This window comes from Catenuloplanes sp. NPDC051500 (assembly GCF_044454585.1).
Lineage (GTDB): Bacteria > Actinomycetota > Actinomycetes > Mycobacteriales > Micromonosporaceae > Catenuloplanes.
This window is the reverse complement of sequence record NZ_JBITDX010000037.1, coordinates 1-57,671: the sequence shown is the minus strand read 5'-3', so window position 1 is coordinate 57,671 and position 57,671 is coordinate 1. Positions and strand designations below refer to the sequence as shown.

Annotated in this window: 44 protein-coding genes (1 of these 44 running past the window's edge); 12 read left to right on the top strand and 32 right to left on the bottom strand. The window is 70.1% G+C overall.

Annotated features, from left to right (window positions below):
* The 13 genes from ACIA8K_RS39100 to ACIA8K_RS39040 form a co-directional block, all read right to left on the bottom strand.
* Positions 1-1,215: part of an IS701 family transposase coding region (locus ACIA8K_RS39100; RefSeq protein ID WP_396068551.1), annotated on the bottom strand (this coding region is incomplete at its 3' end). 36 nt of the annotated region lie to the left of the window's left edge; the window shows 1,215 of its 1,251 annotated nt.
* A gap of 944 nt (positions 1,216-2,159) precedes the next feature.
* On the bottom strand, positions 2,160-2,729 hold the full coding sequence (locus ACIA8K_RS39095) for a copper resistance protein CopC (RefSeq protein WP_396068547.1): 570 nt from the start codon (positions 2,727-2,729) through the stop codon (positions 2,160-2,162).
* Positions 2,726-3,277: a hypothetical protein gene (locus ACIA8K_RS39090; RefSeq protein ID WP_396068546.1), complete on the bottom strand. Its 552-nt coding sequence runs from the start codon at positions 3,275-3,277 to the stop codon at positions 2,726-2,728. The genes ACIA8K_RS39095 and ACIA8K_RS39090 overlap by 4 nt, the downstream gene beginning before the upstream one ends.
* Before the next feature lie 16 nt (positions 3,278-3,293).
* A complete protein-coding gene (locus ACIA8K_RS39085) occupies positions 3,294-4,226 on the bottom strand; it encodes a hypothetical protein (RefSeq protein WP_396068545.1) in 933 nt (310 codons plus the stop codon).
* Positions 4,227-4,285: 59 nt separating this feature from the next.
* On the bottom strand, positions 4,286-5,230 hold the full coding sequence (locus tag ACIA8K_RS39080; protein WP_396068550.1) for an enediyne biosynthesis protein: 945 nt from the start codon (positions 5,228-5,230) through the stop codon (positions 4,286-4,288).
* Between the two features lie 83 nt (positions 5,231-5,313).
* Complete coding sequence (locus tag ACIA8K_RS39075) at positions 5,314-7,284, bottom strand: CRTAC1 family protein (RefSeq protein WP_396068544.1); 1,971 nt, start codon at positions 7,282-7,284, stop codon at positions 5,314-5,316.
* Positions 7,285-7,400: 116 nt separating this feature from the next.
* Entirely contained in the window at positions 7,401-8,759 is a 1,359-nt protein-coding gene (locus ACIA8K_RS39070) for a cytochrome P450 (protein WP_396068543.1), read from the bottom strand.
* Positions 8,756-9,286, bottom strand: coding sequence for a flavin reductase family protein (locus ACIA8K_RS39065; RefSeq protein ID WP_396068542.1), 531 nt, complete (start codon positions 9,284-9,286; stop codon positions 8,756-8,758). Before ACIA8K_RS39065 ends, ACIA8K_RS39070 begins: the two co-directional genes overlap by 4 nt.
* Entirely contained in the window at positions 9,283-9,732 is a 450-nt protein-coding gene (locus ACIA8K_RS39060) for an acyl-CoA thioesterase (RefSeq protein WP_396068541.1), read from the bottom strand. The genes ACIA8K_RS39065 and ACIA8K_RS39060 overlap by 4 nt, the downstream gene beginning before the upstream one ends.
* Positions 9,733-9,734: 2 nt before the next feature.
* A complete protein-coding gene (locus tag ACIA8K_RS39055) occupies positions 9,735-15,509 on the bottom strand; it encodes an SDR family NAD(P)-dependent oxidoreductase (protein WP_396068540.1) in 5,775 nt (1,924 codons plus the stop codon).
* A gap of 7 nt (positions 15,510-15,516) precedes the next feature.
* Positions 15,517-16,533 carry a DUF1702 family protein gene (locus ACIA8K_RS39050; protein WP_396068539.1) on the bottom strand — a complete coding sequence of 339 codons (1,017 nt, stop codon included), beginning with the start codon at positions 16,531-16,533 and terminating at the stop codon, positions 15,517-15,519.
* A gap of 161 nt (positions 16,534-16,694) precedes the next feature.
* A complete protein-coding gene (locus ACIA8K_RS39045; protein ID WP_396068538.1) occupies positions 16,695-17,693 on the bottom strand; it encodes a DUF1702 family protein in 999 nt (332 codons plus the stop codon).
* Positions 17,694-18,764 (bottom strand): carboxymuconolactone decarboxylase family protein, encoded by a 1,071-nt coding sequence (locus tag ACIA8K_RS39040; RefSeq protein ID WP_396068537.1) that lies wholly within the window; start codon positions 18,762-18,764, stop codon positions 17,694-17,696.
* A 245-nt stretch (positions 18,765-19,009) separates the two neighbouring features.
* Between ACIA8K_RS39040 and ACIA8K_RS39035 the strand changes: the two genes are divergently transcribed.
* Genes ACIA8K_RS39035 through ACIA8K_RS39025 form a run of 3 tightly spaced genes read left to right on the top strand, consistent with a single transcriptional unit; the run spans position 19,010 to position 22,275 of the window.
* On the top strand, positions 19,010-19,558 hold the full coding sequence (locus ACIA8K_RS39035) for a DUF5987 family protein (RefSeq protein ID WP_396068549.1): 549 nt from the start codon (positions 19,010-19,012) through the stop codon (positions 19,556-19,558).
* Positions 19,555-21,192, top strand: coding sequence for an FAD-dependent oxidoreductase (locus ACIA8K_RS39030; RefSeq protein ID WP_396068536.1), 1,638 nt, complete (start codon positions 19,555-19,557; stop codon positions 21,190-21,192). The genes ACIA8K_RS39035 and ACIA8K_RS39030 overlap by 4 nt, the downstream gene beginning before the upstream one ends.
* 54 nt (positions 21,193-21,246) lie before the next feature.
* Positions 21,247-22,275, top strand: a complete 1,029-nt coding sequence (locus tag ACIA8K_RS39025; protein ID WP_396068535.1) for a carboxymuconolactone decarboxylase family protein — start codon at positions 21,247-21,249, stop codon at positions 22,273-22,275.
* Positions 22,276-22,324: 49 nt separating this feature from the next.
* On the opposite strand, the gene ACIA8K_RS39020 is transcribed toward ACIA8K_RS39025, so the two are convergent.
* Positions 22,325-22,750 (bottom strand): SgcJ/EcaC family oxidoreductase, encoded by a 426-nt coding sequence (locus tag ACIA8K_RS39020; RefSeq protein WP_396068534.1) that lies wholly within the window; start codon positions 22,748-22,750, stop codon positions 22,325-22,327.
* A gap of 21 nt (positions 22,751-22,771) precedes the next feature.
* Positions 22,772-23,221, bottom strand: a complete 450-nt coding sequence (locus ACIA8K_RS39015; protein WP_396068533.1) for an SCP2 sterol-binding domain-containing protein — start codon at positions 23,219-23,221, stop codon at positions 22,772-22,774.
* A 188-nt stretch (positions 23,222-23,409) separates the two neighbouring features.
* Between ACIA8K_RS39015 and ACIA8K_RS39010 the strand changes: the two genes are divergently transcribed.
* Positions 23,410-24,222, top strand: a complete 813-nt coding sequence (locus tag ACIA8K_RS39010; protein ID WP_396068532.1) for a TIGR03084 family metal-binding protein — start codon at positions 23,410-23,412, stop codon at positions 24,220-24,222.
* 50 nt (positions 24,223-24,272) lie between these two features.
* On the opposite strand, the gene ACIA8K_RS39005 is transcribed toward ACIA8K_RS39010, so the two are convergent.
* Positions 24,273-24,911, bottom strand: coding sequence for a MerR family transcriptional regulator (locus ACIA8K_RS39005; protein WP_396068531.1), 639 nt, complete (start codon positions 24,909-24,911; stop codon positions 24,273-24,275).
* Between the two features lie 72 nt (positions 24,912-24,983).
* The gene (locus ACIA8K_RS39000; RefSeq protein ID WP_396068530.1) at positions 24,984-25,769 is read right to left on the bottom strand and encodes a helix-turn-helix domain-containing protein; all 786 of its coding nucleotides are present in this window, start codon (positions 25,767-25,769) and stop codon (positions 24,984-24,986) included.
* A gap of 592 nt (positions 25,770-26,361) precedes the next feature.
* Between ACIA8K_RS39000 and ACIA8K_RS38995 the strand changes: the two genes are divergently transcribed.
* On the top strand, positions 26,362-27,600 hold the full coding sequence (locus tag ACIA8K_RS38995; RefSeq protein WP_396068548.1) for a cytochrome P450: 1,239 nt from the start codon (positions 26,362-26,364) through the stop codon (positions 27,598-27,600).
* Positions 27,601-27,657: 57 nt separating this feature from the next.
* Here ACIA8K_RS38995 and ACIA8K_RS38990 read toward each other — a convergent pair whose 3' ends face one another.
* The 5 genes from ACIA8K_RS38990 to ACIA8K_RS38970 form a co-directional block, all read right to left on the bottom strand.
* Positions 27,658-28,911, bottom strand: coding sequence for an MFS transporter (locus ACIA8K_RS38990; protein WP_396068529.1), 1,254 nt, complete (start codon positions 28,909-28,911; stop codon positions 27,658-27,660).
* A gap of 126 nt (positions 28,912-29,037) precedes the next feature.
* Complete coding sequence (locus ACIA8K_RS38985) at positions 29,038-30,267, bottom strand: glycosyltransferase family 2 protein (RefSeq protein WP_396068528.1); 1,230 nt, start codon at positions 30,265-30,267, stop codon at positions 29,038-29,040.
* Positions 30,268-30,273: 6 nt separating this feature from the next.
* Positions 30,274-31,152 (bottom strand): alpha/beta fold hydrolase, encoded by an 879-nt coding sequence (locus ACIA8K_RS38980; protein ID WP_396068527.1) that lies wholly within the window; start codon positions 31,150-31,152, stop codon positions 30,274-30,276.
* Positions 31,153-31,186: 34 nt separating this feature from the next.
* On the bottom strand, positions 31,187-32,368 hold the full coding sequence (locus tag ACIA8K_RS38975) for an acyl-CoA dehydrogenase family protein (RefSeq protein WP_396068526.1): 1,182 nt from the start codon (positions 32,366-32,368) through the stop codon (positions 31,187-31,189).
* Between the two features lie 129 nt (positions 32,369-32,497).
* Entirely contained in the window at positions 32,498-32,884 is a 387-nt protein-coding gene (locus ACIA8K_RS38970) for a VOC family protein (RefSeq protein ID WP_396068525.1), read from the bottom strand.
* 157 nt (positions 32,885-33,041) lie between these two features.
* On the opposite strand from ACIA8K_RS38970, the gene ACIA8K_RS38965 reads away from it, so the two are divergent.
* On the top strand, positions 33,042-33,680 hold the full coding sequence (locus ACIA8K_RS38965) for a winged helix-turn-helix transcriptional regulator (RefSeq protein ID WP_396068524.1): 639 nt from the start codon (positions 33,042-33,044) through the stop codon (positions 33,678-33,680).
* A gap of 70 nt (positions 33,681-33,750) precedes the next feature.
* On the opposite strand, the gene ACIA8K_RS38960 is transcribed toward ACIA8K_RS38965, so the two are convergent.
* Positions 33,751-35,127, bottom strand: coding sequence for an MFS transporter (locus ACIA8K_RS38960; protein WP_396068523.1), 1,377 nt, complete (start codon positions 35,125-35,127; stop codon positions 33,751-33,753).
* 223 nt (positions 35,128-35,350) lie between these two features.
* On the opposite strand from ACIA8K_RS38960, the gene ACIA8K_RS38955 reads away from it, so the two are divergent.
* On the top strand, positions 35,351-35,647 hold the full coding sequence (locus ACIA8K_RS38955; RefSeq protein WP_396068522.1) for a hypothetical protein: 297 nt from the start codon (positions 35,351-35,353) through the stop codon (positions 35,645-35,647).
* Between the two features lie 48 nt (positions 35,648-35,695).
* Here the strand turns inward: ACIA8K_RS38955 and ACIA8K_RS38950 are convergent, their stop codons facing one another.
* From ACIA8K_RS38950 to ACIA8K_RS38935, 4 genes are all read right to left on the bottom strand, one after another.
* Positions 35,696-37,072, bottom strand: coding sequence for an NAD(P)/FAD-dependent oxidoreductase (locus tag ACIA8K_RS38950; RefSeq protein WP_396068521.1), 1,377 nt, complete (start codon positions 37,070-37,072; stop codon positions 35,696-35,698).
* Positions 37,073-37,097: 25 nt separating this feature from the next.
* Positions 37,098-38,258, bottom strand: coding sequence for an epoxide hydrolase family protein (locus tag ACIA8K_RS38945; protein ID WP_396068520.1), 1,161 nt, complete (start codon positions 38,256-38,258; stop codon positions 37,098-37,100).
* Positions 38,259-38,680: 422 nt separating this feature from the next.
* Complete coding sequence (locus ACIA8K_RS38940) at positions 38,681-39,112, bottom strand: hypothetical protein (RefSeq protein ID WP_396068519.1); 432 nt, start codon at positions 39,110-39,112, stop codon at positions 38,681-38,683.
* Positions 39,113-39,163: 51 nt separating this feature from the next.
* Positions 39,164-39,616: a hypothetical protein gene (locus ACIA8K_RS38935; protein ID WP_396068518.1), complete on the bottom strand. Its 453-nt coding sequence runs from the start codon at positions 39,614-39,616 to the stop codon at positions 39,164-39,166.
* Between the two features lie 177 nt (positions 39,617-39,793).
* Between ACIA8K_RS38935 and ACIA8K_RS38930 the strand changes: the two genes are divergently transcribed.
* A complete protein-coding gene (locus ACIA8K_RS38930; protein WP_396068517.1) occupies positions 39,794-40,207 on the top strand; it encodes a hypothetical protein in 414 nt (137 codons plus the stop codon).
* 70 nt (positions 40,208-40,277) lie between these two features.
* Here ACIA8K_RS38930 and ACIA8K_RS38925 read toward each other — a convergent pair whose 3' ends face one another.
* Complete coding sequence (locus ACIA8K_RS38925; RefSeq protein ID WP_396068516.1) at positions 40,278-40,484, bottom strand: hypothetical protein; 207 nt, start codon at positions 40,482-40,484, stop codon at positions 40,278-40,280.
* Positions 40,485-40,845: 361 nt separating this feature from the next.
* On the opposite strand from ACIA8K_RS38925, the gene ACIA8K_RS38920 reads away from it, so the two are divergent.
* Both ACIA8K_RS38920 and ACIA8K_RS38915 read left to right on the top strand, forming a co-directional pair.
* Complete coding sequence (locus ACIA8K_RS38920; RefSeq protein ID WP_396068515.1) at positions 40,846-44,586, top strand: GTPase; 3,741 nt, start codon at positions 40,846-40,848, stop codon at positions 44,584-44,586.
* The gene (locus ACIA8K_RS38915; RefSeq protein ID WP_396068514.1) at positions 44,583-46,175 is read left to right on the top strand and encodes a GTPase; all 1,593 of its coding nucleotides are present in this window, start codon (positions 44,583-44,585) and stop codon (positions 46,173-46,175) included. The genes ACIA8K_RS38920 and ACIA8K_RS38915 overlap by 4 nt, the downstream gene beginning before the upstream one ends.
* A 34-nt stretch (positions 46,176-46,209) precedes the next feature.
* Here the strand turns inward: ACIA8K_RS38915 and ACIA8K_RS38910 are convergent, their stop codons facing one another.
* Complete coding sequence (locus ACIA8K_RS38910) at positions 46,210-50,181, bottom strand: hypothetical protein (RefSeq protein ID WP_396068513.1); 3,972 nt, start codon at positions 50,179-50,181, stop codon at positions 46,210-46,212.
* A gap of 634 nt (positions 50,182-50,815) precedes the next feature.
* Here ACIA8K_RS38910 and ACIA8K_RS38905 point away from each other — a divergent pair.
* Entirely contained in the window at positions 50,816-51,565 is a 750-nt protein-coding gene (locus ACIA8K_RS38905; RefSeq protein WP_396068512.1) for a hypothetical protein, read from the top strand.
* Positions 51,566-51,706: 141 nt separating this feature from the next.
* Here the strand turns inward: ACIA8K_RS38905 and ACIA8K_RS38900 are convergent, their stop codons facing one another.
* The 3 genes from ACIA8K_RS38900 to ACIA8K_RS38890 are packed head-to-tail and all read right to left on the bottom strand — an operon-like array spanning position 51,707 to position 56,342.
* Positions 51,707-53,713, bottom strand: a complete 2,007-nt coding sequence (locus ACIA8K_RS38900) for a hypothetical protein (RefSeq protein ID WP_396068511.1) — start codon at positions 53,711-53,713, stop codon at positions 51,707-51,709.
* The gene (locus ACIA8K_RS38895) at positions 53,707-55,659 is read right to left on the bottom strand and encodes a hypothetical protein (RefSeq protein WP_396068510.1); all 1,953 of its coding nucleotides are present in this window, start codon (positions 55,657-55,659) and stop codon (positions 53,707-53,709) included. The genes ACIA8K_RS38900 and ACIA8K_RS38895 overlap by 7 nt, the downstream gene beginning before the upstream one ends.
* Positions 55,656-56,342 (bottom strand): hypothetical protein, encoded by a 687-nt coding sequence (locus tag ACIA8K_RS38890; RefSeq protein ID WP_396068509.1) that lies wholly within the window; start codon positions 56,340-56,342, stop codon positions 55,656-55,658. Before ACIA8K_RS38890 ends, ACIA8K_RS38895 begins: the two co-directional genes overlap by 4 nt.
* A 222-nt stretch (positions 56,343-56,564) precedes the next feature.
* Between ACIA8K_RS38890 and ACIA8K_RS38885 the strand changes: the two genes are divergently transcribed.
* Positions 56,565-57,671, top strand: a 1,107-nt coding sequence (locus ACIA8K_RS38885) for an endonuclease domain-containing protein (RefSeq protein WP_396068508.1), incomplete at its 3' end; no start/stop codon positions are given.

Sequence of the window (57,671 nt, the reverse complement as noted above, 5' to 3'; positions counted from 1 at the left end):
GTCATCGACGGGTGCGTCCTTCTCGGGATCGTGTTGCTTCGCAACTTCATGATCACCGATGACGTCGGTGACGCGTCGTGCGGGTTCGAGGATCAGGGCGTGGAACAGTCGGCGGAGTTCATTGACGGTGATGTCGATCAGGCCGTCCGGGCTTGCTGTGCTGGCTGCGGTTGCTGCGGCGAGGAAGGCGTGGGCGGCGATGACCAGGGTGGTCCAGCGGTGCCAGGCTTTCCAGCGGCGGTGCTGGTGCTGGTCGAGACCGAGGCCGGTTTTGGTGGCCTGGAACGATTCCTCGATGCTCCAGCGCCGTCCGGCGACGGTGACGAGTTGGTGCAGGGCGACGGGTTCGGGGTTCCAGCAGCGGTAGAAGGCCAGCTCGCCGGTGCTGCGGTTGCGGCGGATCAGCAGCCAGTGATGGCCTTGATGGTGGTCGGCGGCGTGCGGCAGGGCGATGAATGCCCAGTCGTAGTAACGGAATCCCTTCGCCCCTGCTCCCGCGGAGTGTCGCTGCCAGGCATGTTTCGGCAGGCCGGCGGCGACCTGGTCTGCCCGGAAGATGCCGAGCCCGGTCGGGACGCGGTGCGAGCACGCGACAGCGAGGACATAGCCGAGCCGGTGGCCGCGAAGTGCCGCGGCGAGGCGCGGGTCGCCGCCGTAGGCTTCGTCGCCGGCGACCCACCGGCACGGCAGACCACCGGCCAGAGCGGTCTCGATCAGCCGGTGGGCCAGCTGCGGTTTCGTGGCGAAGCCGACGGCGTCCGGCACTCCTGCTTCAGCACGTCGTTGCGGGTCCTCGGCCCAGGATTTCGGCAGGTAGAGAGCGACGTCGAGCAGGGTGTGCCCGAACGGCGTCGCATAGGACAGATGCACCGCGAGCTGGCAGTTCTCGATCTTCCCGGCGGTCCCGGAGTACTGCCGCTGGACCCCGACGGTGTGGACGCCCTTCTTCAAGTCGCCGGTCTCGTCGACCAGCAGCACCCCGTCCGGGTGCCCGAGCCGGGCAGCGACGAAATCACGCACGTCAGCCCGGACTCCCGCATCGTCCCAGGACGCCCGGCCGATCAGATCCTGCATCCCACCAGGCCCGTCGTCACCGGCATGCTCAGCGATCGTCCAGCAGTTCTTGACCGGCAACGGCGCCAGCAACCCGGCCATGAAGTCCCGTACCCGACGCCGTGGCTCAGGCCGACCGAAACGCCCCTCGATCGTGTCCATCAACGTCTCGAACAACTCCGACCATCGTCGGGCGTCTACTCTGTAGGCGGCAGCCACCGCCGAATCTTGGGTCCACACAACCTTCGAGACTCAGCGGTGGCTGCTTGCTGTCCACGGACAAAACCACACCATCACCGCAGCTCAGAACGGATCTCCTGCTGGAGTAGTCGAGAACTCACCAAACCCGCCCCCGCTCCGCGGAGATGGCCGGGAAACACAACAGGGCCCGGTGGTCAAGTGTCTCTGACCACGGAGCCCGCATCTTGTGCACGAAACCCATGAAACTGTGTCCGAGGATCGACTTGAACTCATAACGCACACGCCGGTGCTCGATGCGTGGTCGACATGGATCGAGCTGACGGGCGGCGGTCGTTGATCACCCCGGCCAGTTCTGCATCAGGATCTGGGCGAACTCCACGATGATCTGCTGTCGATGATTTCTCAAGTCTGCGAGGGCTTATTCGCCGACAACAGCCCAGTTATCTATCACGAGCCCGACACACCCTTCAGCTCCCGCGACAGCACCAAAGGCCCGGGAGGCGATGCGGGTACAGGTCCGCGTCCAAGGGCGGCACCAAAAGGTTCCGGACACAGACCGGGGTCGTGCGCACGGACTGACGGCAGCCGAAAGCGACAGCCGTTCACCCTCCGCCACGTCCAGCGATGCCAGTCCGACTTCCTTCCCCCGCGGTCAGACATACGCTCATGCCGATGTAACGGTCTTCGGCGCTGACCCTTGCGAGGGATGGCCTTACTGTAAGCAGGTGGTCTGATGCGGCTGACCACAGGGGTTAGCCCGACTAGGCATGTGGCCGTCGCCAGACTGCCGGGATCCGCCTCCTCAATGGCGGCACTTCCTGCCGGAGAGCGCCCTCGACAAAGTCACCAGGCTGATTCGCAACTTCCTCGGCAGGCTGGTCACGCCCGTTCGTAACCGGACGCCGTCATGACGTGTCGTCGAGTCGCCAGCGCGGCCGGTCAGCAGGCGGGGTGCCGGGACGCGGACGGAGCACGAGCATCAGCAGCGCGCCGGCCAGAACCAGCAGATCGACGGTCAGCAGGACGGCGCTCAAACCGTCGATGCCGTGCTCGTGGCCGCCGGTCGCGCCGGCCGGGACCGACGGGGTGGGCGGCGCGATGCCGGTGCCGACGCTGAAGCGCACCACCCCACTGCCTTCCCGGCCGTCGCGCAACTCGACGTGGTAGACGGCGGTGAACGTGCCGGGCCCGCTGAGGCGAATCGGCAGCAGGAGCGAGCGCGGCGAGTCGACACGCATGTCCCCGGCATCGACGGTGGTACCCGCGTCGCTCTGCACGGTCACGTGCGACAGGTCCGGGTCTGGCCAGCCCCCGGTACGCAGCACGAGTGTCGCTGGTGGTGCCGCCAGGGCAGCACCGTCTGCGGGTGTGGTGGCCACGACCGCGCGGTCGTCGGCGTGTGCCGGTGGCGGCGCCGGCAGCACTGCCAGCGCCGCCACCGTCAGTGTCACGGCGAGTAGACGTCCTGCGGTCACCTGGCCACCGGGGTCGCCCGGGACGCCGGGACGACGCAGGAGCAGGCGGTACGGTCCAATTCCGCCTGGTTGGGGCGCAGGTGGAGGTACATCGCGAGCACCATGGGGATGAAGACGATCGAGTTGTAGAACAGGTGCAGCTCGACGCGCGGGAGCACCAGCTGCAGCACGCTGGTCGGCACCGGTTCGCCGGCGAGGAAGCGCCCGGTCTGTGCCTGGAGCAGCAGGAGCAGGTGTTCGATGTGGTGCCAGAACTGGATGGCCAGCGCCACGGTCCACCAGGTGCGGGCCCGGCCGACGAAGCCGGGGCGCAGCAGGAACAGCCCGATCAGCATGACGAGCGCGTACCCGTAGTGCATCCACTCCGAGCTGACCAGCCATGGGAAGAACTGGCCGAGGACGCCGCGTGACTGCGGTCGCGGCCAGCCCAGGGCCCAGATCTGGTACGCCTGGACGAGGTGTTCGGCCCAGTGTGCCAGGACGATGAGCATGAACAGGTTCAGCGACAGCCGATGGTGGCGGTGGTTGAGGCTCTCGACGAGAGACATGTCGTCTGCTCCCGGGTCAGTGGTTGTAGGGCATGGTCGGGAACCAGCCGATGCCGAACCGTGCGGGCAGGCGGATGTCCCAGTAGACGACTGTGAACACTCCGAGCCCGATCAGCAGCGCGGCGGTCAGCAGTGTGGTGCGGCGCGGGTTGTCGGCCAGCCAGCTCACGAACCGGCCCCGGGTGCCGATGACGAGCAGGACGAACAGGCCGGTGACGAGGGTGATGTTGCCCAGCGACTGGAGGACGAACGCGGCCGCGCCGTAGACCGGGTTGTGGGTGTCGACCGCCCAGTGGAACAGCTTGTTGAACATCGGGTAGGGCCGTCCGATGAGGAATCCACCGATGAGCGCGCCGAGGGTGACGACCCGGCCGATCGGGTGGTCACCGAAGACGTCGGGCAGCACGCCGAGGGCGGCCAGGCCGAGGTAGATCAGCGCGAGTCCGATGATGCCGAAGACGACCGCGGACTGGACGAGCCGTACCGGGACGTCGCCGACGGTGTCGGTCGACAGCTGGGGCAGGTGCGGGCCGAGGAGCACGCCGACGAAGCCGTAGATCGAGGAGACGACGACCATGCCGGCGGTGAGCCAGGCGGCCGGGCGGAGCATCATCACGATTCCGTCGCGGCGGGAGTTCCCGGCGCCCGCCTGGCTCATCGGGCCGACGGCGGCGGCCATCGCGATGTTGCAGGCGGTGAACGTGCCGGCGAGCCCGGAAACGAAGGCGAAGATCAGGCCGGCCGTGGTGCCGGCGATCGCGGTGTTGCGGGCGTCGCGCTGCAGAACGGCGTTGGCGACGTTGTCGCCGATGACCGAGTCGACGAACTCGAACGACCAGAGGACAGCGAGCAGGATGCCGGCGGCGGCGCTCCAGGCGACGACCCTGCCCCGGTGCAGTGGCCGCGGCGCGGCCGGGTTGCCGGGGACCAGGGTCAGCGGATCGGACATGGTGCCTCCTTTCTGGGGCGGAGGGCGCGGGCGGTCCGCGCCCTCCGGGTGGGCACGGTTCAGTGGGCGACGGGTAGTGCGACGGCGGCGGGGGACGGTACGGGCCGCAGGTCGGCCTCGCGGCGGCGGTCCAGGAACCACTTGCCCCACCAGAAGAGGCCGCGCGCCAGGCAGACCAGGGTGACGGCGAAGAACAGCGTGTAGACGACGTTGAAGACCATGAGCACGCCGTAGACCATGGCGACCGAGGAGCCGAACATGAACTGCATCCGTGGCGCGGACGGCGTCGTACCCGGGTCGGTGATCATGTAGTTGGTGAAGAGGATGAACGCGACGCCGGTCATCGGCACCAGGGCTGCCCAGAGCGCCACGTCCCAGATGAAATGCCGTAGCAGCGCCTGGATCACGAACGCGCCGACCCAGCCGACGATCAGCGGCACCTTCTTGGTCAGCATCGCGTTCAGCACGGTGCCGGCGGTCAGGATGATGATCGGGACGCCGAGCCGGATCACGTCCGGGACGTTCTCGGTGAAGTGGTACGGCGGGGCGATGTTCACCCAGGAGAAGGCGAGCAGCGTGATGGTGATGCCGAAGTTCGACGGGTTCATGAAGTGCCGCATCCGGCCCTTGATGGGCGCCTGGAGAACCGCCTTCTGGCCGACGGCGACGAGGACGGCGAACCCGATCGGCCAGAACATGTCGTTCGAGTAGAGCAGCATGTTCGCGGCGAGCGCGGTGATGTGGGTCGGCAGCAGGAATGTGTAGAGGCCCCATCCGCCGTTGCCGCTGTAGGCGGGTGCCCGGTGCTGGGCCCAGGCCGCGACGCGTTCGATGGCGATCTCGGCGCTGTAGCCGACCAGCAGCGCGAGCAACGGCCAGGCCCACGGCTGTTCGAAGCCGAGCACCGTGTAGCCGAGGATGTTGAAGATGCTCATCGAGAGGGCGAAGTTGCGCAACGCGAGGTAGCGCGGGTCGCGCTTGTCGACGCGCGGCGGGGTGGTCATCGGGGCGGCGGGCGCGACGGTCCCGTTCACCGGCGCGATCGGCGCGGTGTCGAGGGTGCGGGGTTCGGCTCGCTTGACGTCGGTCACGACGCGGTCACCTCCTGGGCGGTGCCGGTGAGCACGAGGTCGTGCCGGCCGGCGGTGAGCTGGAGCTGCTGGCTGTGCCGGGCGCCGTCGGTGTCCCGCCACGCGATCTCGGCGGTGACCGGGGCCGCGCCCTGGTCACCGAGGCCGAAGAAGACCTCGAAGCTGCGCTTGCCGGAGTGGCCGCCACCGCCGTCGAGCTGGCCGAGCTGGACATGCCCGTCGGCGGTGGTGATGCGCACCTGGGCGCCGTAGGCCGGGCTGCCGGGCGACGCACCGCCCGGAGCCGGGCGGTGGAGTCGCAGGCTGAGGAAGTCGCCGTCGGCCCGGTGGTCGTTGCGGTAGAACGCGGGCGGGCCCCACTGCCGGGCGACGACGAAGTCCTGGGCGCCGTTTCCGTCCGCGTCGCCGACGCCGATCCCGCGGGTGGGGGTGTCGATGCCGAGCCCGATCTCGGCGCTGACGTCGGCGTACCGTCCGTCGTTCTCCGGGGCCCAGAACGCCAGCGGATTGGACCCGGCGATGTCGTCGCCGGGAACCGCCTTCGGCCACATGTCCGGCTCCTGGAGCATCAGGTCGTTGCTCATCGCGAGCTCCTGCAACCAGTTGAACCGGTTGATGGTGCCCTTGACGAAGCCGCAGCTCTGCACGATGACGAGCCGGCCGCTGTTGTCGAAGTCGGCCATCTTGGCGTCCCAGCCCCAACCGACCCAGGCGAGGTTGGACCTGGCCGCCTCGTTGCGGAACGGGGCGATGCCGTCCTCGAGGGAGCGTTTCGCGGCGGCGGGGTCCGGCGCGGTGTTGCGCCAGACCATGTTGCTCTCCTCCAGGCCCCAGGACTCGGTGATGTTGCTGACGAACGCGTCGAAGCGTCCGGTGCCGCCGAGGTCGGCGAAGTCGATCGCCATGCCCTTGAACGAGTCGTGGCCCATCACCAGCGATTTCGGGGTGAGCGCGTCCCGGCGGCCTTCGGCCAGTGTGAAGGCGATCCGGCCGGGCTCGGAGACGTTGTGGAAGAAGCGGTCCTTGCCGAAGTCGTTGGCGAGGTAGAGCTCGGGTAGCAGGTCGCCGTCGAGGTCGGCCGAGGCCGCGCCGAGCGTCCATCCGGTGGACACGGCCGGGTCGAGCGCGACCTGCTCCTGGTAGCTGACCGAGGGGTCGCCGCCGTCACCGGCGGTGGCCGCGGCGGTCCAGCGCAGCAGGTGGGCGCCGCCGGCGTTCTGTGCCCGGGACATCGAGTGGTTCATCTGCACGTTCGGCGCCCCGTGCGGGTCGAGCACCTGACTGTCCGGGAAGTAGTTGAAGATGCCGATGTCCGGGTGGCCGTCGCCGTCGAAGTCGGCGACCGCGACCGCGTTGGTGTTCCACAGCGGGCCGTGGTACTTCCCGTCGGTGCCGGTGGCCTGCGGCACCAGCTCGGTCGCGAGGAACGTCTGCCGGTTCAGCGTGCCGCCGGCGGCCCGGTGCAGGAACACCACGGGGGTACGCCCCCAGTAGTAGACGAGCGCGTCCATGTGCCCGTCGCCGTTGAAGTCGCCGGGCGTGCAGCCCATCGGCGCGATGGCCGGACCGGCCGGCAGCGGTGCCAGGTCGAGCACGAACGGGGCGTACCGCGGGCCGCCGGCCGGGGCGGGCGTGACGATGACCGTGTCACTGCGCGTGTCGACCAGGCAGAGGTCGTTGGCGAGGCCGTCACCGTCGAGGTCGTTGATCGCGGCCGCGGCCCCGACCGAGGAGATCCAGGAGCGGATGTGCTCGTACTTGGGGTTGACCTCGCGCACGGTGCGCTCCGGCAGGCCCGGCGGCAGGGCGATCGGCATGGCGGTGAAGGCGTAGCGGGACGCCACCGACGCGCGGGTGTCGGCGGAGGCCGTGGGCAGCCGGGCCAGCCCGTACGAGGCGGCGACCAGGACCAGGACGAACACGATCGGGGTGAGCCGGCGGAGGAGGCCGGCATTCAGCGATGGCAACGATCCCCCTAGGGATGTGGAAAGGAATCCGAATGGTTCCGAGATTGCACGACGTGAGCTATCTGTTCTTCTCGGAGAATGCTCGCCACGAGTAGGCGCTGTTGCGCCATCAGAAATTAATCAGCGGCCGGAAAAATTGTCATCGGAAGGCCACCGCGCATGCGCAGAGAAAGCATCGGCTCGCGCACGACTCGATGCCCGGAAACCTTTGTCAGTGTCAGATCACGGGCGAGCATCGCGATGACGAAGGTGGCCTCCATCATGCCGAGATGATTACCGACGCAGAATCGCGGCCCGGCACCGAACGGGATGTAGGCGTAGCGGGGGCGGTCCCCGGTCCGGTCCCGCGCGAACCGGTCCGGGTCGAAGCGCTCCGGGTCGTCCCAGAACCGCGGGTGCCGGTGCAGGGTGAACGGGCAGATCAGCACGTCGGCGCCGGCCGGGACCGGGAACCCGCCGATCTCGTCGGGCGCCAGTGACATACGCGGCAGGATCCACACCGGCGGGTAGAGCCGCATGACCTCGTTGAGCACCGTGGCGGTGTAGGTGAGCCGGTGCAGGTCCTCGAAGACCGGCGCCCGGTCACCGAGCACCGCGCGGGCCTCGGCGCGCAGCCGGTCCCGTACCGCCGGATGGTCGTCGATGAGGTGCAGCGTCCAGCTCAGCGTGCTGGCGGTGGTCTCGTGACCGGCCAGCAGCAGCGTGACCAGCTCGTCGCGCAGCCGCTGCCGCCCGACCCGCGGATCCCGCTCGGCACGCGCCGAGGTGATCAGCCGGGACAGCACGTCGTCGCGGTCGGCGGTGCGATCCTCGCGCGCGGCGACCAGCCGGTCGACGATGCCGGACAGGCTGCGGCGGGCCCGGCGGAAGCGCAACTGGCGCGGGAGCGGCACCCAGGCGGGCACCGCGCTGAGCGACTCCAGTTCGAACATCGCCTGGTCCTGGACTGCGGCGAAGTCGTCGCCGATCGATCCGAACGCGCCGAGGTCGGCGTCGAGCAGGGTCCGGCCGAGCACGCCGAGGGTGAGCCCGGTCATCTCGTCCATCACGTCGACGGGTGTGCCGCCGGTACGCCGCAGCCGGTCGACCAGGCCGGCCGCCTCGTCGGCGACCACCGAGGCCTGCGCCGCGATCCGCCGGCTCTGGAACGCCGGCTGGATCACCTGACGCTGCTTGCGCCACAGCTCGCCCTCACTGGTCAGCAGCCCGTCGCCGAGCGCCCGGCGGGCGTGGGTGAGGCCGATGCCCTTGTGGTAGTTGGCGGCGTTGTCGGCCAGCACGTGCTTGGCGTGGTCGGGATGGTTGAACAGGTAGAGCGTCTTCGGGCCGACCGGGATGCGCACGGCGTCGCCGTACCGGTCGGCGGCATCGGTCATCATGCCGAGCCGGTCGCGGCTCATCACCATCAGCATGCGCAGGGCGGCGCTGCGCGGCGGACCGGGCGGGACCGGGCGGCCGCGGGCGGTGAGCGTCATACCGTCACCTCCGAGCGGGCCTTCTCCACCAGCCGGAACCGGCCGCCGTGGAACAGCAGCGCCTCCTCGCCGGGTACGCCGTGCTCCGCGCGCAGTACCCGGCCGACGAAGATCGTGTGGTCGCCGCCGTCGTAGGCGCGCCACAGCTCGCACTCGACGTAGGCAATCGCGCCGGAGATCAGCGGTGCCGCGGTGCACCGGCCGGGATGCCAGTCCACGTCCGCGAACTGTTCCTGGCCCAGCGGCCGGGACCGGTCGGCGAACCAGCGCGCGGTGCCGGCCTGGCCCGCGCCGAGCACCGACACCCCGAAATGCCCGGCGGTACGCAGTGCCTCGTGCATCACCGCCTGGTGCTCGACGCAGACGAGCACCAGCGGCGGGTCGAGCGAGACGGTGGTGAACGAGTTGGCGGTCATGCCGTGCGGGACCGCGCCGCCGACGGTAACGACGGTGACGCCGGTCGCGAACGCGCCGTAGACCTTTCGCAGCCGCCGGGCGTCGTCCGGAACGGGCTCGGTGCCGTTCATGCCGGCCTCCTGGCTGCCGTGGCGGCGTACGGGGCGAGCGCGCGGGCCAGCGGTTCCGGCACCCGGGCCGGGACCGTGCGGGTGTTCGGGCCGCGCATGCACGCCACCCGCTGCCGGCCGCGGGCGATGAGCGCCTCGTCGCCGGACGGGTCCAGGCGCACGTAGTCGAAGCCGAACTCGATCTGGGTCTGGGCCAGGTCGATGAGCCTCATCCGGATGGACAGGTCGTCGAACGCGGTGATCTCGGCGAAGAACTCGCAGTCCACCCGCAGCGTGAACAGCTTCAGGTCGTGCTGCAGGTCGGTCAGGACCTCGGGCGCCAGGTTCTTGAGGAACATCTCCCGGCACCGGCCCTGCCAGCGCAGGTAGTTGACGTAGTAGACGTTGCCCACGATGTTGGTCTCCTCGAAGCCGACCGTGTGCAGGTACTCGTAGTAGTCGCTCATGCTCACTCCCCCGCCCCGACGAGCACGGACAGCACGACCGGCGCCGCGACGTCGCGCAGCGTGGTGACGAAGGTGGCGATCCGCAGGTCGCCGCAGCGCAGCTCCACCCAGCGGTCACGGCGCGCCGGTTGCAGCGTCAACGGTTCGCCGGTCGCCTGCCCGGCCTTGCGCAGGCATTCGATCGCGGTCCAGACCCGGGTGGCGGCGACCTGGACGTCCTCGCCGAGGTCACCGGCGATCAGCCGGGCCAGTCCGGCGTGCGCGCCGAGCAGCCCCGCCCAGACATCGGGCTCCCGCGCGGTGACCGCCTCGACGTCGCAGCCGAGCGGGCCGGGCGCGGCGACGAACAGGGTAATCCCGGCCCCATGGGCGGCGGATACGCTACGGTCGCCGTCCACCTCGGGCCGGCCGTCCGGACGGTACCGGACCTGCACTGCCCGGCCGAAGGTGCGACCGGCGGCGAGGGTGGTCGCGACCCGGCGCGCCGCCAGGTCCGCGGTCGTGCCCGGCTCGACGGTGACCGCGACCCGGACGCCGGTCAGGTCCTCAACCGCCCGCTCCAGGTAGGGGCCGACGAGCGGCGGCGCCCACGGCCCGGCCGGGTCCTGCTTGCGCACCGCCCGCAGCCGCAGTCCTTCCCAGCGCTCGACGATCTCGCCGGTGCCGGTCCGCAGCGCGATGTCGTACACGTAGGTGTCGCCGTCGCGGGAGCGCTCGACCGCGCTGTAGCGCAGCCCCTGTGCGGCCGCGAGCTTCTCCCCACCCGGGTAGATGCGATCGACGCCGGTCGGCAGCAGTGTCGCGTCCGGCACGCACACCTGGTTGCCGTGCATCAGCGCGTCCCGGACACCGGGGTCACCGAGCAGCAGCTGGTCGGGGACGAACCGGGCGAACCAATCGGTGGACGGGATCGCCTCCACCCGCACGTCGACGTGCCGGGCCGCGGACCGGTGGTAGCCGCGCACCCGCTGGAACCGATCACCCTGGAACAGGATCGCGCCGTACAGGTCGCGGGCCGGATCCAGGGGCACGGCGGGCAGGTCGTCGCCGGCCTGCTCGGGCGGGCCGTCCGGGATCGCGGTGTCGCTCAGCCGCAGCCGGGCGGTGAAGTGGTCGGCCGCGTGGAGGGTGTCCTCGGCGCGGATCGCCACCTCGACAACGTCGTCGTCGGTGACCACCGCCGCGATCCGGATCCGCAACCGCCCGTGCGGCGGCACGATGATCGGCCGCAGGAACTCGGCCCGCTCGATCACCGGCACCGCCTGGACGCCGGTGACGGCGGCCGCGACCTGGGCCATCGCCTCCATCCCGAACACCGCCGGGAAGAGCAGGTTGCCGTCGAGGTCGTGGTCGGCGAGGTACCTGTCGACGCCGACGTTCAGCTCGGCCTCGCAGACCAGCTCCACGCCGTGGTAGCGGATCAGCGGGCGCTCGACGAACCGGGACAGCGGCAGCGGCGGCAGGTGCCGGCGGATCGTGTCGATGCCCTCGGTGCGGCCGCTGATCACTACCGTCCCGGGGCTCTGCGGATCGGCCAGCAGCCGGCGCAGGACCGCCAGGCCCTGCTCGGGCGTGATCGGGGTGACTCCGTCACGGGTCAGCGACTCGATCACCGACAGCCGCTCCCCCATCCCGACGCCCGACCAGACCGACCACTCCAGGCATAGGCTGCGGCAGCCCGGGTGCTCCCGGCCGACCTCGGCGGTCAGGTCGGCGAGCCACTCGTTCGCGGTGGCGTAGTGCGCCTCGCCGCGCAGGCCGGACCGGCCGATGATGCTGCCGAGCGCGACGAGCAGGCGCAGCCTGCCGGGCTCGACCGCGGCCAGCACCGCCCGCAGTCCGTGGACCTTCGGCGCCATCGTCCGCCGGAACTGCTCCATGTCCAGGCCGGTCAGGGCTGCCGGCTCGTTGCGGCCGGCACCGTGCAGGACCGCGGTGACCGGGCCGAGCTCGGCGGTGAGCCGGGCCACGGCGGCACGCACCTGGCCGGCGTCGGTGACGTCGGCGCGCGCGTAGCGCACCCGCACCCCGGCCGCGGCGATCCGGGCCAGGTTGGCGGCCAGGTCGGGGTCGGCGGCCGGGTCGGAACGTCCGAGCAGCGCCAGGGACGCGCCGGTGTCGCCGGCGATCGCCAGCGCGCACTCCGCGGTGATGCCTTTGCCGCCGCCGGTCACCAGCAGCACGTCCTCGGCGGTCAGCGGCGCGACGGTACGGGCCGGGCGCACCGGCATCGCCCGCAGCGTCGGCACTCGTCGCTGCCCGTCCGGGTCGTAGTGCGCCTCGGTGAAGCCCGAGGTCGCGGCCACCTCGCCGGCGATCAGGGACACCGGTTCGGCGGCGTCACCGGGCAGTTGCACGATCGTCACCCGCAGGGCGGGGGCCTCCAGGCGCAGCGTCTTGGTCAGGCCGGCGGCGCCGCGGCCGTGTTGGACCAGCACGAACCGGGTACCGGGCGCGGCGGTCGTGGCGACCTGGGCGCCGTCGAGGGCCAGCCGCAGATCCGTCTCGTCGCACCTGTCGGGCAGGCAGACCAGCACGCCGGCACCGAGGTCCGACACCTGCAGCCGGTCCCGCAGCGCGGCGGCGAACGGGTGGTCGAGCGGCGCGTACAGCTGCCAGGGGCCGCACGGCTCGGCGGCGGTCCGCGACGGCAGCGGCACCGGTTCGGCGTCGATGCGCCATGGCCTGGTCCAGGGTGCCGCGCCGGCCACCAGAGGTGCGGCGTGCCGGTCCCCGTCCTGGGCGGTCTCCCGGATCTCGTCGAGCGCGACCGCCAGCTCGTCGATGGTCGCGGTGGCGAAGTTCGTCGGCACGCTCGCCGCGGGCAGCCCGAGCTCCGCGGCGACCTGGTTGACCACCTGGCCGACGGTGATCGAGCTCAGGTGCAGGTCGTCGAGGAGCATGCTGCCGGCGTGGACCAGCTCGACAGGCAGTTCGGCCCGCTCGGCGGCGAGCCGGCGGAGCCGGTCGACCGTGCTCTCGCCGGTGTCCGCCGTCACGGTCGCGGCCGGCGGCGCGGCGGGGGTGTGGGCCGGCCGGGAGGTGTCCCGCAGCCGCACGTCCGGGGCCTGTTCGCACGGGCTGGCGAAGAACGTGAACTCGGCGCCGACCCGCAGCGGGCGCACCAGCCGGCCGTGGAACAGCGCCGGGTCGACACCTGCGGCACCGACCACCCAGGCTGCCGCGACAGTCCGCAGCAGCCCGGTCAGGGACTCCGAGTCGGTGTCGAGCGAGACCACCGGCACGTCGCAGACGGTGGCGGTGAGCGCGCCGAGCACCTGCCCGGGGCCGACCTCGACGAAGAGCGCCACGTCCGCGGCGGCCCGGGTGACCGCCTGGCTGAACCGGACCGGCTCGGTGATCTGCCGGTGCAACAGCGCGGGCAGGTCGGCGCCGGCCTCCAGTACGGCACCGGTCACGGTGGACTCGATCCGCCTGCCGACCGGCCCGAACGTCTCGCCGGACAGCGCCTTGACGAACTCGTCCGCGGCCGGGGCGACCAGCGGCGAGTGGAACGCGTGTGACACCCGCAGCCGGGTCGCGGTCAGGCCCGCCTCCCGGGCGCGGCGCCCGGCCGCCTCGACGGCGTCGGCCTCACCCGCGATCACGGTCTGTGCGGGCCCGTTGTAGGCGGCGACCACCAGCGGCAGGCCTTCAATCAGGGCGGCGACCGCCTCCGGGGCCGCGGCGATCCCGGCCATCGTGCCGGACTCGCTGTGCGCGGCCATGGTCCGGCCGCGGGTCGCGGCGATCCGCAGGACGGCCCGCTCGTCGAGCGCGCCCGCCCAGTGCAGCGCGGAGATCTCTCCGAGGCTGTGCCCGACCGCGACCGAGGCCTCGACGCCGAGGGCGGTGAGCACCCGCAGCCCGGCCAGCGAACCGGTGACGATCCGCGGCTGGGCGACCTCGGTGGCCACCGCGTCCGCGCCCACCGGAAGCGCGGTACCGGCGTAGACCTCCTCGGCGTCAGCGAACCGGCGCCGCAGCGCGCCGCCGCTGACCCCGCGCCCGGAGCCCTGCCCGGGGAAGAGGAATCCGATCCGGGCCGGGCCGGACACCGCGCCGAGCAGCACGTGGCCGTCGGAGGCGATGAGTGTGGTGGTCCCGGCCGCGACCTGCTCACGCAGCCGGCGCAGCCGCCGCTCGGCGTCCTGCGGCGAGCCGGCGAGCACCGCCGCCCGCAACGGCCGGTCCCGCAGGTCCGCGTGCAGCGTCGCCGCGAGGTCGCCGAGCTGGGCGTACGCGATCGTGGGCAGGAACGTGATCAGCTGGTCGAGCTGGGCGAGCAGGTCGTCGGTGTCGGCCGCGTCCAGCAGCAGCAGCTCGGCGTCCTGCACCGACGAGGCAAGCGCACGGGTCCGGGTGTCCAGGCCGGCACGACGGCGCGGGCGCGGGTTCTCCAGCACCAGGTGGGTGTTGATGCCACCGAAGCCCATCGCGGTGATCCCGGCCCGGACCGGCGCGCCGTCCGGCCACGCCTCGGCCTTGCGCAGCACCCGCAGGGCCGGGGAGTCGCCGGTGAGCAGCTCGTTCGGGTCTACGCAGCCGACGCTCGGTGGCAGGACCTCGTGGTGCACGGCCAGCGCGGCCTTGATCAGGCCGGCCACCCCGGCCGCCGCCTTGGTGTGACCGATCATGCCCTTGATCGAGCCGATCGCGGCGGGCGCGCCGGTCGCGCCCGCGCTCCGGCGGGCCTGCGACAACGCACCGAGCTCGGTGGCGTCGCCGACCTTCGTGCCGGTGCCGTGCCCTTCGAACAGCGAGATCGTCTCGATGCCGAACCCGGCCCGCTCGTACGCGCGGTCCAGGGCGAGCTGGTAGCCGGCCGACTCGGGCCGGGTCATGCCGCCCTTGCCGTCGGAGGAGATGCCCCAGCCGGCGATCGAGGCGTAGACGCGGTGCCCGGCGCGCAGTGCGTCGGACTCCCGCATCAGCACCACCATGCCGCAGCCCTCGCCCGGCCAGAAACCGTTGGCGGCCCGGTCGTAGACGCGCATCTCGCCGGAGGCCAGCGCGCCGGTCTTCGCGAACCCGACGATCTCGAACGGGTCGATGGACAGGTCCACTCCCCCGGCGACCGCCACGTCGACGTCGCCGTCGATGAGCGCCTTGGCGGCGGTGGCGACCGACAGCAGCGACGACGAGCAGGCCCCGTCGACGGTGTAGCCGCCGCCCTTGAGGTCGAAGTAGTTGCAGATACGGCCCGCGATGGTGTTCGACAGCGCGCCGGCCAGGGTGTCCTCGTCGATCGCCGGGAACGGGCCCTTGAAGGTCGCCTCGAAGTCGTCGAGGAAGCCGCCGAGCTGGTCGTCGTCCCAGTTCTGCTCCTTGAGCGCGGCGGCAACCATCCGGCGCACGTACGGCCAGCGCAGTCGCAGCTGGTTGGCCCGGGAGAATTCGCCGGTCAGGCTGTTGCCGACCACCACACCGGTACGCTCGCGCGGCAGCCCCTCGCCCATCGGGAAGCCCGCGTCGGCCAGCGCCATCGCGGCCACGTCCAGCGCCAGCCAATGGGTGAGATCGGTGGCGCGGAACGTGCTGCCGGCCACCTTGTAGGCGATCCGGTCGAAGCGGTAGCCCTCGATCACGGCGGCGTTGCGGGCGTAGAACTTGTCCGGCACCGCCGGGTCTGCGTCGTAGTAGTCGTCGAGGTTCATCCGCACGTCGGGCAGCCGGCGGAAGGCACGGCGCCCGGCGAGCGCGTTCTCCCACAGCTCCTGCGGCGACGTGGCGTCGGGGTAGCGGCAGGACATGCCCACCACGGCGATCCTTGTCATGCCGTGCTCACCTGGTCCTCTCGCGGGGCACCGGCTGGGTGGCCGGTGCGGGACTGTCTGTTGCGGGGTCGGCGTACCGGGCGCGGATGCGCTGCCGCCACACCTCGTAGGCCGGCAGATCGCCGCCGGTCGGCAGGTCGCGCAGCGCCTCGTCGTTGACCGCGGTGGCCTCCGCCGGGGTCAGGCCGCACAGCACCCGGGTGGCGACTTCGTTGTGCGCGACGACTAGGCCGGCCCGGACCCGTGCGCCGGCTGCGAACGAGGCACCCTGGGCCAGCTCCGGCGCGTAGGGACCAGCGGCGTCGCGCAGCCCGCGGAGCTCCGCCTCGTCGGCGCCGCCGGCATAACAGGCGGCCAGGCCGGCGCCGGCGTAGAGGTCGGCCCGGCGGTGCTCCGGGAAGCGCTGCACCAGCGTGTGCAGTAGCGAGGCGTCGGTGCCGGCCACGAACCACATCGCCCGGCCGATGCCCTGGTCGACGACGCGGTGCACGTACCAGGACGGGCCGCCGCCCGGCCAGTCGAGGTGGTCCGGGCGGTGATGGCCGTGCACGTACCGCGCGGTGTGGAAGTAGGCCTGGTGGAAGCCGTAACCGTCGAGGATCAGCCAGCGCAGCACCGGGTCGGCCGCGTAGAGCGTATGGCGGCGGAACGCCGGGATCCGGGCCATCGCCCAGCCCACGCCGACGTAGGCCATGTAGACGTGGGCCTCGGCGCGCCCGCCGAGGAACCGCTCGACGTGCCGGCCGCGGCCGATCGACAGCGCGTCCCGCACGGCCAGCGCCATCGCCGCACCTTCGTAGGCGAACCCGCGGTAGGCGGCGGTCACCGTCTCCAGCCCGTCCTCGGCATCGGCCGGGACCTTGGCCTCGGCCGCGTGGGCGAAGCCGGTGAGAAACGAGCGGCCGACTGTCTCCAGCCGTTCGCGCGCCTCCGGACTTTTCACGTGGAATCCGCGGACGGCCACGCTCGTCTCCGAGACGTCCGGTGTCAGAATACGGCGCCGCAAAGTAGCGACAATACTCATTCGAGCCCCCTGATAAGACGGTCGGAACTCAGCGTCGCAACCATTCCGGAGAATGTCTTCTCCGTTCTTGCCGATATCGGTGACGACATTTCCGGCCGCTCTTCTGCGCGCACGGCGAGCTGCCGTCCCGGCAATACCGGGACGGCAGCGGAATTGTTTCGCTATCTGTGAATGTCGGACGGTACGGCGTCGAAGTGCCGGCGGATCCCCGCACGCCATACCTCGTACTCGGGCGGTCCGTCCGGTCCGGACGCGCTGATCGTGGTCGCCTCGTCGGCCAGCGCGACGGCCTCGGGCACGCTCAGGCCGGTGAGCGCGCCGACCGCGCCGGCGGTGTGCGCCGGCTCGTGCCCGGAGAACGCCCGTGCCTTGGCCGCGAAGACCGCGCCCAGCGCCAGCTGCGCGTGGTGCGGCCCTGCGTCGCGACGCAGGGCGGCCAGGCCCGCCGGATCGCAGCCGCCGGCGAACGTGGCGGCCAGCCCGACACCGCTCCACAGGTCGGCCCGGCGCGGCGCGGAGAACCGGCCGACCGCGGCGGCCACGTCCGGTGCGATGCCGCCGTGGATGAACCACAATGCCCGGCCGATGCCCTGGTCGGCCGCGTGCGGGAAGTAGTCGGCCCGGCCCAGCCACGGGTACGGGCGCAGGGGCCGCTGCGCGGTAACCACGGTCGCGGTGTCGAAGTAGGCCCGGTCGAAGCCGTAGCCGTCGACCGCGAGCCAGCTCATCGTCGGGTAGTAGGGTGTGCCGGTCAGATCCGGCAGGACCGTGCGCCAGAGCGGCCGGGGCAGCCTGGCCATGGCGAACCCGATACCGATGTAGGTCAGGAACGTGTGCGGTACGGCCGGTCCGGAGAGCAGGTCGCGGGCCCGGTGTCCACGCCCGGCGGCCATCGCGTCCAGCACCGTGCAGGCCATCGTCGCCCCCTCGTAGGCGAACCCGCGCATCTCCGGCTCGACCAGCTCCAGCCGCCGTTCCAGCTCCCACTGGTCCCGGGTGTCGATCCCCCACTCGAATCCGCAGATCACCGCCTCCGGGATCGCCTCCAGGCGGCGGGTGGCCGCGGTCTCGGTCACCGGGAAGCCCCGGGCGGCGAAGGTGACCGATCGCAGGCTCGGCGCGAGCGCCAGCCGGCGCAGGGATCCGACGGTGGTGGGCATCTACTGTCCTTCCCTGACGGGTGAGAGGTGGCGGGCGCCGATCAGCCGGGCGGCGGCGTGGGCGCCCCAGGCGGCCGCGTCGACGAGCGCGCCGTCGCCGGTGTGGTGCGCCCGGAACTCGGCGATGACGTCCGCGTCGACCTGATACGAGGCGAGCGCGGTGAGCAGGACCAGCCGGGCCGCGGCCCGGTCCGGTGCGGGGAGCCCGGCGATCAGGTCCTCGCACCAGCGGGTGCTCAGGCCGGTGTCCTCGCCGTGCCAGTCGTGCAGCCGGTCGCGGACCAGCCGGCGCACCGCCGGGGACAGTGTGCGGGCACCGGCGGCCTCGAAGACCCGGCCGGATCTGGCGACCGCCTCGGCGACAACGGGGCTGCCGAGCGCCCAGGTGTCCGCCGGGGTGCCGGCGCCGGGCAGCAGCGGCAGTGCGCGGCCGGGACACCGTGCGTCGCGCAGGGTGGGACGCAGCACGACGCTGAGCCCGCGCTTGAGCCGGCGCCGGGCGTTCCCGCCGAGCCGGGGCGGCAGCAGGAAGTTGCTGAGGAAGACGTTGACCATGCGGCTGAGGTAGTGGAACGTCACGGCGACGCCGATCAGCTCGGCGCGGCCGGCCTGGTCGAGCCAGCCGGGCAGCGCCTGGGCGGCGCCCGGCTCGTGCGCGGTGCGGGCCCAGACCGCGATCTCCCGCAGCCGCGGATCGGTGAGCTGGTCCGGCCGGTCCTGCGCCACCCTCTCGGCGTCCTCCTCGCCGATCAGGTCGTACAGGCCGACGGTGTGCATGTCGGCGCAGTAAGGGCAGATGGTGGCCGTCGACACCGCGGCCGCGACCGTCTCCCGCAGCACGCGGCCGGTGCTGCCGTCGGCGATCAGGGTCTCGCGCATCAGCGTCCAGAACGCGGCGAGCACGTCCGGCGACGGCGAGTGCAGCGCGGCCGGTGGGACCACGAGGCCCATCTCGTCGGCAACCTGCGCGTAGACCTGGGCGACCAGGCCGTTGGCGGCGTCGGCGAGGACCGGCGTCACGAACTTGACCTGTCGCTGCACCACGGATGATGCGACCCGGCTGGCGATCAACGAGACCTCCCCATCGACGAATGCCGCACTGCCAGTATTCGGTTCGTGACCTTCTGCACAACGCGCGGCGGCCACAAGCGCACGAACGGAGAACCGGCACGCGGATCCGCCTACGTGACCGCAAGCCCGAAGATGCGCCGCCCCCGCTCGCCTCGACACGATGACCGGCAAGGAGTGGCCGCGGTGCGGCCCCGTCCGTCCGAGAAGAACCGGAGGCCCTATCCGTGCAACCCGGTACCGACGTCATGGACGCGGCGTTGACGCTGACCATCGAGGCGTTCGCCGACACGATCATCCCCGGGGAGAAACGCTTTCCCGGCGACCGCGCCGTCGCCGGCGCCGCCGAGGGCGGGGGTGCGGTCGCGGCGGGCGCGCTGGTGCTGCTGCGCGACCCGGCCGGCGGCCTTGCCCCGGCCCTGGACTCGCTGGCGGTCTCGCTCAACGATCATGCCACCCGGTACGCCGGCGGGCGCGCGCTGCCGCTCGACGACGACGTGCCGGCGTTCGTCGCGCTGCCGTTCGCCGACCGCACCGCGCTGGTCGAGGAGCTGACCGCGTGGGAGCATCCCGAGCACGAGATGTGGGTCGGCCTCGCGCTGTTCAGCAACATGGCCTTCGACAGCGCCGCGCACCTGCACACCGCGGAGGCGTTCGCCGCCGGGCATCCCGGCCTGCTGACGCTCGGCTACGCCCCGCCCGGCCCGGACGGGGTGTGGCAGTTCCCGAGCTTCTCCTATGGGCGGGAGCTCGCCCTCCCGCACCCCGGCACCACCGCGACCGGGAGCCCGTCGTGAGCGCCGTCGAGCGCACCGACGTGCTGATCATCGGCAGCGGCTTCGGCGGCGCGATCGCGGCCTACCACCTGGCCGCGGGCGGGGCGAAGGTCGTCGTCCTGGAGCGAGGGCCCTGGCTGGACAGCAACGAGTTCGACCACGACTTCAAGCTCGGCTCGTCGTACACCCGGATCTTCGACTTCGTCGTCGGCGACGGGATGAGCGTGCTCGGCGGCAACTGCGTGGGCGGCGGCAGCGTGGTCTACTTCGCCACGATGCCTCGCGCGCCGGGCTTCGTCTTCGACCGGCACGGCAGCATCGGTCGCCGCATGTGGCCGGCCTCGATCAGCCGCGACGTGCTCGAGCCGTGGTACGACCGGGTCGAGGCGTCGCTGCCGATCACGATGCAGACCTGGGACCGGGTCCCCTACGCCGGCGGCCTGTTCGGTGCAGCCTGCGCGCACGCCGGGCGCACCGCGAACCCGGCACCCGCCGCGATCGACGTGGACATGTGCACCAACTGCAACTGGATGATGGCCGGCTGCCGGTTCGACGCCAAGCGCTCGCTGCTGCTCAACTACCTGCCCGCCGCGCTCGCGCACGGCGCGCAGATCCGGCCGCTGCACGAGGTCCAGCGCCTGTCACGTACCGCCGACGGCGGATACCGGGTGCACTACCGCGTCGTCGACGGCGAGGACTACCGGATCCTGCACGACGCCGGGACGATCGAGGCGAAGCTGGTCGTGCTGGCCGCGGGCGCGGGCGCCACCCCGGTCATCCTCGCGCGGTCCGCGCCGGAGCTCGGCGCCATGCCGCACGCGGTCGGGCGGTACTTCTCCGGCAACGGCGAACGGCTGAACACCGCGGTCTTCGACGAGGACCGCATCCGCGACGTGCTCGGGCTCGACCGCGGCGACGGCAGCGCCTACCGCGGTCACCAGATCGGGCGCGGGCCGACCGTTGCGAGCTGGGACCGGCTCGACGCAAGCCTGCCCGAGTACGAGCGGTACTCGCTGGAGCAGCTCTACTTCCCGCCCGGGCTCGGCACGATCCTGGCCCAGGCGCCCGGCGCGGAGCGCGCGAGCTGGTTCGGCGTCCACAAGAAGCAGATGCTGCGGGACTGGCAGTCGTGGATGACGATCTTCACGATGTCCGAGGACGACAACGAGGGCGTGTTCGGGCCGCCACCCGAGACCGGCAACGCCCACCGGCTCTCCCAGCAGATGCTCGGCAACGGCCCACTGCGGTACCGGCCCACGGCGAACACCTGGCGGGGCTGGTCGCTCGCGGACGCGGACGTCAAGGACATCCTCGAACGCGACGGCCTGGCCCGGGTACGGCCGTGGACCAACGACCTGGTCGGCGCGTACACAGTGCACCCGCTGGCGTCCTGCCGCATCGGCGACGACCCGGCCACCTCGGCGCTCGACGACGGCCACGAGCTGCGCGGCCATCCGGGCATCTTCGTCACCGACGGCTCCGCGGTGCCGGGCGCGCTGACCGTCAACCCGGCGCTGACCATCTCCGCGCTCGCCGAGCGGGCGATGCCCGGCATCGTGCGGGCCGCCCGCGCACGCGGCATCGCCGTCACCTACGGCGCCCCGACGCCCGAAGGCGCCACCTCCGCCCGCCGGGCGATCGCCCGCACGGCCTGATCCCGCCGGTCCCGGCCCCGGCACGTCCCGGGGCCGGGACCGGGAAGGAGCCCGATGAGCCCCCTGCTGGCCCAGGGAACCAGGGGCATCACCCTGGCCCACATCCGGCACGTCACGCCGGTACCGCCGGACCGCGCGACTGGGACAGTCGCACGCGTCTACCACGACATGGAGCACGACTTCGGCATGCTCGCGCCCCCGATCGCGCTGCACGCACCGGAACCTGACGTGCTGGCCGGCGCGTGGATCGTCTTCCGCGAGACGATGCTGCCGTCGATGGCCGCGTCCCGGGCGGCGAAGGAGACGGTAGCGGCCGCAGTGTCACTGGCCAACCGGTGCCCGTACTGCGTCGACGTGCACGGCACCACGCTGGCCGGGCTGACCGGCGGCGGCGACGCGCGGGCGCTCGCGGACGGCCGGATCGACCAGATGCGCGACCCGGCGATGCGCGCACTGGCCCGCTGGGCCCGCCGCGACGGCACCGATCCCGCGCCGTTCCCGGCGACCGCGGCCGAGGCCCCGGAGCTGATCGCGACGGTGGTGGTCTTCGAGTACCTCAACCGGATGGTCAACGTCTTCCTGCGTGACTCACCGCTGCCGCCGCTGACCGGGCTGGCCGCCGGGCTTGCCCGCCGGGGCGCGGCTCGGGTGATGGGACGGCTGGCCCGCCGGCGGGCACGGGCGGGCGCGTCGCTGGGGCTGCTGCCGGCACCTGCCGCGCCGCTCGTGCCGGACTGGGCGGCCGGGCAGCCGCACATCGCCGCCGCAATGGCCAGGGCGACAGCAGCACTGGAGACCGGGGCGGCACCGTACGTGGCCGGGCCGGTCCGCGCGCTGGTCACCGCGGCGCTGGACGGCGGCGCACCGGCCGGGGCCGTGGCGGTGGAGACGCTGCCGGAGGCGCTGCGCCCGGCCGGCCGGCTGGCGATGCTGACGGCGCTCGCCTCGTACCGGGTGACCGACACCGTGGTCGGGCAGTTCCGGGACGCCGGGCACGACGACGCCGAGCTGGTGCGCCTGACCGCGTGGGCGAGCTGGTCCGCGGCCCGGCGCGTCGGCACGTCACCGTCGCTCGGGCACTGACCCGGTGCGACCCGGCGGCGCACGCCGGGTCGCACCATGCGGTGTGCGGTCAGCGCGGGTCGCGGGGGCAGTTCTGGTAGACCGCGAGCTGCCAGCGATCGTCGCGCCGGACCAGGATCCACGAGGCCCGGATCGCGGCGCCGGCGTCGAGCTCCTCGGCGCCGGCCGCCAGCACACCGCCTTCGGTGATCACCGCCACCACGCCCGGGCTGAGCACCTTCATCTCGATCGGCCGGCCGGTGACCCGAGTGCCGGCGTACGGGCCCGCGTAGGCATGCGTCATGAACTCGCGGATCGCATCCCGGCCCTGCTGATACCGGCCGGGCAGGATCATCGTGCCGTCCTCGGCGAACAGGTCGGCGAACTCGTCGGCGTCGTGGGCGGCCCAGACGCGGATCATCCGGGCCGGCACCGCGGCGATCGCCGCCTGGTCCTCGGCGGACAGCGCGGCGGGAGCGGTCGGGGTGGTGGTCATCCGGTCTCCTTCGGTGACGGGTCATACTTTCGGCGGGTCGAACAGGCTCGGGAACTTCGTGGTCAGCGCCAGTTCCCCGGCGGTGCGCAGCCTGCCGCGCATGATCAGCAGCACCGCGTGCACGTTGCCGGTGACCAGGCGCAGGAAGTCGACCGCGCCAAGCCTCAGGGTGAGCTGAGGCGTGCCGATCCGGGCAGGTGAGACGGTGCACGTCCCGTTCGCGATGACCAGCTCGTAGTAGTCGAAGCCGCCGTCCGTCCGGCCGCCTATCGACCAGTGGACGACCGCCCGCAGACCGGCGGCGCGGTCGGCCCGGAACACCTCTGGCATGCGCCGGAACACCTCGTCGAGCACCTCGGTACGCCGTGCGCCGTCCATCAACGCCTCGAGCTCGGCCGTTGACGCCGCCTTGACGAACCGCCCGAATCCGTACGGTCCGAGCGCGGCCGGATTGCCCTGGTCAACCGACATCTACATCCCTCTCTGCCGAGCTGGCCGATCGCTTCGATTCTGGTCGGCCGCCCGGGGCGGAACACCTTCCAGGTTGCGGGACCCGGCGCGCTGAGCAACGACGAAGAAGACTTCCCGCACGCGCGCCCGCATGCTCGAACCGCTCCCGTAGACGACCACCTCGCGTGCGAGGGGAGAGGACACCGTCGATGACCGAAAGCAAGCCGATCATCATGGACCTGATCGCGGAGGGCGACGAGCTGGATCGTCTCCTGCGCGATCTCGACGACGCCGGGTGGCGCACGCCCACGCCCGCACCGGGCTGGACCGTCGCCCACCAGGTCGCCCACCTCGCCGCCACCTTCCGGATGGCCGCGCTGGCGGTGGCCGCGCCGGACCGTTTTACGGCGATGACCGCGCAGCTCGGCCCGAACTTCACCGCGAACGTCGATCACGCGCTCGCCGAGTTCGTCGCCGAGCCGCCGGCCGCGCTCTTCTCCCGCTGGCGGGCCGAGCGGGCCCGCACCGAGCAGGCGCTCGCCTCGGTGAGCGCCGACCTGATCGTGCCCTGGCTGGTCCGGCCGCTGCCTGCCTCGGTGCTGGCCGCAGCGGGCATGATGGAGCTGTTCGGGCACGGCCAGGACATCGCCGACGCGCTCGGCCACCAGCGCCGGTACACCGACCGGATCGGTCACCTGGTCGCGTTCGGCGTACGGACCTGGGATTTCGGGTACGCCACGCACGGTCTGACGGTGCCGGCGGAGCCGATGCACTTCGCGCTGCGGGCACCGTCCGGCACGCTCTGGGAGTTCGGTCCGGCCGACGCACAGCAACGGGTCAGCGGCCCGGCGGCCGACTTCTGTCTGCTTGTCACGCGCCGCCGGCACCGTGACGACCTGGCATTGCGCGCCGAGGGCGACGAAGCCGACAGGTGGCTGTCGATCGCGCAGGCGTACCGCGGTCCGGCGGGTGAAGGCCGCCGGCCGGGACAGTTCGCCACGGCCGCCGAACCGGTGCGCTGACCGCTGGACGCCGGGCGGGCCTGTCACGGACCGCCCGGCGTCGCAGTGCCTCAGCCCTCGTCGCCGACCGGGCGGAACCGCAGGGCGGCGTGGTGATCTCTGGCCATCCGGCCCATGGCGGTCAGCGCGACCTCGAACATCAGCCCGCGGACGACGGCGGCCGCACGCTCCCCGCTGGTCGGTGCCGCCGGGACGAAGTCCAGTTCGCCCTGCGCGAGCCCGTCGGCCGCCTCGGCGTACGGCATGAAGAAGTCGATCTCGCAGGTGGAGCCGAGACGCTTCAGCGCGGCGAGCACCTCGACCAGGTGTTTGCGGGGCAGCGCGTCGGCCTCCAGCGACCAGCCCATCCGGTGGACGAGCGCGTCGACGTCGGTCCGGGCCGCGTCCGCCTCCGGGCCGTCGGTCTCCTGGTCGTCCGCGGCGACCGCCGCCTCCATGACCCGGTAGAGGTCGGGCAGCGGCAGCCTGCCGTCCTCGATGGAGTTGAGCAGCAGCCGGACCGAGGACAGGTCGAGTCCGGCCATCACGGTGAGCGTGCGGATCAGGCGCAACCGGTTCACGTGTCTCTCGCCGTAGGAGGCCTGGTTGCGGTTGGTGGGCTGCCCCGGTGGGAGCAGCCGCTCGCGGAGGTAGAACTTGATGGTTCCCACAGGTGTGCCCGTGCGCCGGCTGAGTTCCGAGATTCGCATGGAGCTCCCCAGCTCGAGATCGATCGGCTGAGCCGATTGTCGCATCGACATACGTTCACGGCACAACGATGATCAGGCCGCCAGCCGGTCGAGCTCGCGGCGGCGTGCCAGCGCCCACTCCCGCGCGTCGAGCAGGGCGAGCAGCACCGGCGGGTCCAGGTCGCGCGCGGGGTTGAGGTCCATGTCGATGTCGAACCGGGTGCCCCCGCGAATACACAGTGGACCACACGTCCCGACCCAGACCTCCTGCGGCGCTCCGGGTGATCCGGGACGCCCACCGCGCGAGGGCTCCGCGACCGCCTGCGCGAGCAGGAACCACGAACCGGCGGGCACCTCGTCGAAGAGGTAGGCACCGGGTCCGTCGAGCACCGCGCACCGCACCGGCTGCCCCTCGGGGATCCGGTCGGCGAAGAGCCCGACGAACACCGGCCCGGACTGCTCCCCCGGGCCGCGGATCACGCCGGCGACGCGGGCGGGTACGTCCACCTCCGGGCCGAATCGGGTGTCGACGGTGATCTCCGGCGCGAACCCGGCAAGCCGCCGGTACGCGGTCGGTGACATCCCGACGCTGCGGCTGAACCGGGAGCTGAACGTACCGACGCTGTTGTAGCCGACGCACAGGCTGATGTCGGCCACGTTGAGCGAGGTGGACACGAGCAGCGTCTTCGCCCGCTGCAGGCGCAGCGCGGAGAGGAATCGCCCCGGGGAGACGCCGGTGGCCCGCTGGAAGACCCGGGAGAAGTGGAACTTGCTGAACATGGCCGACCGGGCCAGGTCTTCGACGGTGATCTGCTCACCGAGGTTCATTCGCATGGTGGTGATGGCGCGCCTGACCGCACGCTCGGCCGACTCGTCCACGGGGCCTCCGATTGAGCATGAACTTGGGGTACGGCCAACGGAGTCCAGTGCGCCGATGCACCGAGCGCCCCCACGGGCCGCGTCACACAGAAATAGCGAGAAAATTGATGGGAGAACGCCGTTATTAGTAGTCGGCTGACTCGCGTATTAGCCCATTCACTCTCGCCGCGCTCTATCCGGAGTCGACGGTAGCGGAGCCCGTCGCGCTTAGCAACGCCTTGCGTACCCGTTGTGTCGGACAGTGTCACCAGCAGGTAAACGCGCCCTGACCAGACCTGGCGCTGCCGTACACCCGGACGCCCCTTCGGGCAAAATGGAAACTGATGCTTGCCAATCTTTAATCGGGCTTCTCACCAGCGACAAGGTGCCACGTTACTATCCGGTACGGCACGGGTGAGGGCCGGCACGGACGGCCATCGCCCATTCCCGAGAATAATCGCCGAAGACGACCATCTTCGTCATACGGTATAAGCGCCACTAATCCGGACTTTTGCCCACCCCGGCGCCCGCGCAACGTGGAAGATGCCGCTACCACGCCGCGTCCGTACCGTCGGATGAGATGAACGACAGACCCTCCACTCAGGAGATTCCCATGGAGAAACGCTGCCCGTACCGGCTCGACGTGACCGGTCAGGACGTGCACGGTGAGGCTCAGGAACTGCGCCAGCAGGGCTCCGGGATCGCGATGGTCACCCTGCCGGGCGACGTCCGCGGCTGGGTCGTGGTCGGTCACGACCTGGCGAAGGAACTGCTGACCAGCCCCAAGGTCTCGAAGAACCCGCGCATGCACTGGCCACAATGGATCAACGGCGAGATCGGCGCCGACTGGCCGCTGGCAAGCTGGCCGACGATGGAGAACATGACGACCGCCTACGGCCAGGAGGCGCAACGGCTGCGCCGGCCGGTGGTCAAGGCGTTCACCCCCAAGCGGGTGCGCTCGATGCAGCCCTATATCGAGCGGACCGTCGCCCGCCTGCTCGACCGGCTCGCCGAGACGCCGCCCGGCGAGGTCGTCGACCTCAAGCGCAATTTCTCCTACCAGCTGCCGGCCACCATCATCTGCGACCTCTTCGGTGTCCCGGAGGCCGATCGTGCGACGGTGCTGCGCGGCGGCGAGAAGACCCCGGACTCCTCGCTCACCCCGGAGGAGGCCGAGGCGAACATCCGCGACTGGACCGAACAGTTCTCCAAGCTCATCCAGGCGAAACGGGAACACCCGGGCGACGATCTGACGAGCGAGCTGGTCAACACGACAGGCGAGGAGCGCCTCACCGACAGCGAACTGATCGGCACGCTGTTCGTGGCGCTCGGCGCGGGCTCGGAGACCGTGATGAACCTGGTCACGCACGCGGTGCACAAGCTGCTCACCCACCCGCAGCAGCGGGCCGCGGTCGAGGAGGGACGCGCCACCTGGGACGACGTCATCGAGGAGACGCTGCGCCTGGAGTCGCCGCTCAACATGTTGCCGCTGCGGTTCGCGGTCGAGGATCTGGAACTCGACGGCGTGACCGTCCCCAAGGGCGACCCGATCCTGATGGGGTACGGTGCGATCGGGCGGGACCCGTCGATCCACGGCGACTCCGCGGAGGACTGGGATATCAGCCGGCCCGAGAAGGAGCACCTGAGCTTCGGCTTCGGCACGCACTACTGCTTCGGCGCTCCGCTGGCCCGGCTGGAGGCGCAGATCGCACTGCCCGCGCTGTTCGCCAGGTTCCCGGGCATCGAGCTGGCGGTCAAGACCGAGGAGCTGGAGTCGCAGGGCACGTTCATCATGAACGGGCACAAGACATTGCCGGTCATCCTGGACGGGGCTGCGGTCACAGTCGCCTGACCCGCACGCGGAGAAGCCCCGGCCGGATCGTACCGGCCGGGGCTTCTCCGCGTGGTCTCAGCCGGTCGCGGCCTGCCGGTCGCGGTCGGCTCCGCCCATCACGCGCGCGGCCAGCACCACCCCGACCATCAGCGGGATGATGGCGGCGAACGTCCAGGTCATCCCGATCGCCTGGGCGAACCAGCCGATCAGGGCCGGGCCGGCCAGGATGCCGGCATAGGTGAACGTGGTGACCCGGGAGACGAACGTCGCCGCGCCCGGCCCGTCACCGCCGGCGGCGCCGACCGCGCTGAAGATCAGCGGCACCAGAACCGACATGCCCGCACCCAGGATGGCGAAGCCCACGATCGTCACCTGCTGCGAACGGCCGAGGACCACGACCAGCAACCCCGCCACCGCGATCACGCCGCTGGCCCGGAACATCGACACGTTGCCGAACCGGGCGGTGAGCCGGTCGCCGAACAGCCGCCCGGCGGTCTGGAAAACGGTGAACGCGGTGTAACCGAGCGCCGCCACCGCAAGCGTGGCACCGCGATCCTCGTGCAGGAACACGCCGCTCCAGCTCACCACCGCGGCCTCGCCCAGCATGATCGTCAAACCCATCAGCCCGAAGATCAGCACCGGGCCGGTCCATCCGCTGCGCCAACCGGCACCCGGCGGCTTCGAGCCGTCCGGCGCACGCCGCACCCGGTCGACCGACGCGGGCAGCAGCCACAGCGAGGCGACCAGCCCGGCGATCAGCAGCACGCCGCCGACGACCAGGAACTGCCGCAGCGTCGGGATGCCGGCCCGGATGACGCTGGCACCGCTCGCCGAGGCGATGACCGCGCTGATGCTCCACGCCGCATGGCAGCTGTTCATCATCGGCCGGCCCCGGAGGCGTTCGACGGTGACCGCGTGAGCGTTCATCGCCACGTCGAGCGTGCCGTGCACCATGCCCAGCAGCACCACCCCGACGGCGAGCACCACCACGTTCCCGGCCGCGCCGATGCCGACCAGCACCAGCGGCATCAGCAGCAGCGTCATCCGGATCACCCGCACGCTGCCGAAACCCGCCACCAGCGGGCCGACGAACTGCATGGTCAGCAGCGCGGCGGTGCCGAAGCAGGTCATCACCAGTCCGAGCCGCGCGTCGGTGAGCGCCAGATCCGCCTTGATCGACGGGATCCGGACGATATAGGTCGCCAGCATCAAACCGTTGATGAAGAAGACCGCGGTGATCGCCCACCGGGCGCGCCGGACCGCCGCACCGGACGGGCCCGCCGGGTCAGCCGGTACGCGCAGCGTGTCCGGCCTCGTTTCGTTGACCATGCTCGACCTCCGTGTCAGTGAGTGTTTTTCAACCTGTCCCAACCTGGTCACGGCCAGGCCCATGAACACGGCTTCGGCGTAGAGGAGCAGCCAGGTTGAAAAATGCTCAGTGGGTGATGCCGCGGATCAGCGCCGCGCCTCGATGAGGGCCGCCAGCCGGTCGGTCAGCTCGGTCTTGCGGCCGATCCGGCCGGCCTCGGCCAGCAGATCCGCGCCCCAGTGCTCCCAGAGACCGGCCAGGCGTGAGGTGATGAGCACGGTCTCGACGGACTGGTCCGCCAGGGTGGTGCGGATTCCGACGGCGTGCCGGCCGTCCCCGCCCGCACGGTCCAGCAGCTGCCTGTCGAACTCGACGACGACGGTGCCGGCCGGCAGGTCCGGCAGGTCCCCGCCGGCGCCGATCACCACGAGCGAGCCGTCACCGTGCGCCGCGGCCGCCTGGGCGATCTCCGCGCGCACGTCCACCTCACGCACCCGTGCGGTGTGCTCCGAGATCTCCCGCGCGAACTGCGGCCAGCTCCAGAACTCCACGTCACGGACCGCCCGCCAGCCGACCTCGATCACCGGCTCCGGGAATTTGGCGAGGAACTGCAGCATGTTCTCGGTGAAGGTGGCCATCCGGTCGCCCATCGGGCGCTCGTGCGGCCACTCGACGATCCACGCGTCCGGGGCATAACCGAACGTCAAGCCGTGCCGCGCCCCGCGGAACGCGATCTCGATGTCCTCCGCGCCCCACTGCACGAACGCCTCGTCGAACCCGCCGATCCGCCGGAAGTCGTCGGCGCGGACCGAGCAGTTGAATGTGAAGAACAATTGCCAGGGCAGCGGGTCACGGCCGAGGTCGTACCCGGCCGCGGCCAGCCGGTCCTCGCGCCCGTCCCGGAACTCCGGGTTGCCGGCGAAGCGCCGGGCGACCTCGTCCAGCGGCGCCTCGTCCATCGCCTCCGCCAGGCCGGCCAGCCGGGCCAGGTTGGCACCGAACCCGTGCCCATGGCCGATCACCATCCGGTGCGCGGCGGGATCCTCGTGCGCCGCCAGGTGGGCCCGCGCCAGCCCGGGTCCGGGCATCGCGCCCGCGTCCAGGAAGACCAAGACCGGCGCCGAAGCCAGCCGCGCGCCGGCGTTGCGCGCGGTGCTGGCCCGGAAGCCGAGATCCTCCTGGACGTGGTACTGCAGCGGCAGGCGGCCGACGAAGGACTCGACGATCTCCGCGGTGCCGTCCGATGACCCGTCGTCGGACACGATCACCTCGAACCGATCGTGCGGCAGGTCCTGCAGGCTCAGGTGGTGCAGCTGCCGCCGCAGCAACGGGCCACGGTTGTACGTGGTGACGATGATCGACACTGCGGGGTTCACTGGCTTCTACGACCCTTTCCGGTCCGTGCCGGGCAGTCCGGCGAAGTCCGCGATCAGTGACCAGTACGCCTCGGGGTTCTCCTCCTGGGCCAGATGGCCGGAGTCCGGCACCCAGGCGCCCGTCACGTGGCGGACGCCCGCCGCCTCGAACCCCTTGACGTGCGGCTCGAGCGAGTGGCCGGCGGGCTTGGTGCCGTGCAGGTAGAGCAGCGGCACATCGATCGGTGCGGTCACCGCCTCGTTGTCCCGGGTGTCCTGCTCCATCGCCCGGTACCAGGAGAATCCGGCGCACAACGCGCCCTCGGCCCGGTACGCGGCCACGTGCGACTGCCGGGACTGCTCGGTGATCCGGGTGCCGTCGCCGGAGAGCACGTCGTACCAGTGGTCGAGGAACGGCCGCTCCCGGCCGCGGACCAGGATCTCCGGCAGGTCTGGCTTGGCGTTGAAATGGAAGTGCCACATCGACGGGTCCCGGACCGCGACCTCCCAGGGGAACACGCCCGGCACCACGACGTGCAGGATCACCGCACGGGCGAGGCCGGTGACGTGCCGCAGGTAGGCGTAGGTCACCATGCCGCCGACGTCGCCGCCGACGAGCGTCACGTCCTTCAGGCCGAGAACCTGGAAGACCTCGTGCAGCCGTTCGGCGATCGCCTTCTTGGTGCCGTCGGTGGGGTCGCCCGTCGAACCGCCGATGCCCGGCAGATCGATCGCGATCGCGTGTGCCGTCGGTGCCGCCAGCCGCAGCATCCGCTCGTAACTCGACCAGGAGGTCGGGAACCCGTGCAGGAAGACGACCGGTGGCGCGCCCGGCACACCGGCCTCGACGACGTGCACGGATGAGCCACCGGCCTCGATCTGCCGGTGCCGAAGCGTACCGTCCATGTCTGCTCTCCTCACTGGCATCACCGGTCGGTGCTCACAGGTAGGGCGTGTTCGGCGCGAGACCGCACAGCACCCGGCCGTACAGCTCGATGTTGGTCTCGGGGAAGGTGAGTGCGTGCATCGCCATCGCGTCGAGGTTGCGCTGGATGCGCTGGATCGGGACGTTCTCGTAGATCGACGAGGCGCCGCTGGCGGACGCGAGCAGGTGCACCGCCTGTTTCGCGAGCTGGGCGATCCGGCCGAGCTGGACGCGTGAGTAGACCCGCTCCTGCTCGCTCCACGGCGTGCCGGCCTGCGCCTTCGCGTCGATGAGCGCGGCGAACGCGTGGGCGCGCATCTCCGCCTCCTCGGTCAGCAGCGCGGCCTCGCCGACCTTGAGGTGCGTGATCGGCGCGTCGCGCTGGCTCGTCCAGGCGGTATAGGTGATCGGCCGGCCGGGCAGCCGGTCGAGGAACGTCTCCATCGCGTACTTCGCGGCGCCGATGGTCTGCCCGGCCGTGGCCGCGGTGGACGTGACGAGCAGCGGGATCTCGTAGATGCCCTTGCCGGTGTTGCGCACCGACCGGCTCTGCGGGCTGAACAGGTCGGACTGGGCCACCACCCGGGCGGCGGGCACGAACACGTCGGTCGCGGACGTGGTGACGCTGCCGGTACCGCGCAGGCCGGTGACGTACCAGTCGTCGACGATCTTCAGATCGGAGACCGGGATCAGCGCTGTCATCGGCACCGCGTGCTCGGGCGGGCCGTCGAGCATGGCGGCACTGAACGCGTAGTGGCTGTGCAGCACTCCGGTGCTGAACCGCCACCGGCCGTTGTAGAGGTAGCCGCCGTCGACGGGCGTCGCGGTACCGGTCGCCGAGATGCTCCCGCAGACCCGCACGTCCGGCGTGGCGAAAACCTCGTCCTGCACCTCGTCGGGGAAACGCCCGACTATCCAGTTGATCAGCGACCAGACCGAGAGGCAGAAGGCCGCGGAACCGTCACCGCGGGCGATCTCCGCGTGGACGTCGACGAGGGTACGCGCGTCGCTCTCGAAGCCGCCGTACTGCTGCGGGACGCGCATCCGCAGCAGGCCCGCCGCCTCCATCCCGGCCAGCACGTCGTCCGGCAGCCGCCGGTTCTCGTCGATCCACCGGGACCGCTCGCGCAGCAGCGGCACGAGCTCTCCCGCTCGCCGGACGAGTTCCTCGCGCACCGGCACCGCCGTGTCCTGCATGCTGTCCTCCTGAGGCCGAACGGATGAGGGGCGGGACGAGCGCACACCGCGTCATCCCGCGCCGTCGATTTTCCGAGCCGCGCGGGAGCCGCCGCATCTTCACGATTGCCGTCCGGCCGGCGGGCCGGATCAGCCGACGTCGGCCAGGCCGACCAGGTTGCCCTGCGGGTCGGTGAAATGGCCGACGACAAGGCCGCCACCGGGCGCGGAGACCGGGCCGAGCAGCCGGGTGCCACCGAGCTTCTCGGCCGCCTGGAGCGCGGCCTCGACGTCCGGCACGCCGACGTAGAAGAGCGCCCGGTTGCCGAAGCCCGCGCCGCCGCCGATGCCGCCGGGAATGCCGGGGGTCTCGCTGTCCGGCCCAGCGGCCATGAACCCGTACTGTCCCGGCGCCGAGACGCCCTCGGCGGTCTGCCCGCCGGTCTCGAAGGACCAGCCGAACAGTTCGCCGTAGTAGTCACGCAGGCTGTCCGGGTCGGGCCCGATGATCTCGAAGTGCACAACCGGTCGTCCCATGATCCGCTCCTTGTCACCGAGAGTCGCTCGGCGCCCTCGTCGTCACCGCGTACAACCTATTAGGATCGGTTGTTATAAACAACCACGCGGAGTTTTTTTACCACCGCGGCGCGGCAGACAGGCTGACCGCGCACCATCTCGCACCGAGGAGCCGTCCGTGCCGACCAGCCGCAGCTACCACGACGCCTGCGGGATAGCCCGCGCCCTGGACGTCCTCGGCGAGCGCTGGGCGCTGCTGATCGTCCGGGAGCTGCTGTTCGGCCCGCAGCGCTTCGCCGAGCTGCGCGCCGCCCTGCCCCAGGCCAGCAGCAACATCGTCACCGACCGGCTGCGCGAGCTCGTCGCGCAGGGCGTGGTGGCCCGGCGGCAGCTGCCGGCACCGGCCGCCTCCTGGGTGTACGAGCTGACCCCGCGCGGCCGCGAGGCGGAACCGGTCGTGCTCGCGCTCGGCGACTGGGGCGGCGGCCTCCCGCCACGGGACGGCACCGCCGCGCTCAGCGCCGTCTCGATGCTGATCTATCTGCGGTCGGCGGCCCGGACCGACCCCGCACGGCCCGCGGTCTACCGGATGCAGCTCGGCGCCCAGGTCTGGACGCTGCGGTCGGCAGACGGCACCGTGCACATCACTCAGGGCGAGCCGGCCGGGTGCGACGCCGGGCTGGCCACCGATCCGCGCACGCTCAACCGCCTGCTCGGCGACCTGGCCGAGATGGACGCCGCGGAGCAGGCGGGTCTCGCGGTCGTCACCGGGGACCGGGCCGCATTGCACCGGCTGCTCGGCGCCGTCACCGTCTGAGCCACGGGGCGCACCGGTGGCCGCCGGACCGCGGTGGTGCCACGGCCCGCCGGTCACCGCACGGAGGGTGTCAGCCCCGGTCCGCCGACCGGGTGCGGAGCAGCGCCCCGCTCACCACGAGCGTGACGAGGGCGATGATCGCGCAGGCCACGAAGCCGGCGCGGTAGCCGCCCTCGTCACCCGTCGCGACGCTCGAGAAGGACGCGATAACGGTGATCACCACCGCCACGCCGAACCCGCCGCCGGACTGCAACGCCGCGGTGTTCAGGCCGGACGCCACCCCGGCGTGCGCGCGCGACACCCCCGACAGCGCCGCCGTGGCCGCGGCGACGGTGGCCACGCCCATGCCCGCGCCGAAGATCGCCAGACCGGCGAACGTGTCGAGCCGCCACTGACCGGTCGCCACGGTGACGAGCAGCAGCAGCGCGCCTGCGGCCATCGCCACCATGCCGCCGCCGACGATCACCCGCGCGCCCCAGCGGGTGACGAGCGCGTGCCCGGCGTAGGCGCCGATCGTCGCGCTCAGCGGCATCACCACCTGGCGCAGGCCGAAGTCCCACGCCGAGAAGCCCAGGAACGTCTGCGCGTACTGGCTCATCGTCACGGACAGCCCGAACGGCAGCATGCCGACCGCGAGCATCGCCACATTCCCGCCGACGAGTGACCGGGACCGAAGCAGGCCCAGCGGCACCAGCGGCGCCTTCGACCGGCTCTCGATCGCCACGAACGCCGCGAACAGCAGGACCGCACCGGCCAGCAGCGCCAGAACGCGGGTGCTGAGCCACCCGGCGGCCGGCACCAGCACGATGGCGTAGAGCAGCAGCACCAGCCCGCCGGTACTGGTCACGGCGCCGGCCAGGTCGTAGGTGCGAGGCTGGTCCCGGTCGCGGCTCTCCGGCAGCAGCATCGGTGCGAGCACCAGCATGACCAGCGCGACCGGGACATTGACCAGGAACACCCACTGCCAGCCGAGCCCGGTCAGCGCGCCGCCGACGAGCAGCCCGGTCACCGCGCCGAAACTGGCGATGCCCGCCCAGCCGGCGAGCGCCTTGTGCCGGTCCGGCCCGTCCGGGAACGTGTCGGTCAGGATGGCCAGCGCGGTCGGCGCCATCAGCGCCGCCGACACGCCGTGCAGCGCGCGGGCGGCGATCAGCACGCCCGTGCTCCAGGCGAACCCGGACAGCAGCGAGATCAACAGGAACAGTGCGGTGCCGGCCAGGAACATCCGGCGGCGGCCGAGCAGATCGGCGGCGCGCCCGCCGAGCAGCAGCAGGCCGCCGAAGGTGAGCAGGTTGGCACTGAGCACCCACTGCGCGGACACAGGAGACATCCGCAGGTCGGCGCTGATCGCCGGGAGCGCGAGGATGACGATCTGCGAATCGAGAATGATCATGAAGTTGGCGGCGCAGAGCAGCACGAGCGCCGCCCAGCGGCGCGGATGTGGCACGACGAGGGATGGGGAGCCCAGGGACGGTGATGCGACCATGACTGTCCTTTGTCGAGAATTGCCAGCGACTTCCGTCGATTCCGGAAGTTCGATCACGCATGGTGGCACGCCCCGGCGGAGCGGTCTTCTTCCATCGTGCGCAGTTGCGGTACCGCACGCTGGAAGGTGCGTGCGGACCCGGATCGGCGGCAGCGTGATCGGCACACCGTCGAGAGGACGACCCATGGCGCACACGACCGTGATCCGGTACACCACGAGGCCCGAAGCGGCCGACCTGAACGCGCAGCTGGTGGAGAAGGTCTTCGTCGAGCTGGCCCAGGCCGCGCCCGCCGGGGTGCGGTACACGACGTTGCGGCTCGGCGACGGGTCGCAGTTCGTCCACGTCCTGACCAGCGAGGACGACGGCAACCCGCTGGCCGGTCTCCCCGCGTTCCGACAGTTCCAGGACGGCATCCGCGAGCGGTGCGCCGAGGCACCGCAGTTCAGCCCGGCGACCGTCGTCGGCGCGTACGGCTTCTGACACGCCGCCGCCCCGGGGAGGCGGCCCGGGGCGGCGGTGGCACGGGGATCAGCTTGCGTGAGCGGGCGCGGCCAGCCACGACTCGCCCGGCCGGGGGCGGCGGATCGCGTGGCGCAGGACGCGGGCCACCATTGCCGGGCGCATCAGCGCGGACGGCGGGTCGAGCAGGCCCGCCACCCGCATGAAACCCTCGGTGACCTTGGCGTCCTTGGTCGCCGCGTACTGCAGCCGGGCCATGTAGGCGTTGCCGATGCGTACCTTCATCGGCCGTGGCCCCTCCACCCCGGGGAAATCCAGGTCACCGGTGACCGAGACCTCCCACGGCGTGTCGATGATCCGCGCGGCCGCGGCGAAATACGTGGCCGCGTCCGGCGTCCCGCCGCGGCGCAGCTCGTCACGCAGCGCGATCGCCTCCATCGCGGCCACCGTCATGCCCTGCCCATAGACCGGGTTGAAGCTGCACAACGCGTCACCGATGAGCAGGTAGCGCTCCGGGAACCGGCGCAGCCGCTCGTACCGGCGGCGCACGCTGACCGGGAACCGGAAACTGACCGCGTCGTTCAGCGGCTGCGCCTCGCGCACCGCCCGGTAGACGTCCGGGATCGGCAGCGTCCGGGCGAACTCGAGAAAGCCCTCGTCGTCGGTCGGCGGATGGTCGCCGAGGATGCCGGTCAGCGACAGGTTGATAACGCCCGGGCCGATGGTGCCGAAAAACGCGCCCCGGGGATGGGCGGGCGAGGCGACCGGATTGATCGAGTAGACGCCCTCGCCGAGCATCCCCGGCTCCATCTTGTAGTGCCGTGTCGTGTACGCCATCCCGATCTTGACCCTGTCCTCCTCCGGCCGCGGATAGCCCAGCTCCGCCAGCCAGGCGGGCGTCCGCGAGCCGCGGCCGGTCGCGTCGACCACCAGATCCGCGTCGTACACCCGCTCCTGGCCCGGCGCGTCGTGGGACACCACCCGCGCGCCCAGGATCCGCCCGCCCGCCGCGTCGGCCACGATGCCGGCGATGTCGTGGCGCTCCAGGAACGTCACGTTCGGCAGCGCCGCGACCCGGGCCCGGATGTGCGCCTCCAGCATCGGGCGGGGCGCCATCACCGACAGCAGCCCGGTCCGGGCGATCCGCGCCGGCCGGCCGTTGAGATACCAGCGCATCTCGCCCAGGTCGCAGCTCGGGATGCCCGCCTCGGTCAGCCCGTCGGTCAGCCCGGGGAACAACTCCTCCAAAATCAGGTGCCCGCGCGCGTGCAACGCATGCGCGTGCACGGCATGCGGTGCGCCCCGGCGCGTCCCGGTGACGCCGAGCACCACATCCCGGTCGATGATCAACACTTCGTCGTAGGACTCCGACAGCACCCGGGCGGCGAGAATGCCGCCCATGCTCCCGCCCAGCACCACTGCCCGTTTGCCGACCCGACTGTCCATTGCGGTCTCTCCCGTCCGGTTCAGGTCACGCATCGGCGAGCAGGCGAGCAAAGGCACGGACATCGGCAACGAACAGGTCCGGCTCCTCCATCGCGGCGAAATGGCCGCCGTGGTCGTACTCCGTCCAGTGCACGATCCTCGGCAGATCACGCTCGGCGAACCGGCGGATGGCCACGAACGCCGCATGCGGGAAGACCGCCACCCCGACCGGCACCGGTACGGCCGGGTAGCGCCCGGTCAGCGCGTTGATCGGCAGCTGGTCCGCGCTCTCGTAATACATCTGGTTCGACGAGCCGGCCGTGCCGGTCAGCCAGTAGATGGTCGCGATGGTCAGCATCAGATCCCGGTCGACCGCCTCCTCCGGCACCTTCACCGCGTCGGTCCAGTCCATGAACTTCTCGACCACGTAGGCGAGCTGGCCGACCGGCGAGTCGTTGAGCGCGTAAGCGACCGTGTGCGGCCGGGTGGAGTGCAGCTTCATCGTGCCGGACAGGTGGTCGAGGAACCGTTGCGAGTGCGCCATCCGCGCCTGGTCCCGCTCGTTCAGATCGACCAGGTCCGCCGGGTCCTCGCTGGGCGTGGTGGCGAGCATGTTCAGGTGTACGCCGCTGACGTGCTCCGGGTCGACCAGCCCGACCATCAGCGAGACCGGCGCGCCGAAGTCCCCGCCCTGGGCGATATATCTGTCGTAGCCCAGCCGGTGCATCAGCTCCGCCCACGCCGAGGCCACCCGCAGCAGCGTCCACCCGGTCCCCGGATGCGGGCCCGAGAACCCGTACCCGGGCATCGACGCGATCACCACGTGGAACGCGTCGGCCGGGTCACCACCGTGCGCCCGCGGGTCGGTCAGCGGCCCGATCACGTCCAGGAACTCCGCGACCGAGCCGGGCCAGCCGTGCGTGATGAGCAGCGCGCGGGCCCCCGGCTCCGGGCTCCTGGCGTGCAGGAAGTACACGGTCGCGCCGTCGATCTCCGTGGTGAACTGCGGATACGCGTTCAGTCTCGCCTCGGCGGCGCGCCAGTCGTACCCGCTCGCCCAGTACTCCGCGAGTTCCCGGAGATAGGCGGTCGGCACACCCCGCTCCCACCCCGTCTCGGGCAGGCTCTCCGGCCATCGGGTGCCGGCGATACGGCGCCTGAGGTCGTCCAGCTCCGCCTGCGGCGTGTCGATCCTGAAGGCTTTCACAACGGCTCCTCACGTCGGGCCCGCACTCCCCCGGCCAGCCGTCCGCACGGCCCCTCCAGGGCGCGATCTCGCACCGACGCTATGCGTGCACTCGCCCGCCTTCATCTTCGTGAGTGCCCACTCCGTCCCGGCACTTCCTCAGCACCCCGTTCCCCTTCGGCCGGCCCTTCCGGGTTACTCGGTCGCCGGAACAGATCACCGTCCAGATGCCGGCGTCAGTCGTCCGCGGACACCGGCCGCCCATCCTCACCGAACCGCCGCAACGCGAGAGGTCACCCCGCCGTCGACATGCAGCACCGTAACCGTGGGGGTGCTCGCGGCCGATGGACGGTGCCGGGCCGCCCCGCGCTCCTCCCCGTGCCGAATCAGCGTCGGTGACACCGGCTGCCAGCGCACCGTGCCGCCATTCTCCCGCAGAGAGATCAGGCATTGCTCCCGATCCAGATCCTCCGGCCGTAACGCCAGCGCCCCGCCCGCCGGCAGGCGGTCTCCGTGTGCAGGCGCAGCAAGCAGTGGAGTTCCGGATCGTCACCTGAGGTCGCGGCCACCTCGTTGATCTCCGCCAGGCGCGCATCCGCGATCGCCGACCGGGCGCTCGGCAACCGCCGTGGCTTTGCGACCTTCGCCGCCGGGTCATCGGCCGCGGTCAGATGCCCGTCCGCGACCGCCCGCCGATACAGGCACCGCAACGCCGCCACCAGCGACTCGACCGCGCCCTGACCACCGCGGCCGTTGCGCCGGCGTACCACCTGCCGCTTGATGTCCTCGATCAGCTTCTCGATCTCCGACGGGCTCGGCTCGTCGATGCGCCGCTCCACCCAGTCCTGCAACAGATCCGCCGGCGAGACCCCCATCCGGTCCAGCATCAACCGGACCGCCTCGACCTCCGCCCGGCCGGCCCGCGGTCAAGACACCTCACCGCCGAACGCCACCTCATGTACCGGGGCAACCATCGCATCCAGCACCACCGGCGGATGAACGATCAGCCGCGCCACGGACGGGTTCGCGACCAGCAAGACACGATCGCCCTTCCGGAGCCGCACCCACCGCCGCGCTGAAGACGGCAACATCAGATGCCCGGCAGCGGTGATCCCGAAGACACCACCCGGATCCACCGACACGACCAGCAGGCCACCGGACTCCCAGATGCCCAGCCGCGTGCCCGGCACCCACCCGAGCACCGCCAACAGCGCACGATCGGAAATCCGACCATTGGCGCCCAGGGTGCAGAGGCCATACACCGCATCGCGCTCACGAACGAGCGGAAACGACGCCAACGGCAGCGGATTCCGCCGCAGTTCGCGCCGGCCCGATGGAGAAGCCGAGGACGGAATGACCGGCAACACGAGGCCGCTCATGACAAACACCCCCGGGCCGTAACGGCAACCGAGGGTGACTTTGATCTTCTGGGCGGGGGTTCAAGTACACATGAACCCTGCGCCCGCATTTGGTGCACAAGTGCTGTGAAACTGTGTCCGAGGATCGACTTGAGCTGCTGACACACTCTCCAGTTCTCGGAGTGTGGTCAACGTGGATTGACCTGGTGGACGCTGGTCGATGATCCAGGCAAGTTCTGCGGCGGCGTCAGCACCGCTACGCTGATGCTCGCGACGCGCCTTGTGAGCGGTACGCAGGAGTTTGAGAATGCTCACCGACCACGAGTGGTCGGCGCTGGTCACCCGGTCCACGAGGTACGTCTCATCCGTCAAGTTGAAATCCTCGCCGACCGCGGGCAGTCGGCGCTGGTGCTCGGTCTCCAGGTCCATACAGTCGGCGGGCCGCAGGTTGAGATCCTCGCCGACCGCGAGCGGTCGGCGCGGGGCTTTCTGAGCTGCGGAAACCGCAAGACCTTCGATTACAGAGGGGCGCTACTACCCAATGCTGACCGATTTGTACGTCTTTCTGGCCAGGAATCTCAAGCCAATACAGGTCGCGCTTCCGGTCCTTGATCGTTAGCTCGGTCCGCACCCAAGTGTAAAGGACCTTCAGCTACTCCCGGAGCTGCCGACCCGCACCCCGCTACGACGCGATCAGGTGTCCTACCAAAGCCTCACCGGGGCTGTTCCCCTTGGTAAGGGAAGGGTGGTGGGCGAGCTGTTGCATTCGATCGTCCGTCATGTCGCCGGTGATCTCGCTCGCGTCCACGTCGACGACCAGAGCGCTTGTTCCTCGGGTGATAGACGTGCCGCCCGGTGCGGCATTGACCTCGACCGCGCCGGTGGCCACCAGTACAACCGACCGCGTTCTTATCATGCTGACCGCCGGCCTTCGCCGCACCGTTCGCCTGCACGAACTGGGTAGTTCATCGAATACGTCTGTCGTAAAGGGACAGGCGCCGCCACCCGAGGTCCAGGCCCAGATAGAGACAGCGCCATGGCGGAAGCGGTCAAACGCGAAAGTCCGTACCAGAAGAGTTCGATGCCCACCGCTTGTCAGCCGACTACGAATATCGCGACTGCGGCGAGGAGGCTTCCTCCTCCTCGCCAGTCATCTTGGCCGTCCGGCGGCTTGTTCGGGCTCGAACCGTCGCGTATGAAAAGTTACCGTGGGTAGTCCAGGCAGGGGGCATGGGTTGGCAACGGAGGAAATGTCCCTGAAGGAGTCCGTGCGAGCGGCCGTCGAACAGGGACACGAGGAACTGACCCGGTTGGACAGCCAGATCGGCAGGCTGACCGAGTCGTTCACCGATGGGCCTCTGAACACTGAGGCCGCTCCGGAACCGATGAGACAGCTGGGCGACTTCACTCACCGGTTTCCGGCTGACCTGCGTACACACCTGGACCGGGAGCGCGAGTCCCTCGGGACGTTCAACATCGTGTTCTTCGGGCGCAGCGGTGTCGGCAAGAGCACTCTGCTGTCCGCGGTCGGGCGGCTCGACGGGGGACATGTCTCTCGGTGGGCGGCCAGCGACTGGACCACCGACGTCACCTTCATCGACTGGCGGGGCTGTCGGCTGTTCGATGTACCCGGGATCAACGGTTGGGGACGCACCGAGAGCCGGCAGGACCTGGAGGCGAAGGCCTGCAAGGCCGTCGCGATCGCAGACATCGTGCTGCTCTGCTTCGACACCCAGAATCAGCAGGCACTGGAGTTCGAGAAGATCGCCGCGTGGATCCGCGGTCACGGCAAACCGGTGGTGGCCGTCCTCAACGTCCGCAACGATCGGTGGCGGCATCCGGCCATGGCCCCGGAGCGGGTCCGCCGGAACCTGTCCGAGCAGGTTCGCCAGCATGCCGACAACATCGGCGCCCAGCTCGCCCTGATCGGGCTGGCCGGCACCCCGGTCGTCGCGATTCAGAGCCGGCGGGCACTGTTCGCCCGCGCCGCTACGCCGTTCCGGGGGCTCAGCCCGGACGGCTTCCGTGCCGAACGAGACCAGTTCGGCACGGATTACCTGGAGCAGTGGTCGAACATCGGCACGCTGGAACGCCTGATCGTTGCCGCGATCACCGAGGGCGCCGCCGACCTGCGGCTGGCCGCAGTCCGCGAGGATATCCGATCCCGATGCCGGCGCGCGATCGGTGAACTGGCCGCCCTGGCGGACGAGATCGAGCAGCAGGCACAGGCCCATGAAAGGGAAGCCGAGTCGCTTCTCGCCGTGCTCGGCTATCCCGATGAGGCCGAACGCGCCGCTTGGCTGCATGATCCGGTGCTCGGCGCGGATCTGGTGAGTTTGTCCGAGGAGGCACGCGGGGTGCCGTACACCTCGCCTGCGCTGGGTGCACTGGAGCGTCACGCTCGCCACCTGGCCGCCTCACACCTGGCGAAGTGCCGTCGGGATGCGAAGGCCGGCGTGGACGAGCTGATCAGCAGGGCCTCCGCCGCGCGGATCGTGATCGACGAGGAGGAGTTCGTCGAGGCGGCCTACGACCAGGAGACGATCTCGGCCGCACTCGATGCGGTCTGGACGGATTGCGCGGCGTTTCTGGGGCGTCAGCTGGACGTCGAGGTGACCCTGACACCGCTCGATAGCGAAACGGCGCAACAGCACGCCGCACGGATCCGCGGCGGTGAGGGCGGCGGCTTCGCCGGTGAGGTGTTCCGCGGCACCGGTATCGCGCTGGGCGCCGGCGCTGTCGCAGTGCCGGCGGTAGCGCTGGCCATCTTCTCCAACCCGATCGGCTGGGTGGTCGGCCTGACCGCGGTCGGTGTCGGTATCGCCGGGCAGATCCAGCAGCATGTGGGCAAGAAGATGACCGACAGGAAGGCGGAGGCGGCCCGCGAGGCGATGGCTGAGGCCATCGCCGACTGTCACGATGCGGTGGACCGTACCTTCGCAGCCTACGAGAACACCCTGGTCCGCGATAGCCGCACCACGGCCTGGACCCTGCTGGGCAGCACGGCCGCCGACACGCTGCGCGCCGCGATCACACTGCGCGCGGCGCGGGATCGAGCCGGGCGGCTGATTGACAGCCTCCGAGCCTGCACCGAGGCGATCGATCCGGCGCCGGCGGCAACCGATGTGCTGATGCGTGCGCAGCACCGGATCGCGGAGCTGCCGGCCGAGACGGTACGGGTGCTGCTCGGCGAGGACTGGCTCTCGTCCGAGGCCGAGATGCGTGCGGCACCGATCGATGCGTCCGCGGGCCAGCTGTATGCCGATCGGGCCGAGCAGGATCGCAGCCGATTGGCGCATGCTGTGGACGCGGCATTCACCAGTCCGTCCCTGGCGGACATCCAGGCATGGCGCGCTGATCTGGAGACTGCTGCCCGGTCCGACTCGGCGCTCTTCGACATCGTACGGACGATGTGGCGCGTCGCCGGGCAGCGGCCAGCATTCGTGGTGCTCGGCGACTACAACTCCGGCAAGTCGTCGCTGCTGCGCCGGATCGTGGTGGACAGCGGCCGCTCGGGACGGGCGGTGTTCGACATCCGGGCGGCGCCGGCGGCCACCGCGGCGACTCGCTACCCGATGGGCCGGTTCGACCTGGTGGACACGCCAGGTCTGCAAAGCGGCAACGCCGCGCATGACACCGCCGCGGGCGAGGCGGTCGTCGAGGCCGCCCTGGTGTTCGTCGTGATGCACATCAACGTGCTGGTCGGCGACACCGCGCTGTTGCAGGAACTGGTCTCCGCGAAGGGCCGGCGGACGGTGTTCCTGATCAACCGATGCGACGAGCTGGGCGTAGACCCGCTGACCGTACCGGCGGACTACCTCAACCTGCAGGACCGCAAACGGGCCGAGCTACGGGCCGCGTTCGCCTCCGGGGGCCTCGACGTCGACGCCGACCGTGTGCACTGTCTGTCGGGGGACCCGTTCGGCCTGGTCGGCGACGAGCAGGAGGCAACGATCACCGACTTCGAGGAGCACCGGCTCTGGGACGGCATGGCCGCACTGACCGGCGCCCTGGCCGGACTCTCTGACGACCAACTGGCGGCCGCGTCGGCCACGGCCTCCTTCGACACCGCGCTCACCGGCCTGCGACGCCACCAGCGGGAATTACAACGTACGCGGTCCGGCGACACCGACGAGCTGAACCGCTGCAAGCCGGTGATCGCCGCGCTGCAGGCCGCGATGAAAGACGCCGTTTACCTGGAGAACTCGCTGCGGGAGGACGCCCGCAGGATGGTCAACCGGCACGTGGTCGCGACGAAGTCCACGATCGCGCGGCTCGACCGCAAAGAGGGCCGGAAGCTGGCCGAGTTGGCCGAGTCCTGGTGGAAGGCACCGACGGTGGAGGGCGACCTGCAACGGCTCCTCTACGAGGCGGGCGTCAAGCTCGACGAGTGGCACAGCGACCACATGTCGGCGATCGGACGAGAGATGGCCGCCGCCCAGTTCACGGTGTCGCCCGAGCTCGCGACCGAGTTCGAGAGCCCGGCCGAAGCCTGGCACGACGGCGTGGTCGCTGCCACCGGCAAGGTCAGCGGCGCGGCCGCGGCGCTGACCAAGGCTCTAGCGAACCGCGATGCGGTCTACAACATCGGCAAGTTCTTCAACGTCACGTTCAAGCCGTGGGGCGCGGTGAACGGCAGTCTCAAAGTTGCCAAGGCCGGATACGTACTCGGCGCGGTCGGCGTCGTGATGGACACCGCGGCAATGGCCATCGACAGCCGCAAGGCCGAAGAGCACCACCGACTGCAGGAGTCGGCGTTGCAACACATCGACGAGGCGGCCGCCCGGCTGGTCGACCAGATCCTGAGCCAGGGGCCGGCCGGACACCTCGAGCAGTGGACCGCGCAGCTGGCAGACATGCTCGACGAGCAACTGGACCGCGCTGCGGCGGCCAAGGAGCGAATCGACGAGACGACCGTACGGGCCGAGGTCGTAGCGGCCCTGATCGCAGCCGCGAACGATCTGACCGGAACATCCGAGGGGAACGAATGACAGAGGTCGACATTGCGGCAGTGCAGGACTGGCTGGGCCGGCTGCCCGGCGGCTCCCTGGCGGAGCGCTACGCCGACGACTGGGACGCGTTCGCTGAGCCGGACCGGCCGGTCGTGACCCTGTTCGGCTCCTACGACACCGGCAAGAGCTCGCTGCTGCGCCGGCTGCTCGTCGACGCAGGCCAGGAGATCCCCGGCTGGTTGACGATCAGCGCCCGGCACGAGACCTTCGAGGTCAACGATGCGGAGATCGGCGGATGCCTGGTCCGGGACACACCGGGGTTCACCGCCGTCGCCACCGATCTGCGGGCGCGGAACAACACCCGCCGTGCGCTGGCGGCGATCCGGCTCACCGACATCGCGGTCGTGGTGATGACTTCGCAGCTGGCCACCGCGGAGCGTGACCTACTCGAGGAGGTTCTCGCGCAGGGCTGGCCGGCCGCAACCATGTGGTTCGTCATCTCCCGCTTTGACGAGGCCGGGGTCAACCCGGAGTACGACCTTGCCGAGTACCGCGAGCTGAGCGAGCACAAGGTGAACGAGCTGAGAACGATATTCGCCCTCGACGAGCAGACGCGAGTCTTCGTGGTGGCGCCGGACCCGTTCCAGACCGGCGGTCCGGACACCGATCTGGTCCCGGAGACCTGGGACGAGTTCCGGTCCTGGGACGGTATGAGCGCGCTTGCCGATGCCCTTGACACCGCCTCACCGTCGGCGCTGACACAGTGGCGTGCCGCAGCCGGTCACCGGTATTGGACCTGGGCGCTCGATGAGACCCTGTCCGAGCTGCGTGAACAGCTGTCCGAGTACGCCACGCAGGCGCGGGTTGCCGCACGTGGCGTGGAGAAGCGCGACGCGTGGGAGAGCGAGCTCGACGCGCTCGACCGGGCCGCCCAGGCAGGTCTCGACGGTCTGGTCGACGACGTGCTGCGGCGCTCGTTCGCGCCCGGCACCGGTACCGCCGCGGTGGAGGCCGAGATCGAGCGGGCGCTGGCCGAATGGTTCGCCAAGCACGACCTCCGCCTGCAACGGCTACTACAATCGATCCGCAAGAGCAAGGAGCGCGAGCGCGCCCAGCCGACCTGGGCCGGCTTCGCATCGCTGGTCGCCACCCTGGAGTTGGAGCCGGCCTCGGTTCGGGGATCGGGCGCAGCCGGACACGTCGAAACGATCGGCGGCATGGCGGTCGGCGTGCTTAAGGCGTTTACCAGCGCCGCCGAGAAGGATACGAAGGCGGCCAAGAAGGTCGCGGCGACACTGTCCGCAAGAGCAGCACAAAAGCTGGGCCGGCACGTCGGCACCGTCGAGGCGGCGCTACCGCTGGCTGTCTACCTGACCGGGCTGGCCGGCGACTGGTGGACCGATCGCGGTCAGCGCAACCAGGACCGGGAGGCGGCCGAGAAGCAGCAGCAGGTGGTCGCCGACTTCACCCGTCGAGCCCAGGAAACCTGGCAGCCGTACGTCGACGAAGTGCGCTCCGAGATCGTCGCGCAGACCGCGGACCAGGTCGCCCTGGACCAGAGCCTGCGCCAGCTGGTCGAGCAGCTGCATGAGGCAGTTGCAGAGGGGGAACGGATCATCCGTCGTTAGGCCGGGTTTTAGAGGTTTGGGTCGATGCCCGGTGTCAGTGCAGGGTTGGCCGCCTTCCGACATAATCCGGCGTATCCGTCCTGTCCCAGACCTCGTCAACGAATGCGAGCAAGGTTGCGGCATCGACACGGGCGATCGATGGAAGGATGCCGGGCCACGGGCCGACCGCCAACGCCTCGATCAGCAGATCAGCGGCTTGCCGCGGTTCGAGAACGTCCGCCAGGCAGGTCAGCGCCGCAGCCTGGCGGTCCGGGTCGATTATCGACCGTGCGACGGCGGCAGCGCGGTCGTGCTGGTGAGCGGCGGTGAGCGCTGCGGCCAGGGTCGACAGCGCCTCCGCGCGGTCGTTCGGTATGACGATGCCCCCTATGAGAGCTTCGGCCTGATCGAGGCGCTCCGCGGCGATGGCGACGCCGAGCAGCTCGATCAACGCCACCGAACGAAGATCAGGATTGTCAATCGAGCGTGTGTACGTCTGGGCCTGCGCGATGACGTCGTCCATCTGATCGTGTCGGCCGAGTCGGGCGGCTGACATCGCCAGGCTGGTCGACGTGGCCGCACGCTCGTACGGGTCGTTGGTGAGGTGCGCGGTCGTCCTTGCCTCGGTAGCGAGCCGGGCGCTCATCGCGTGCTGGCCACACGCTGCGGCCTCTGCTGCCAGTCCGGCGACGGCTGCCGGGTAACGGTCCTGATCGGTGATCGACAGGACCATCGCCTCGGCCTGATCGAATGAGCCGAGCACCATGGCGGTCCTTGCCAGCCGTTCCGCCGCCCTCGCCTGGTCATAAGGGTCTGTCTCGGCCTGTGCTAGTTCCGTGGCGCGGTCGATGAGGCTCGCAGGTGTGGCGTGCACCCCGCCGGCGGCGGTGACCTCCGCGAGTCTCACCAATGCCCATAGCTGCCCGTACGACCCAAGGACGCCACCGGCGGAGGCCTCCGCAGTTTCGGCCAGCTGGCCGGCCCGATCGTCTCGCACGGCGAGGGCTGTCTTCACCAGAACAATCAGCCTCTCGAAGGTCGCCTCAGCGTCCCCGGCCCCCGCATGGGCATCAGCCGCAGCCTTGGCGATCAGCCTCGCTGTCGTGCCAACGTCGCCGTCCGTGTCGGCTGCCTCTGCAAGGCCGGCAAGAGTGCGGATCCGCTTATCGCGGTTGGTGATGGCATCCGCGATCGCCTCGGCCTGCGCGTACCTGGCGAGGGCGGCGACCGCCGCCGCGACGCCCGTCGCTGCCACCGCGTCTCTCCTCTGGCGGCGCACGGAACGAGCGAGTATTTCCGCTTCCGTGGCATAGGCGGCGGCTTGTTCCAGATGTCCTGCACCAACAGCAGCCTGCGCCATCCTGGCCAGCGCGAGAGCGTGCCAGCCTGGGTCGCTGATAGCCCCCGCGATTCTCTCCCCCGTGTCCCAGTCGCCGGATGCTGCTGTCATCGTCGTCAGCCGGACGAGCGCCCTGTTCTGGTGCGACGGATCAGCGATGGCACGAACGAGCACCTCGGCGCGGGTGATTCCGTCGATGAGGGCCACCGCTTCTGACACCGCGGCGAGCGCGGGCGATTGGAACGGCGGGAAGTCGATGGCACGCGCCTGGGTTTCAGCCTGACCGATCAGCTCTGCGGCTCTGTCCCGGTCTCCTGCGCGCAGGAAGGTCAGCGCCAGCTCGGTCAGCAGAGTCGCCCGCTGTACGGGTTGCAGCGACTGAATCCTCGCCTCGACGCGGACGGCAAGGTCAATCACACGCTGCCAGTACCCGGCGACCGCGGCCTCGCCCAGCAAGCCGATCAGGCCGGACAGACTCTGCGGGACATTGGCGGTATCGAGACCAGCACGGACGTCCTCGGCGCGAACGAGAAGCACACCTGCCCGGTCATGGCGGCCTGTTTCTGTCGCCATGACCGCCAGACGACCGAGCGTTTTCGCCTTCCAGAGCGTACCTGGCTGCGGGTTGATGAGGCTCTCGGCCTGCATGGCGCACGCCGCGGCCCGGTCGTAGCGGCCGGCGGCCACGCCTATTCGTGCCAGCCTCATCCAGGCCTGTGCCCGGCTGATGGGATCCCCGAGGTCACCGACGATCCGTCCTGCCCGGTCATGGTGCCCCGCGGCCTCGACAATCATTGCCACATCGGTCAGCGCCAACGCGCGCCGGTCCACGTCGGCGACGGTACGGGCGATCCGCTCGGCTCCGTCGTAGTCGCCGGCGACCACGGTCGTGACAGCAAGTCTGGTTAGCGTGTCCGATTGCCTGTCCAGATCGGTGATGTGGTCTGCGACGGCGACGGCCTCGGCGACCAGGTCTGCCGTCGCGGGTCCACCGCCGCCCGCGACGGCTACGTCGGCCAACCTGCTGAGTGCGTAAGCCCGCTGGACAGGGTCGGTAAGGGAGCGCGCAAGCGCGCCAGCCCGCTGGTGCTGACCGAGCGCGGCCCAGACCGCGGGAAGCAGGTCGGGTACGTCAGCGTTTCGGCCTGCCAGTCCGTCACGGTGCCAGGCCAGGCGGAGCGCGGTGAGCAGGTCGGGGTCTGGCCGCCGGCATAGCAGCGCATGGGCGGCGGCGTTCTCGGCGAGAGCGACAGCGTCCCCTCCGGTAACGGCCAGCAGACGGTCATGACGTGCCGGATCGGTGGCAAGGTCGGCCAGTCGGGGCAGATCACCGCGTTCGCGCAGCAGGCTCGGGTAGCCGTGCAGAAGGTAGGTGGGCGTTTCCGGCGGCCAGCCACGTTGCTGGAAGCCGGATGCCCAGTCGTGGATCCGGCCCCGGAACACGGCGAGGATGTCGGCCCCGAGCCGCTCGACGGCCTTCACCTGCAGAGTTTCGTGGGTGAACAAAAATACCTGTTCGGTGTCAGGCCGCCCGCCACGGCGGGCGATCGTGCGTCCGGTCATGCCGCGCAGCAGCGCGTCAAGCGCGAACGGGGCCTGGCCGGTCAGTTGCCGGAGGTCCCGGCTGCTCAGTCCGCCACCACTCGCCGCGACCAGGCCGAGGACCTCGTATCCCAGTCCGTCGTGGCGGGCCCGCTCCGTCGACAGGATCTCGTCGATCTCCGCTTCGGCCAGCTCGACGATCCGCCGGGCGTGCGGCGAAGTATCAAGAGTTCTGACCCTGCAGGAACGAAGCGGATGATCGTGATCGACATCGACCGGCATCGGCGGGTCGGGCCGGGCGGCCACGAGTACCTGAAGGCCTCGAGGTGGGCGCTTCGGTAGGCACGAGGCGATGCTCGGCAGCCCGGATCCCGGTGCTCCTCCGCAGTCCTCGTCCGCACCGTCGACCAGCAGCACCAGTCTGTGACCCTTCCTGACCGCCAGCAGCGCCGCCTTCTCCAGGAGACGGTGAAATGCCCCCTCGCGCGCTACCGGAGCGGCCGACGACGGCGAGGGCTCGCCGGTGAGGGCGGCCAGCTGGTCGAGCAGAGCGTCGATGAAGGCGGTGTTGTCAGCCTGACCAGCGTGGCGGGCGGTGACGAAGAACGACAGCATCCACACCCCCGGCGGGGGATGCAGCACCAGCCAGGACATCAGACCCGACTTGCCCGCTCGGGGACCGGCTTGCCAGCGCACGTAGGTCTCATCCGCGTGCGTGCACCACCTGGCCAGCTCACGAAGCTCGACCTCCCTGCTCACCAACGTCAGGGGCGCCAGCTGGCTGATCCGTCCCGTGTAGCCGCACCGCAGCCACCAGTCCGGTGTCTCCGGCCGCGCGGCCCGGTCGGCAGCGGCACGGGCCAGCGCGAAGAGACGCATTCCCCGATCGACCTCCCCGGCCACCGCACCGAGCGCCTCGAGCAGGCCTGCCGCTTGACGCTCATCGGCAGGGAGCGCCTCACCGCGGAGGATCTCGCCGACCCGGCCGGGACTCGTCCACGTGCGGGGCGAGAGCTTACGAAGGCTGGGCAGGCCGTTGGCCCGGTGAAGCCGATCGCAGAAGATCAGCCAATCCCGCCAGGGCCCGGGGCCGGGCCACCGCTGCTGGTTGATCGGCCTGCCGCGCCCGCTACGGCTCGGGCTCATCCACACACCTTCCGCATGGTCTCCGATGTGTACGCCACTGTGCGCCAAGTGTGTCCCACCGGATGAGCATTCGGCAGCTCAGCCTCGCGCGGCCGGCACCGGCAGTCACAGCGAACACGGCGACACGGAACGGTCAGCCCGCTTGGCCGCACCGTCGAAGGCGCAACAGAACATCTCGCCCAGCCAGAAGGGACGTCCCGCTGTGGAAATCTGGACCGCTGCCATAGGCGGCCTCACCGCGCTTACAGGCCTGATAGCCGCGGCTATCAATCTAATCGCCGTGACCCGGCAGCTCAGACGCACCGGCCGCGCCTCCGCGACCAGCTGCGACACCCCGACCCATGCACCAACCCCTGGTCCACCATCCGGCACCGTCGAGTGACGCGACCAACACTTCGGCGGGCGGCCCCGCTGCCAGCCTGGCGAGTTCATCCACGCAGGCGCCATCCGTTCCATTGTTTCGGCTCACGATGGCCGGAGAGCACGGATCCTGGAGCAGGCGACCAACTTCCCCAGAGCGCAGCCGTTCCCGCCCGTTCGCTTACCTCCGGCCGACAAGCACGCACGTGCACATGAAGGGGCCGCATCGCTGGCACAACAAAATGAATTGACGCATCTTTATATAATTGCATCCATGCCTACGAACACATCCCACGACACGGGGTTGCGCCACTTCGAGGAAGATGCCGTTCGCCGGCCTCATATCGCCTTGCGCACGCTGTCCGAATGGGCAGGTCAAGTGTGGTACGAGAACAGATACGTCGAGCGGTACGGCGCCCCGGAGGCGGCTACGCACGAGAGCACAGTGGCGCGCGAGCGACTTCTCGCGGTCATCCGCGCCAGGCTCCCTCATCTCGACTCCAGCAGCGGAAACGGGCACTCATGCGACTGTCGCTACCTGAAGATCGCCCTGGGAGCGTTCGATCGGGAGCGTCTTGCTGAAACACGACGGCGTTACTTGACGGCCACCGCAACGATTGCAAGCGGCACGCTCGCATTCCTAATGCTGGTTCTGGCTTTCTGGTACCTGAATAGAGCATCGACACTGACGTCGGACCGCGCCTTCGGATTCACGGCCGGCATCTCTGGCGGCCTTGTCGTCGGCACGATTCAAATGGTCGTTACGATCACCACTCTCCTTACGGAGAGGATTGCCGAAGGCGTCGAGTGGCGATGGTTCCACCCGGATAGCGAGTGGCTTCTTGCCGGAAGTATCAACCCGCGGCACCGCCGCCGGATACGTCACGCCCACCTCCGGCGGGCCGCCGATGTCGTGCTTCGAGTTGAGTCGAATAGAGCAAGCAGCCGTTCAGCAGGTCACGGCTTCGGCACGCGACTTCGCTTCGCGTATGAAGCGTTCGCGCTCGGTCCACGGCGACCGTAAGGCGTCGACGGACTTCAGGCACGGTGCTGCTTCGCCTCCCCGACAGACCCCTCTTCGGGAGTGCACACCGGTGTTGCCGGGCCGACCACCGGAGCGCCGGCCTACGTTCACCATGTCACGGCCACGGCCCACTATGGGCGTTCATCTCGGTCCTCCCCGTACCCTCGGCCCTCCTCGCGTGTGGGCGATCCTCGAGTATGCGCTGGGGGTGGACCTGTTGCCGGTGACGACGGCGACCAGGACGTAACGATCGACAGTGCTGCCGGCCGGGCGGTGTCTGGTAACCCAGGCACACTCGTCCAGGTGACGCACTCCGTCCGGGTGCGCGGTGAGGTCGAGTACGAGCAGCATGCCGAGCTGGGCGCTGGTCCCCGAATAGTCTGCTGCCTGTGCGAGATACGAGCGTTCGAGAGCCTCGCTGAAGCCGTCCTGCAACTCTCGCTTCACCTCGATGAAGAACCGTGACGCCCCGAAGCCGACCTTGATGTCCGCCCGCCCGGTCGCGACGTTCGGCACCTCGACATCGATCCGGCCGACGAGCGGGCCTCGCCGGAGCCAATCCGCGAAGTCGTCCTGTAGACGGGCCTCCAGTGGCGGTGGGCTACTCGGATGCAGATAGTTCACCGCTGCGGAACGCTGTAGATCGTGTCTGGTCGCCAGGAACATGACCGTCTCCTCGACGAGGGCATCGAAGGAGTGGCGGAGCGTGCCCGCGTAGGCGCGGCACGGCTGCAGGTCGGCGGTGATCCGGTCGATGATTCGTGCCGTGACGGGCTCGCGGAGGGCTGCACGCCGGACGGCGGAGTTGTAGGCGATTCCCTCTACCAGCCGGAGGCGGTCGTCGTCGAGCAGCTTGGCGATGCTTGCCGCATCGGCAGCGCCGAGCTCTGTAAGGAGAGTCGGCGCCAGGCCGAGCAACCGCACGCGTTCGCTCTCGTCCGCCAGATACTCGCCCGGTTGAGACCCGTCTGCCAACTGGTCGAGGTTTCCGAGTAGCAGACTGTGTCGTCCGCCTGGCTCCGTCTGGGTAGCGACGATCCGAAGCTGGGCCAGGAGCGTCTCTCTCCTGCCAAGCGATGACTCGATGGCCGGCCGGATCAGATGTGCGAAGCCGTGTTCGTCCAGGGCACCGGGAATGGGAACGACGCTGCGCTCGAGAAGGTACGCGTCAAGGATGGCGTCCAGGGCCGGCCAGGCATTGTCCCACACCGGTTGGGTGCTCTCGTAAGCGGCGCGGTCGAGGATGGCGACGAGGCGCGCCCAGGCACACGCCGCCTCCATGCGTGGTCGGCGCCAGGCCGGAACGTGGCTGCGTCGTAGTCCCGCCGACCAGGCCCCGAGCGCGGTGGAGACGGTGCCCCGGGCAGTACGCAGGCTCCCTATGTCGCCGCGGAAGAAGGCCATCACGGCATCCACACCGGCCCCGTAGAGTGCCGCGTCGAACCGCCCTTCCTCGGCTGCGGCGGCATGCGCGAACTGCTTCCGAGCCGCCACCAGGGATGGGAGCGGGTTAGGATCCGCACTTGCTATCTGCCGCAGCCGGTCGATACCGGACTCGTAGGCCGCGTCTGCTGCGGCTACCGGTATGCAGAGCAGGTTCGACAGCGTTTCGCGGAGAGCTTCTCCGACGGACGGCTCCAACCCCCATCGATCGAGGGCTGCCCCGATGAGTCTCGGCAGCCGCTCTGCGTAGTCCGGGTCGAGAGCGTCGACATCGCTCGGTGTCAGAGCGACAAGAGTCCGCAGGGGGTTGCCGGTACCGCCGATGGCGAGGCGCAAGGCACCCTCCGCGAAGGATGATGCGACGATCGGCCGCGAGCAGAGTGCGGCGGCGTGCCCCGTCAGGAAACTGGCATGCAGCTGCGAACCGAATGCGGCTACGACCGAGTCCGAGCCGAGCAACTCATCGGTGGCATCGAGCAACGCGAGCAGGCTTGACTGCCGTTCGAGGCCTCTCAGGAGGGCTATGACGAGATCGTCGGGCGTGTCCTGTCGTACGACCGCGCGGCAGAGAAGGGCGGCGAGCGGTCCGGCCGCTGCTTGCTCCAGTTCCTTGGTGGAGTCGCCGGTGACCGCTGACAGTAGATTGGTGAGCGGCATGCGGTCGGCGGCGGCCAGCAGGTGATCCAAGCTTCCCGGCGTCACCACAGAGGCTCTCCCGGGCCGGGCGGGGTGATGATCGTCGAGCGCTTCAGCGTACGTCGGACCAGGTTTTCGTCGGCGGTGGTCACAAGCAGTTGCAGGTCTGGCGTGTCGTGACACAACTGCTCCAACGCAGCCAGTAGCGCTGCCGCGTTGTCGTCCTGCACTTCCTCCGAGCGAGGACTGTCGATCAGCAGGAGCCCGGGATGCGTGGCGACGCCGTGCCGATGTCCCCTCCGCAGCAGCGCTACCACGACAGCGATGCGCAATCTCAGCCGCTCGCCCGGCGACTGGGTGCCGAACCACTCTCGCGGGCCGCCCGTCTTGTAGACCTGAAGTCTGCCCGCTCGGTCCGCAACGACTCGGTCGAGGTTTCGGAATCCGAAGGCGCGTGCGAGTTCGGCGATATCCGCGTTGAGTTCGAGGAAGAGTGCTTCGCTGGCGGTCGTCTGCTCGTCTGTCAGGACTGCTATGGCCGCATCGAGAACCGCACGGACGTCGTCCGCGCGTCGTCCGGTGCCCGTCGTCAGCGACTCCCAGGCTCCTACGGCGCCCTCCAGACGAGCTACTCGACGTACCAGGTCGTGTCGTCTCTCCTCGGCATCGGCCGACCGCGCTAGATCAAGTTCTCGCTCGGCTGCCGACAACGCCTGGCGGCGATCGGTTGCGTACAAGACGGCGTCGTCGAGGTGCTTGCGGGCCATCTCCTCGGCTGCCCGACTCGCGGCCAGTCGCCATCCCGCTTCCACCTCGGCGGCCTTCGCACGATCATGATCTTCTGGACCGTGTTCATGCGGTTCGGTACACACAGCACAGATGTCATGAAGGCGTTCGGCTGCCCGCCGTTCCGGTCTGATGGGCCGCTCGCATCGTGGGCACACCTGCGGATCGAGTGCGTGGAAGAGGCTCCGGGCGGCCTGGTCTTCTCGTAGGTCGTTGAGTCGGCGCTCGTCGGTCTGCCGCTGCCAGCGCAGCAAGCCGAAGGTCTCGCGGGCTTCTCGAAGACTTGCTTCTGCAGCGACAGCGCCGGCAGCCCGGTCTGAGACGGAGGCCACCCGCACAGCGATCGTGGAAGATCCGGCGAGACTGGCAAGTTCCTGCCGGGCTGCCTCCAACTCTGCTGCGGCCTCATGCCGCTGCGCGGTCAGCAACGCGTGCATGCGGGCCGCGTCGGCGTCGGCGGCACGATCGGCATCGGCGATCTGATCGCGGGTCGCCTTCATCCGGGTCAGTAGGGCCGCACCCGGCAGGTCGAGGAAGACCTGTAGCAATCTTCCCGCCAGACCGGCGATGACCACATCGCCGAGCAGTGCGGGGTCTCCACCGGGCGGCAGGTAGAGCGCACCGAAGTAGGCCGGCCAGCCATGGCTGGCCTTTCCGGAGGCGGACCGGCTCGATCTGGATGCAAGCATTTCCAGGCCCAACAGTTCCATCATCAGCGGCTCAACCATCGAGGCGTAGGCTGCGGGGTCCGACGCACGGATGATCTCCACCGCTCCACGGCCGGCGAGACCGCCGGCATCCGCAGCTGACAGCACCCGCCCGTCGACCAACTGGCCGTCTTCGATACCAAGCCGGAAGCCGAGGGCCCGACCAGCCACCATCACGTCGCATTCAAGTCGGCTCAGCCAGCCCTTGACCACGCCTTGCAGGTTGCTGCGGGGCGACCCGCGCAAGCACCAGGTGATTAACTCGAGAAGACTCGTCTTGCCACGAAGGTTGTCGGCGGCGAGCACCGTGAGGCCAGGACCGAAGATGAACTCGCGGTCGAAAGAGCCGAACGGCTCGACCGATCGGGAGCCCACGACGCGCAGGCGTCGAAGTGCTACCGGGCGGGGAAGCGTCCCACCCAGTGCCGGAACGATTCCGCACTCCTGGAAGACTCGATCTACCGCGGGTAGCGGAACACCGGCTCGGACCGCCACCTGAGTGACGAAATCGGCCGTGTTCATGCCGCGGTGACCGGCTGACCGCCCCTGTGCTCCCGCAGGCGGGCCCGTACTCGCGGAGCGATGGTCGCGATGTGATCGCCGATGACGGTGTTGCGGTACTCGTCCTGCTGGTACTGCCGGTCCTTCAGGTGGGTGCCGCGGTAGCCGTCGCTGAACCGGGCGACGAGGCGTGTCCGATGTACGAAGTAGGCGAACACCGGGGCGTCCCGGACGATGCGGTCGGCCGTGTCGCGACCGGACCTCGTCAGGTAGTAGTCGTGTCTGCTGACCCGCCCGGCGCTGCCGCGCTTGCGGCGCACCACAAGGTTCCCGCTCCTCAGGATGGCGAGGGCGTCATCCAATGGTTCATATGCCCCGAAGAGGAACCTCATCATCGGGTACAGACGCACGTCCGGCTCGTCGGATTCCAGGATGTCCGCCGCCTGATCCAGGAGCATGGCGTCGCCGCCTCGCTCGTACTCCTCCAGTAGCTCGTTGGCCAGAAAGTCCGGGTTACGCACCCAGAAGTCGAGCTTCTGGAGCCGAACCTGACTCTCCAGCACCGCCACCGCATCATTGATCGCTGGATCGTCCGGTGGAGGATGATCCAGTGGTTCGGCCGCCGCAGCAATGATCAATAAGATCCTTACGGCGTCCTGCGCGCGGCTCGTAGCGCGAAAGTCCACGGCGCTGGTGGTGGGCACATGGCGAATTGTAGGAAAGTCCGCGACAGTTCGCTACACCCACACGCGATGCCCCAATTGTCACTCCCAGGGATGAGGCCTTAGCAGAAGCCCTTCGATTACTGTACTGTCGCCCGTGTTGATTTTTTGCGGCAGTAGCGGCAACGGGCGCACATCGCGCTCTTGAATTCTCTGTCCACCGGGTCGCAGAATCGAGGCACTCGCGACGTAAGGGACAGGGGTGTGTCGCTCGCCTGGACGGATCTTCCACTCGACCGGCCCGTCATCATCACCGGATCGAGTCCCGACAAGATCGTCATGTCAATCGAGTCCGCACCCGTCGGCGCCCCCGCGATCATCACTTATACAGCCGATCTCCCGACACGCCTCTGGCAGTTGATCGGGGACCTTCTCGTCCGCCTTGATCACACCGCACAAGAACTCTTTCCAGCCTGGCTGCCGGAAGCCGAGCTAATCGACGATCCAGCAGGTGCAGGCGTCGCCGCCGTTCGATCGATTGCGCTGCGTACCGCGCGGCGCAACAGTCAGCACGGCCCTGCCCTGGCCGACTTGGCCGAACGATCGCTCTGGCAGAGATACATGCCCAGTGGCGCTTCACCGCGACGGGGACCGAGACCACGCTTCAGCCCGGAGGTGCAGGCCAAGGTCCTGTCCTGGGCTATCGCGACCAGCTTCGGCCGGCCGAGTGCAGCGATTTTCGTTCGGATCGAGATGGAGCTGTCGGACATACAAGAGCAGGTGGTCGTCGAGGCCGCCCGATGGCTGACCGACTGCGGCGGCTTCGGCGTCTGGCTGACTGGCGAGGCACTACGCGCCACCGACGATCTCGGACGGGTCCCGTTCGATCCGCCGACCCCCGTTGCGATGCCTCGCGAAGAGACCTTCGACGACCTCCAGCCGCTGACCTACCCGGCCGTTGCCGGACGGCCGCACCCGGCGAGTCGCGCAGAGCAGTTGCTCGAGGCCGCCCTCAGTACCGCCGATTGGGCGGCCGGACGCGAATGGAACCAGACCCACCAGGTTCATCCGCTCACCAACCCGATCCGGCTCGACCTCCTCTGGCGCACAGAACGGTGCATCGTCGAGATCGACGGCGCGGAGCACCGGCAGGCCGAGCAGTTCGCCGCGGATCGCCAACGCGACGTGCTCATGCAACTCGCCGGATACGCCGTGCTGCGCTTCACCAACAATCAGGTGATCCGTCATCGCGAGTTGGTCATGGAGCAGATACATAGAGGCTTATTCAGCGGCCATCCGGTGAAAGTGGAGCCCAATTACGCAATCGATGGTTTCTTTGAACGTGCTCAGCGGCCTTCGATAGTCGGTGTG

Excerpts from the sequence above, each read along its gene's own strand:
- ACIA8K_RS38990 (WP_396068529.1), bottom strand. The coding sequence starts at position 28,911 with ATGGTCAACGAAACGAGGCCGGACACGCTGCGCGTACCGGCTGACCCG.
- ACIA8K_RS39060 (WP_396068541.1), bottom strand. The coding sequence starts at position 9,732 with ATGAGCGACTACTACGAGTACCTGCACACGGTCGGCTTCGAGGAGACC.
- ACIA8K_RS39055 (WP_396068540.1), bottom strand. The coding sequence starts at position 15,509 with ATGACAAGGATCGCCGTGGTGGGCATGTCCTGCCGCTACCCCGACGCC.
- ACIA8K_RS38975 (WP_396068526.1), bottom strand. The coding sequence starts at position 32,368 with ATGCAGGACACGGCGGTGCCGGTGCGCGAGGAACTCGTCCGGCGAGCG.
- ACIA8K_RS39025 (WP_396068535.1), top strand. The coding sequence starts at position 21,247 with ATGAGCCCCCTGCTGGCCCAGGGAACCAGGGGCATCACCCTGGCCCAC.
- ACIA8K_RS38940 (WP_396068519.1), bottom strand. The coding sequence starts at position 39,112 with ATGGGGGTCTCGCCGGCGGATCTGTTGCAGGACTGGGTGGAGCGGCGC.
- ACIA8K_RS39050 (WP_396068539.1), bottom strand. The coding sequence starts at position 16,533 with ATGAGTATTGTCGCTACTTTGCGGCGCCGTATTCTGACACCGGACGTC.
- ACIA8K_RS38980 (WP_396068527.1), bottom strand. The coding sequence starts at position 31,152 with ATGGACGGTACGCTTCGGCACCGGCAGATCGAGGCCGGTGGCTCATCC.
- ACIA8K_RS39090 (WP_396068546.1), bottom strand. The coding sequence starts at position 3,277 with ATGTCTCTCGTCGAGAGCCTCAACCACCGCCACCATCGGCTGTCGCTG.
- ACIA8K_RS38935 (WP_396068518.1), bottom strand. The coding sequence starts at position 39,616 with ATGAGCGGCCTCGTGTTGCCGGTCATTCCGTCCTCGGCTTCTCCATCG.
- ACIA8K_RS38995 (WP_396068548.1), top strand. The coding sequence starts at position 26,362 with ATGGAGAAACGCTGCCCGTACCGGCTCGACGTGACCGGTCAGGACGTG.
- ACIA8K_RS38955 (WP_396068522.1), top strand. The coding sequence starts at position 35,351 with ATGGCGCACACGACCGTGATCCGGTACACCACGAGGCCCGAAGCGGCC.
- ACIA8K_RS38970 (WP_396068525.1), bottom strand. The coding sequence starts at position 32,884 with ATGGGACGACCGGTTGTGCACTTCGAGATCATCGGGCCCGACCCGGAC.
- ACIA8K_RS39005 (WP_396068531.1), bottom strand. The coding sequence starts at position 24,911 with ATGCGAATCTCGGAACTCAGCCGGCGCACGGGCACACCTGTGGGAACC.
- ACIA8K_RS39085 (WP_396068545.1), bottom strand. The coding sequence starts at position 4,226 with ATGTCCGATCCGCTGACCCTGGTCCCCGGCAACCCGGCCGCGCCGCGG.
- ACIA8K_RS38895 (WP_396068510.1), bottom strand. The coding sequence starts at position 55,659 with ATGAACACGGCCGATTTCGTCACTCAGGTGGCGGTCCGAGCCGGTGTT.
- ACIA8K_RS39010 (WP_396068532.1), top strand. The coding sequence starts at position 23,410 with ATGACCGAAAGCAAGCCGATCATCATGGACCTGATCGCGGAGGGCGAC.
- ACIA8K_RS38950 (WP_396068521.1), bottom strand. The coding sequence starts at position 37,072 with ATGGACAGTCGGGTCGGCAAACGGGCAGTGGTGCTGGGCGGGAGCATG.
- ACIA8K_RS39045 (WP_396068538.1), bottom strand. The coding sequence starts at position 17,693 with ATGCCCACCACCGTCGGATCCCTGCGCCGGCTGGCGCTCGCGCCGAGC.
- ACIA8K_RS39080 (WP_396068550.1), bottom strand. The coding sequence starts at position 5,230 with ATGACCACCCCGCCGCGCGTCGACAAGCGCGACCCGCGCTACCTCGCG.
- ACIA8K_RS39070 (WP_396068543.1), bottom strand. The coding sequence starts at position 8,759 with ATGACGCTCACCGCCCGCGGCCGCCCGGTCCCGCCCGGTCCGCCGCGC.
- ACIA8K_RS39065 (WP_396068542.1), bottom strand. The coding sequence starts at position 9,286 with ATGAACGGCACCGAGCCCGTTCCGGACGACGCCCGGCGGCTGCGAAAG.
- ACIA8K_RS38905 (WP_396068512.1), top strand. The coding sequence starts at position 50,816 with ATGCCTACGAACACATCCCACGACACGGGGTTGCGCCACTTCGAGGAA.
- ACIA8K_RS39035 (WP_396068549.1), top strand. The coding sequence starts at position 19,010 with ATGGACGCGGCGTTGACGCTGACCATCGAGGCGTTCGCCGACACGATC.
- ACIA8K_RS38920 (WP_396068515.1), top strand. The coding sequence starts at position 40,846 with ATGTCCCTGAAGGAGTCCGTGCGAGCGGCCGTCGAACAGGGACACGAG.
- ACIA8K_RS39015 (WP_396068533.1), bottom strand. The coding sequence starts at position 23,221 with ATGTCGGTTGACCAGGGCAATCCGGCCGCGCTCGGACCGTACGGATTC.
- ACIA8K_RS38915 (WP_396068514.1), top strand. The coding sequence starts at position 44,583 with ATGACAGAGGTCGACATTGCGGCAGTGCAGGACTGGCTGGGCCGGCTG.
- ACIA8K_RS39020 (WP_396068534.1), bottom strand. The coding sequence starts at position 22,750 with ATGACCACCACCCCGACCGCTCCCGCCGCGCTGTCCGCCGAGGACCAG.
- ACIA8K_RS38910 (WP_396068513.1), bottom strand. The coding sequence starts at position 50,181 with ATGAGCCCGAGCCGTAGCGGGCGCGGCAGGCCGATCAACCAGCAGCGG.